Annotated in this window: 58 protein-coding genes (1 of these 58 running past the window's edge); 39 read left to right on the forward strand and 19 right to left on the reverse strand. The window is 62.4% G+C overall.

The genetic code is table 11. The features are described 5' to 3' along the window. From NKJ67_RS08155 to NKJ67_RS08185, 7 genes are all read right to left on the reverse strand, one after another. Positions 1-162, reverse strand: the 5' portion of a protein-coding gene (locus NKJ67_RS08155; RefSeq protein WP_352581024.1) for a hypothetical protein. It extends 159 nt beyond the left edge of the window; only the first 162 of its 321 coding nucleotides appear in the window; it begins with the start codon at positions 160-162; the stop codon falls past the left edge of the window. Between the two features lie 15 nt (positions 163-177). Further along, the gene (locus NKJ67_RS08160) at positions 178-387 is read right to left on the reverse strand and encodes a hypothetical protein (protein ID WP_352581025.1); all 210 of its coding nucleotides are present in this window, start codon (positions 385-387) and stop codon (positions 178-180) included. Between the two features lie 11 nt (positions 388-398). Beyond that, the gene (locus NKJ67_RS08165) at positions 399-572 is read right to left on the reverse strand and encodes a hypothetical protein (RefSeq protein ID WP_352581026.1); all 174 of its coding nucleotides are present in this window, start codon (positions 570-572) and stop codon (positions 399-401) included. Between the two features lie 446 nt (positions 573-1018). Beyond that, positions 1019-1870 carry a hypothetical protein gene (locus NKJ67_RS08170; protein WP_352581027.1) on the reverse strand — a complete coding sequence of 284 codons (852 nt, stop codon included), beginning with the start codon at positions 1868-1870 and terminating at the stop codon, positions 1019-1021. 41 nt (positions 1871-1911) lie between these two features. Then, positions 1912-2616, reverse strand: coding sequence for an SOS response-associated peptidase (locus NKJ67_RS08175; protein ID WP_352581028.1), 705 nt, complete (start codon positions 2614-2616; stop codon positions 1912-1914). 24 nt (positions 2617-2640) lie between these two features. After that, entirely contained in the window at positions 2641-3339 is a 699-nt protein-coding gene (locus NKJ67_RS08180; protein ID WP_352581029.1) for a TIR domain-containing protein, read from the reverse strand. Between the two features lie 102 nt (positions 3340-3441). Continuing rightward, the gene (locus NKJ67_RS08185; RefSeq protein WP_352581030.1) at positions 3442-4023 is read right to left on the reverse strand and encodes a recombinase family protein; all 582 of its coding nucleotides are present in this window, start codon (positions 4021-4023) and stop codon (positions 3442-3444) included. Between the two features lie 285 nt (positions 4024-4308). Between NKJ67_RS08185 and NKJ67_RS08190 the strand changes: the two genes are divergently transcribed. The 3 genes from NKJ67_RS08190 to NKJ67_RS08200 are packed head-to-tail and all read left to right on the forward strand — an operon-like array spanning position 4309 to position 6802. Further along, a complete protein-coding gene (locus NKJ67_RS08190) occupies positions 4309-4830 on the forward strand; it encodes a TIR domain-containing protein (RefSeq protein WP_352581031.1) in 522 nt (173 codons plus the stop codon). Then, positions 4830-5381, forward strand: a complete 552-nt coding sequence (locus tag NKJ67_RS08195; protein ID WP_352581032.1) for a hypothetical protein — start codon at positions 4830-4832, stop codon at positions 5379-5381. The genes NKJ67_RS08190 and NKJ67_RS08195 overlap by 1 nt, the downstream gene beginning before the upstream one ends. Positions 5382-5383: 2 nt before the next feature. Beyond that, positions 5384-6802 (forward strand): alpha/beta fold hydrolase, encoded by a 1419-nt coding sequence (locus tag NKJ67_RS08200; RefSeq protein ID WP_352581086.1) that lies wholly within the window; start codon positions 5384-5386, stop codon positions 6800-6802. 27 nt (positions 6803-6829) lie between these two features. Here NKJ67_RS08200 and NKJ67_RS08205 read toward each other — a convergent pair whose 3' ends face one another. Next, positions 6830-8161 carry a DUF6538 domain-containing protein gene (locus NKJ67_RS08205; protein WP_352581033.1) on the reverse strand — a complete coding sequence of 444 codons (1332 nt, stop codon included), beginning with the start codon at positions 8159-8161 and terminating at the stop codon, positions 6830-6832. Between the two features lie 63 nt (positions 8162-8224). On the opposite strand from NKJ67_RS08205, the gene NKJ67_RS08210 reads away from it, so the two are divergent. Beyond that, entirely contained in the window at positions 8225-8419 is a 195-nt protein-coding gene (locus tag NKJ67_RS08210; protein WP_352581034.1) for a zinc-binding dehydrogenase, read from the forward strand. A gap of 45 nt (positions 8420-8464) precedes the next feature. Here NKJ67_RS08210 and NKJ67_RS08215 read toward each other — a convergent pair whose 3' ends face one another. Both NKJ67_RS08215 and NKJ67_RS08220 read right to left on the reverse strand, forming a co-directional pair. Next, positions 8465-9682 carry an NAD(P)/FAD-dependent oxidoreductase gene (locus NKJ67_RS08215; protein ID WP_127329467.1) on the reverse strand — a complete coding sequence of 406 codons (1218 nt, stop codon included), beginning with the start codon at positions 9680-9682 and terminating at the stop codon, positions 8465-8467. A 15-nt stretch (positions 9683-9697) separates the two neighbouring features. Further along, on the reverse strand, positions 9698-10462 hold the full coding sequence (locus tag NKJ67_RS08220; protein WP_352581035.1) for an HpcH/HpaI aldolase family protein: 765 nt from the start codon (positions 10460-10462) through the stop codon (positions 9698-9700). Between the two features lie 109 nt (positions 10463-10571). Between NKJ67_RS08220 and NKJ67_RS08225 the strand changes: the two genes are divergently transcribed. The 27 genes from NKJ67_RS08225 (at position 10572) to NKJ67_RS08355 (ending at position 40086) form a co-directional block, all read left to right on the forward strand. Beyond that, positions 10572-11462: a 2-hydroxy-3-oxopropionate reductase gene (locus NKJ67_RS08225; RefSeq protein WP_352581036.1), complete on the forward strand. Its 891-nt coding sequence runs from the start codon at positions 10572-10574 to the stop codon at positions 11460-11462. Positions 11463-11468: 6 nt separating this feature from the next. Next, complete coding sequence (locus tag NKJ67_RS08230; protein ID WP_352581037.1) at positions 11469-12281, forward strand: shikimate dehydrogenase family protein; 813 nt, start codon at positions 11469-11471, stop codon at positions 12279-12281. Further along, positions 12274-13080 carry an SDR family NAD(P)-dependent oxidoreductase gene (locus tag NKJ67_RS08235; protein WP_127268819.1) on the forward strand — a complete coding sequence of 269 codons (807 nt, stop codon included), beginning with the start codon at positions 12274-12276 and terminating at the stop codon, positions 13078-13080. Before NKJ67_RS08230 ends, NKJ67_RS08235 begins: the two co-directional genes overlap by 8 nt. Before the next feature lie 15 nt (positions 13081-13095). Beyond that, positions 13096-13461, forward strand: a complete 366-nt coding sequence (locus tag NKJ67_RS08240; RefSeq protein WP_502905187.1) for a RidA family protein — start codon at positions 13096-13098, stop codon at positions 13459-13461. 50 nt (positions 13462-13511) lie between these two features. Then, entirely contained in the window at positions 13512-14300 is a 789-nt protein-coding gene (locus NKJ67_RS08245) for a FadR/GntR family transcriptional regulator (protein ID WP_164749433.1), read from the forward strand. Positions 14301-14610: 310 nt separating this feature from the next. After that, on the forward strand, positions 14611-15321 hold the full coding sequence (locus NKJ67_RS08250; RefSeq protein WP_127321703.1) for an SDR family oxidoreductase: 711 nt from the start codon (positions 14611-14613) through the stop codon (positions 15319-15321). A gap of 11 nt (positions 15322-15332) precedes the next feature. Continuing rightward, the gene (locus NKJ67_RS08255; RefSeq protein ID WP_352581038.1) at positions 15333-16082 is read left to right on the forward strand and encodes an SDR family NAD(P)-dependent oxidoreductase; all 750 of its coding nucleotides are present in this window, start codon (positions 15333-15335) and stop codon (positions 16080-16082) included. A 96-nt stretch (positions 16083-16178) separates the two neighbouring features. Beyond that, positions 16179-17129: a LysR substrate-binding domain-containing protein gene (locus NKJ67_RS08260; RefSeq protein WP_023810154.1), complete on the forward strand. Its 951-nt coding sequence runs from the start codon at positions 16179-16181 to the stop codon at positions 17127-17129. An 86-nt stretch (positions 17130-17215) separates the two neighbouring features. Beyond that, positions 17216-18250 carry an amino acid ABC transporter substrate-binding protein gene (locus tag NKJ67_RS08265; protein WP_127267661.1) on the forward strand — a complete coding sequence of 345 codons (1035 nt, stop codon included), beginning with the start codon at positions 17216-17218 and terminating at the stop codon, positions 18248-18250. 82 nt (positions 18251-18332) lie between these two features. Further along, the gene (locus NKJ67_RS08270; protein ID WP_127809346.1) at positions 18333-19496 is read left to right on the forward strand and encodes an ABC transporter permease subunit; all 1164 of its coding nucleotides are present in this window, start codon (positions 18333-18335) and stop codon (positions 19494-19496) included. Between the two features lie 3 nt (positions 19497-19499). Further along, the gene (locus tag NKJ67_RS08275) at positions 19500-20579 is read left to right on the forward strand and encodes an amino acid ABC transporter permease (protein ID WP_127267663.1); all 1080 of its coding nucleotides are present in this window, start codon (positions 19500-19502) and stop codon (positions 20577-20579) included. 11 nt (positions 20580-20590) lie between these two features. Beyond that, positions 20591-21355 (forward strand): amino acid ABC transporter ATP-binding protein, encoded by a 765-nt coding sequence (locus tag NKJ67_RS08280; protein ID WP_127267664.1) that lies wholly within the window; start codon positions 20591-20593, stop codon positions 21353-21355. A gap of 32 nt (positions 21356-21387) precedes the next feature. Further along, positions 21388-22818, forward strand: a complete 1431-nt coding sequence (locus tag NKJ67_RS08285) for an FAD-binding oxidoreductase (RefSeq protein ID WP_352581039.1) — start codon at positions 21388-21390, stop codon at positions 22816-22818. A gap of 95 nt (positions 22819-22913) precedes the next feature. Further along, positions 22914-24584 carry a thiamine pyrophosphate-binding protein gene (locus NKJ67_RS08290; RefSeq protein ID WP_352581040.1) on the forward strand — a complete coding sequence of 557 codons (1671 nt, stop codon included), beginning with the start codon at positions 22914-22916 and terminating at the stop codon, positions 24582-24584. Then, positions 24581-26674 (forward strand): hydantoinase/oxoprolinase family protein, encoded by a 2094-nt coding sequence (locus NKJ67_RS08295; RefSeq protein WP_352581041.1) that lies wholly within the window; start codon positions 24581-24583, stop codon positions 26672-26674. Before NKJ67_RS08290 ends, NKJ67_RS08295 begins: the two co-directional genes overlap by 4 nt. Further along, entirely contained in the window at positions 26671-28290 is a 1620-nt protein-coding gene (locus NKJ67_RS08300) for a hydantoinase B/oxoprolinase family protein (RefSeq protein WP_127320509.1), read from the forward strand. Before NKJ67_RS08295 ends, NKJ67_RS08300 begins: the two co-directional genes overlap by 4 nt. Further along, positions 28287-29489, forward strand: coding sequence for a pyridoxal phosphate-dependent aminotransferase (locus tag NKJ67_RS08305; RefSeq protein WP_128363403.1), 1203 nt, complete (start codon positions 28287-28289; stop codon positions 29487-29489). Before NKJ67_RS08300 ends, NKJ67_RS08305 begins: the two co-directional genes overlap by 4 nt. Before the next feature lie 3 nt (positions 29490-29492). Continuing rightward, the gene (locus tag NKJ67_RS08310) at positions 29493-30305 is read left to right on the forward strand and encodes an NAD-dependent epimerase/dehydratase family protein (protein WP_352581042.1); all 813 of its coding nucleotides are present in this window, start codon (positions 29493-29495) and stop codon (positions 30303-30305) included. 357 nt (positions 30306-30662) lie between these two features. Beyond that, positions 30663-30887, forward strand: a complete 225-nt coding sequence (locus NKJ67_RS08315) for an alkylphosphonate utilization protein (protein ID WP_013529641.1) — start codon at positions 30663-30665, stop codon at positions 30885-30887. Between the two features lie 257 nt (positions 30888-31144). Next, on the forward strand, positions 31145-31447 hold the full coding sequence (locus NKJ67_RS08320; RefSeq protein WP_352581043.1) for a DUF982 domain-containing protein: 303 nt from the start codon (positions 31145-31147) through the stop codon (positions 31445-31447). Positions 31448-31900: 453 nt separating this feature from the next. Then, complete coding sequence (locus NKJ67_RS08325) at positions 31901-31990, forward strand: K(+)-transporting ATPase subunit F (protein ID WP_032808122.1); 90 nt, start codon at positions 31901-31903, stop codon at positions 31988-31990. 21 nt (positions 31991-32011) lie between these two features. Next, positions 32012-33715 (forward strand): potassium-transporting ATPase subunit KdpA, encoded by a 1704-nt coding sequence (gene kdpA / locus NKJ67_RS08330; RefSeq protein ID WP_027037662.1) that lies wholly within the window; start codon positions 32012-32014, stop codon positions 33713-33715. A gap of 7 nt (positions 33716-33722) precedes the next feature. Next, the gene (locus NKJ67_RS08335; RefSeq protein ID WP_127270652.1) at positions 33723-33938 is read left to right on the forward strand and encodes a hypothetical protein; all 216 of its coding nucleotides are present in this window, start codon (positions 33723-33725) and stop codon (positions 33936-33938) included. Further along, positions 33935-36028: a potassium-transporting ATPase subunit KdpB gene (kdpB, locus tag NKJ67_RS08340; RefSeq protein ID WP_352581044.1), complete on the forward strand. Its 2094-nt coding sequence runs from the start codon at positions 33935-33937 to the stop codon at positions 36026-36028. Before NKJ67_RS08335 ends, kdpB begins: the two co-directional genes overlap by 4 nt. Positions 36029-36040: 12 nt before the next feature. Next, on the forward strand, positions 36041-36607 hold the full coding sequence (kdpC, locus tag NKJ67_RS08345; protein ID WP_352581045.1) for a potassium-transporting ATPase subunit KdpC: 567 nt from the start codon (positions 36041-36043) through the stop codon (positions 36605-36607). 54 nt (positions 36608-36661) lie between these two features. Beyond that, positions 36662-39397 (forward strand): DUF4118 domain-containing protein, encoded by a 2736-nt coding sequence (locus tag NKJ67_RS08350; RefSeq protein ID WP_352581046.1) that lies wholly within the window; start codon positions 36662-36664, stop codon positions 39395-39397. Then, the gene (locus NKJ67_RS08355; RefSeq protein ID WP_023810134.1) at positions 39394-40086 is read left to right on the forward strand and encodes a response regulator transcription factor; all 693 of its coding nucleotides are present in this window, start codon (positions 39394-39396) and stop codon (positions 40084-40086) included. The genes NKJ67_RS08350 and NKJ67_RS08355 overlap by 4 nt, the downstream gene beginning before the upstream one ends. Positions 40087-40098: 12 nt before the next feature. On the opposite strand, the gene NKJ67_RS08360 is transcribed toward NKJ67_RS08355, so the two are convergent. From NKJ67_RS08360 to NKJ67_RS08390, 7 genes are all read right to left on the reverse strand, one after another. Next, positions 40099-41535 (reverse strand): MFS transporter, encoded by a 1437-nt coding sequence (locus NKJ67_RS08360; protein WP_352581047.1) that lies wholly within the window; start codon positions 41533-41535, stop codon positions 40099-40101. Between the two features lie 209 nt (positions 41536-41744). Continuing rightward, positions 41745-42224 (reverse strand): DUF992 domain-containing protein, encoded by a 480-nt coding sequence (locus tag NKJ67_RS08365; protein ID WP_352581048.1) that lies wholly within the window; start codon positions 42222-42224, stop codon positions 41745-41747. 91 nt (positions 42225-42315) lie between these two features. Beyond that, on the reverse strand, positions 42316-42792 hold the full coding sequence (locus NKJ67_RS08370; protein WP_027037654.1) for a DUF992 domain-containing protein: 477 nt from the start codon (positions 42790-42792) through the stop codon (positions 42316-42318). A gap of 208 nt (positions 42793-43000) precedes the next feature. Continuing rightward, on the reverse strand, positions 43001-43843 hold the full coding sequence (locus tag NKJ67_RS08375; protein ID WP_027037653.1) for a tetratricopeptide repeat protein: 843 nt from the start codon (positions 43841-43843) through the stop codon (positions 43001-43003). Positions 43844-43981: 138 nt separating this feature from the next. Next, positions 43982-44260 carry a 30S ribosomal protein S21 gene (gene rpsU, locus NKJ67_RS08380; RefSeq protein WP_023810129.1) on the reverse strand — a complete coding sequence of 93 codons (279 nt, stop codon included), beginning with the start codon at positions 44258-44260 and terminating at the stop codon, positions 43982-43984. Positions 44261-44461: 201 nt separating this feature from the next. Beyond that, positions 44462-44848, reverse strand: coding sequence for an SET domain-containing protein (locus NKJ67_RS08385; protein WP_127395264.1), 387 nt, complete (start codon positions 44846-44848; stop codon positions 44462-44464). Positions 44849-44956: 108 nt separating this feature from the next. After that, positions 44957-45715, reverse strand: coding sequence for an SDR family oxidoreductase (locus NKJ67_RS08390; RefSeq protein ID WP_352581049.1), 759 nt, complete (start codon positions 45713-45715; stop codon positions 44957-44959). A 260-nt stretch (positions 45716-45975) separates the two neighbouring features. Here NKJ67_RS08390 and NKJ67_RS08395 point away from each other — a divergent pair, with 260 nt between their 5' ends. The 8 genes from NKJ67_RS08395 (at position 45976) to NKJ67_RS08430 (ending at position 53796) form a co-directional block, all read left to right on the forward strand. Further along, on the forward strand, positions 45976-47229 hold the full coding sequence (locus NKJ67_RS08395) for a sarcosine oxidase subunit beta (protein ID WP_352581050.1): 1254 nt from the start codon (positions 45976-45978) through the stop codon (positions 47227-47229). Then, on the forward strand, positions 47229-47669 hold the full coding sequence (locus NKJ67_RS08400; protein WP_127270055.1) for a hypothetical protein: 441 nt from the start codon (positions 47229-47231) through the stop codon (positions 47667-47669). Before NKJ67_RS08395 ends, NKJ67_RS08400 begins: the two co-directional genes overlap by 1 nt. 11 nt (positions 47670-47680) lie before the next feature. Next, the gene (locus NKJ67_RS08405; protein ID WP_023770558.1) at positions 47681-47977 is read left to right on the forward strand and encodes a sarcosine oxidase subunit delta; all 297 of its coding nucleotides are present in this window, start codon (positions 47681-47683) and stop codon (positions 47975-47977) included. Beyond that, on the forward strand, positions 47974-50967 hold the full coding sequence (locus NKJ67_RS08410; RefSeq protein ID WP_352581051.1) for a sarcosine oxidase subunit alpha: 2994 nt from the start codon (positions 47974-47976) through the stop codon (positions 50965-50967). Before NKJ67_RS08405 ends, NKJ67_RS08410 begins: the two co-directional genes overlap by 4 nt. Then, positions 50960-51544: a sarcosine oxidase subunit gamma gene (locus tag NKJ67_RS08415; protein WP_352581052.1), complete on the forward strand. Its 585-nt coding sequence runs from the start codon at positions 50960-50962 to the stop codon at positions 51542-51544. The genes NKJ67_RS08410 and NKJ67_RS08415 overlap by 8 nt, the downstream gene beginning before the upstream one ends. 59 nt (positions 51545-51603) lie before the next feature. Beyond that, on the forward strand, positions 51604-51834 hold the full coding sequence (locus tag NKJ67_RS08420) for a hypothetical protein (RefSeq protein ID WP_127398121.1): 231 nt from the start codon (positions 51604-51606) through the stop codon (positions 51832-51834). Between the two features lie 78 nt (positions 51835-51912). Continuing rightward, entirely contained in the window at positions 51913-52698 is a 786-nt protein-coding gene (locus tag NKJ67_RS08425; protein ID WP_136616658.1) for a ThuA domain-containing protein, read from the forward strand. A gap of 48 nt (positions 52699-52746) precedes the next feature. Further along, positions 52747-53796 (forward strand): Gfo/Idh/MocA family protein, encoded by a 1050-nt coding sequence (locus NKJ67_RS08430; protein WP_352581053.1) that lies wholly within the window; start codon positions 52747-52749, stop codon positions 53794-53796. 42 nt (positions 53797-53838) lie between these two features. Here NKJ67_RS08430 and NKJ67_RS08435 read toward each other — a convergent pair whose 3' ends face one another. Together NKJ67_RS08435 and NKJ67_RS08440 are read right to left on the reverse strand one after the other, a co-directional pair. Next, on the reverse strand, positions 53839-54087 hold the full coding sequence (locus NKJ67_RS08435; protein WP_127268964.1) for a DUF680 domain-containing protein: 249 nt from the start codon (positions 54085-54087) through the stop codon (positions 53839-53841). A 194-nt stretch (positions 54088-54281) separates the two neighbouring features. After that, the gene (locus NKJ67_RS08440; RefSeq protein ID WP_127268963.1) at positions 54282-54920 is read right to left on the reverse strand and encodes a TetR/AcrR family transcriptional regulator; all 639 of its coding nucleotides are present in this window, start codon (positions 54918-54920) and stop codon (positions 54282-54284) included. Between the last annotated feature and the right edge of the window lie 130 nt (positions 54921-55050).

Consider the following 55050-nt stretch of genomic DNA (forward strand, 5'->3'; position numbering starts at 1 on the left):
TCTGGCTATCCGGCTTTCCAGATTGGCGATGCGCTCGGTCAAGAAATAGCGCCCAACAGCAAACCCACCGCCGCCAAATAGCACGGCAAACATGGCGAAGGCCGCTGGGTTGGCGATGACCAGCGCCGCGTTACTGACAATGAAAACGATAAGGTCATGCATAGAGCGCTGCCCCGATCACCCCACAATAGGCGGCGTATCGTCGTAGCCAATGGAAACTATCCCCGGGTGCCGGTGGGCGATGGCGAGTATCTGGGTCTCAAGCTCGCAGTTGTAGGCCATGAGCGCCTTAACCGTCTCAAGGGGGCTATCGTACCGGGCAATGAGCTTCACGGCTTCTGAATGCAACCCCGCTTTAGCTTCGGCATCAAAGTGCATCGTGCCCATTGCGGTTCCTCCTAGCGTGTCGCGCGGCCGGCAAGCGCGTCGAGTCGCTCCTGAAGGTGCCCGTTCAGTACGATCATTTCCTTGAGGGCCTTCATCATATCGCCCTTGTGGACGGCGATGAAATCCTCGGCGTGAGCCTGGAGAGCGGCTTCCTGCCGACCGTTGAGTGCCACGATGCGGTCCATAGCGATTACTCCAAACGCTGCATTGGGCGCAGTGAACAAAAAGGGAACGAAAATGTCAAGAGCGAATTGACTCGGCGAGGAACTCATTCCTATTTTTGCCCATGCCAGAGCAGCCCAGAAAGCCCCGCCGCCTTGTGCAGACCCTATGCAAAGCGCATGAGGTTGGTCAGCTAATCCGCGTCCGGTGCATGAACTGCAGCATCACCCGCCATTATCTGCCAGGGGACCTTGCGAAACTGGTTGGGGACATTCCGTTTTGGGACGTTGATAGGCACATGCGTTGCGAACGGTGCAAACGTCGCGACCTTGACGTGGATATCCTGCTGCCAAGCGCATCGGAGGGCATGAAGATACGCGTGCGGCGGCTTGTCGAAATCCGCATGGTGCGGCGGGTAATCTGGAGGGACGAGGATTGAAAGGGCCGTCTTGCGCCTGAAAGCGCACATTCATCGTATCGTCGCAGCAACCGCTAGCCGGTCGAATTCCGGTGGAGAGGGCACTCTACCAAGTTCCACGCATCGCTTAAGCAGTCCAATCAAGATGCGACTGGCAAAATGATAACCAGTCTCCAATTTCTCTGGTTTTGCTTTCGCCCCATGCACCGCTTGGGAGCGGATAGAATAGGCTCTTTTCACAAGTTCAAAGTAAGCAACCTTCTCCTCTGGCGTACCATCCATCAAAATTGCTGCATATAGCGCCAGCCGTCGGCTGAGTTCTGCATCCACCGACAGAAGGCCCTCGATGCCTGCCCATAGCAGCATAATCCGAATATCGTGATCCGGCAGATAGTGAGCATTGCCGAAGCATTTCATTGCTGAGCTAAACTCAGGAACCTTGGTGAGACTATCGAAGCTCTCAAAGTGCTTTTTGGCCCAGCCCAACTGCTCCAATGTCGCCAAGTGAATCTCGGACAATGGTCCAACGAACGGCGTTCGATTGGCGGCGGAATAGGCAGGTTCACTACCATCGCACACGGCGTACAGACTGAGGCACGGAGAACAGCAAGCAACGCTCACCAAATGGAACAACCATAACGCATTCCAGCCTTTTGCCGCCAACTCCTCCCCGCCGGCTGTGTCTTCAATCTCCAAAACGAATGATGCTATTTCGTCCCCTTGAAGCGCCGCCGCATAATCGGAGAAGCGGCGACTTCCAGCAGCCGCCTTCGAAAGGTCTAGCCGTGGCACTGTAGGGTCCAGCGATATTCCGGGCGAAAGTTCGAAACGCTCCGGTATGGTAATCCCATGACCGAAAATTAGAATCTTGGTGCTATCTATTCCTGCGATGACGCCGACCATTTGTGCAGCATAGGCACAATTTTCAACGGTCGCTATCCACCCTAAAACAATGATCCTTGAGCCGGAGCCTGCTGGGGAAACTTGATCTGCGTGGCCGGCTTCTCGACAATCACAAGGGCATCGTCCGGTGCCGTACGCTGTAGCCGCTTGGCTTCTGACCAGGGCGCGGTTAGCCACGTCTCCGTCTCCTCTTGCGTCGTCAGGATCACCGGCATGGCCTTCTCGTGGATCGGCTTGATCAGCGCGTTGGGCGCTACCGTCATGAAGCCATAAAGCTCAAACTCGCCGGGACCATCCTTCACCTTGCGCACCCCCTGCCACGGCGTCCATAGGCCCGCGAAGAAGAACAGCGGGCGGTCCTCGTTGAGCGCGAACCAATAGTTTCGCTGGATGCCCGTCTCGGGGTCTTTGTCTCCGGGTGTTGGGCTAGGCTCCGCAAAGCTCGTAACGGGCACCACGCAACGGTTCTCGACGCCGACATACTGCTGCCAATGGCCGTACTGCGGATTGCGAATGTTGGTGGTGCCGTAGTCGGCCTTTCCCTTCATCCGCTCGACGGGTGTCGGCATGCCCCAAAGCAGGTTTGCAAGCTCCCGCTGTCTGTCCAATGCATTGCGGACCACGGGGCCAGGGCGGTTGGGATAGATGTCTATGGACGGCTCAAGGTTGCCCAAGATGTCCCGCAAAGTTCTGGTCCATTGGCGGACGGCTTCTTGCGACGTGGTGATGTTGTAGAGGTTGCACATGCGCTGCCCGGTGGTCTGTCCTTTTCAAACTCGCTTGAGATCGATTGGAATTCCCTTGGCGTCTATCTCTTTGGCCAGTTGCAGGGCACTCTCCGAAACGCTGTCTTTGAAAGGAATATAAATCAAGCCTTGGATATCGCTTGGGCGCTCCATATTTTCCTGCTGTTTCAGAAGGATGGCTACGCGGTCGCGTCCCAACTTAGTCAACATCATGCCAAGCTCAAGGACGACATTCTGACGAGCGCGAAATGCCTTCTCTTCATTGTGCGTTGCTCGGTGGCCCTCGTCGTCCGGGGTCGCGAGCACCACAGCGAAGTTGGCTCTACCAGCCGCATTTTCAAGCTTTTCAATGATCGTCTGCCCGCCTGAAGTGAGTTGGTCCAAAATCAGGGGATTTAAGCCCCATCGTCTCAACATAGCCTCAAGTTCGGTCTTGGCCGGTCCATCGTGTCCATAGACCACGAATACGTCGCGGGGCGTTGCCGAAGCACCCTGTACTGGTTGTCCGCCGTTGGCTTGGATTGCCGGAACTGGCTGGCCCAAAAGGGCGTTAATTCCGCCTATGTTCTTTCCCTGGGGAACTATTTTGCCGGTATCGTAAAGACTGACGATCTCACCGCCTGCACAGCGGATTTGCCAGCCTTTGTCATTCGACATTCGGTCATGGCTTTTGACTACCAGCCCATTGGTCTGGAGCAAATTGATCAGGTGGTCTTTGTCCATTGTGCCCCCTCGGAGAAGATCGAACACGAAGGACATTTCAAAGAGAAGGTCAAGCTTGATCGCAGGGCTCAATCAAACTGTCTGCCACAACTTGCTGCGAACCTACCTGCGAACGCGAATGCCTCCCTCTGCCAAGATACGGAACACGGACGCCCGGCTGATCTTTAAGGCCGTCACGATGTCGCCAGCAGACTTTCCTTCCGCCCTTAGACGGAGCACCTCGGCTGCCTTAGCGCGGGCTGTGGGCTGTCTCCCCGCATATTTCCCCTCCGCCTTCGCCTTCGCGATCCCTTCGCGTTGCCTCTCAAGCATCAGCTCTCGTTCGAATTCGGCGATTGAGCCCAGCAAGTTCAACATCAGCTTTCCTGTGGGAGTGGCGGTGTCGAGGTTCATCGCCAGGATGCGAAGGCCTGCCCCCTTTGCCTTCAAGGCCGCTGTGATCGACACGAGGTCAGCCACGGACCGTGCTAGCCGGTCCAGCTTGGTCACAATCAATGTGTCGCCTTCACGCACCCATTCAAGCACGGCGGCAAGCTGGGGCCTATTGGTCGCCACAGAGGAAATCTCTTCGCGAAACACCTTGGTGCATCCCGCTTGCTCAAGGTCGCGAAGTTGGGCCTCAAGGCCTGCCTTCTGATCGGTGGTGGAGGTGCGGGCGTAGCCGACTAGTGCGGAGGTGGTCATGACATTGTGTCTCCCATTAGTGATCATGTGAGACCATTATGTGAGACTGGCGGTCGAAATGTCAAGAGACCACTTATGTGAGACTATTTGGTCGACTCTTTGCAAGACTCATATGGGCTTGCCCTAGTGAGACCCTTATGGCCTCAAATCCTGAGCTTGAGGAGGCGATGCGCATCTCATGGCCATATTGTGGCGGGTTGTCGCATCGAAAGTGTTAGGAAGTGAAGACTTGCCATACGGGACGGGGGGAAACGTCGTTGCGACCCCTACGTTTAGGTAGCTCAAATGTTTGACCCAAAATTTCATTGGGGAATTACGAATCCGCCTAACTTTGCAGACCAGCACTCTGATATGGTCTTCGTATCGATTCGCAATATTGAGGACTCCAAGATGGCAAAGACAAAAACATTTGTGAGCTACGACCACTCAGAGGATGCACATTACAAGCGCCTCTTGCAGGCGTGGGATGCCAACCCAGAATTTGACTTTGAGTTCGACAGTCGTGGCCCTAACGTACCGATCAACAGTAGCGATGCCGCTGTAGTCAAGGCTGCACTTGTACGAATGATGAAGGATGCAACTCATTTGCTCGTTTTAGTTGGCGAGAAGAGTGCGCAAAGCTCCTGGATGCAGTGGGAGATCGAGCGGGCGAAAATGGACGATACGAAATTGAAGCTCGCCGCTGTAAAATTGGGAAAGTCGAATGTGACGCCTCCGGGACTTCTGGCTGTCGGAACATCTTGGGCTACAAGCTTTGAACGCGACCGCATCGTAGAGGCACTCCGCAGTGCGACCAATGGCTACTGATGGCAAGCGTTGTGGCTTTAGCTGGTAGACGTATCGACGCGGTAGGTGCTGAGCGACGATTCCCCCTTGGCAACGTTCCTATCGTGAGAGCACGTATCGTTGAAGCACTAAAACGACTTGAAGTGAAAAGCCTTGTCTGTTCCGCTGCATGTGGCGCGGACTTGATTGCCTTGCAAGTTGCAATAGAGCAGAACATCCCTCGCCGAATCCTACTCCCATTTGAGCCTCAGAAATTTAGAAGCTCGTCGGTTACTGATAGGCCTGGAAATTGGGGTGAAATATTTGACTACGTCTTGGAGCAGACCCCAAGCGAAGACGTGGTCAATCTGGAACTCACGAACAAAGATCCGAACAAAAACTATTCCTTGGTTACAAGGGAAATTGTAAAGCAGACTTCCATTATCGCAAAGGCGGCTGATCTAAGCCCTACGACGCTGTTGGTCTGGGATAGCCTTCCAAGGCATACCGGCGATGCCACACAAGACATGCTTGAGGTATCAAAATCGGCTGGCTTCGAAGTGCATCATATCCAAACTGGTGATGTTTCTTGAAAGTGGGCGACTGGTTAAAAGCCCGCTACAATCAGGTTTTCAAGCCAAGCGCTGTTGAACCGACCATACTCTCCCATCGAAGGCGAGCCTCTCACAAGGCAGCCGTGGTTTTCGTCCATGGCTTCACGGGTCATCTTGAATCGACATGGGGGAGCTTCATTGAGTTGGCCCTCAACGATGCGGACATCGCCAATTGGGACGTCTACTCTCTCGGCTACCCTACCGCACTTCGGATCGACCTTGCAGATTTCTGGTCAGCCGACCCGCCCTTAGATATTATTGCGACGCAGCTTAGAACTTCGTTCTCCGTAGACCCATTGGTCGACTACGAGGCTGTAGCGATTGTCGCTCACAGTATGGGAGGCTTGGCCGTCCAACGTGCAATCTGCGATCACAAGCCATTGCGGGACAAGCTAACTCACCTGTTGCTCTACGGCACACCAAGTAGGGGAATTGCCAAGGCCCGTTTTGGCCGCATGTTGAAACGGCAGCTCAAAGACATGCAGCCTTCGAGCTCCTTTATAACAAATCTTCGAAAGCACTGGGACGTGATTGTAGGGAGTCCTACCAATTTCGAATTAAGGGTTGTCGCTGGCAACAGAGATGAATTTGTCGGCGGCGCTGCGAACTTAGGTGCATTTCCCGAAGTTGCGCAGCGCGTAGTCGCGGGCAATCATGTTCAGATTGTCAGGTCACAAAGCGCAGACTCTGAAAATTATCGGATTTTCTCCAGAGCGTTGTCCCGTCGAGACGACTACCAGACGGTAGTAGATGGCGCTGAAGTGGCACTTGAGTTTCGCCGTTTTAGGCAGGTTGTACAAGCTCTGGAGCCTGGCGCTAAGGGATTGGATGAGAACGGAATTGTCACGTTGTGCCTTGCATTGGAGGGGCTTAATCGGCGCGACGATGCGCTACGATATCTTGGCGAACATGATGCAAACAGAACAAGCTCCGAAGTCATGTGCGTATTGGCAGGCAGGTTAAAGCGGCAGTGGCTAGCGGCAGGGGTTGCGGAAGATCGCACCAAGGCGAGAGATTTATACTGCTCGGCGCTTGAGGTCGCGGTTGCCACGAAAGACTCAGCGCAGGCTTATTATTCGGCAATCAACATTGCTTACATTGATTTGATGTCGGCGCCCCCAGCGTCGGAGATTGGCGCAGAGGTGCACGCGATGGCCAACCTCGCCATCGAACATTGTAATTTTGCACCTGTCTCTCATTGGCAGCTAGCAACGCAAGGGGAAGCAAAGCTCATTCTTGGCGATATGAATGGGGCGATGGAAAGCTATAAACTTGCAATTGAGAAATGTGCATCCCCCCGAGACAGAGAATCTATGGCAACACAGGCTCTCTCAGTTGCAAATCGAGTTTATGGCCATGAAGGCGCAAAACAGATCGGCAAGGTGTTAGGAGTCCGCTAGTCCGGCCAGCCTGCGCGGAAACCCTTCCTAGCTTGCACCGATCTTTGGAAACTTAACGGCCTCCACAAGCGCCCTCTTCGCCTTCTCCGGGTCCTGCCCCGCGTAACCGTGCTGGCTTAGGTCTAGGCTTTTCGCCCGCTCGCTATCCGTATGCCCGACCACCCACGTGATGGTCCACTCGTCAAAGCCTTCGGCCCCCGCAAGCATAGCATCACGCGCCTTGCGAATGAACCAGCGGCGAAACGAGTGGAAATCCACATTGCTCTTGGCTTTGTCGTTTGGCCGCTCATCAACACCAGCCTTACGGCGATAGCGCGTGAACTGCTTGGCGGCTGGGTCGGAACGCGTCTCCCGCGACTTTGGAATCGGCGGCAAGTCATCAAACAGAAAATCGGTGGGCTTCTTGCCCTCAGTGCGACGCTTCACGATCCCCTTAAGGACACTGTGGATTGGGACGGTGCGGCGAGCATTGTCTGTCTTGCCTGCCCAAACGTTGAATGCCTCGTCTATGCAATCGGAAACTTGGAGCTGGCAAATCTCTTCGATCCGCATTCCGGTCAGCGCTCCGACCGGCATCAAGTCATTGAGGAGGGGGCCGCCGTCGCCATTGAGCAGCTTGGTGATCTCGGCATCCGTGAATGGACGTTTGCCTCTGTCTGTCTCTGCGTCACGTGCCTGCCGTCGCTCTGCTGGAAGCCTCTGGCCTGCCCAAGGGTTTTCGCCAGTCGGCAGGTGCCCCTTGTCGAGAAGCCACGTCCAGTATTGCCTAATGAACCCGAGATAGGCGGTGGCCTTCTGGCGACCCCTACCGACGAGCAGCGCCTCAGACAGGAACTTTCCGGCGTCCACACGTCTGACAGCCTCCAGAGCCACAGGGAGCCGGCTATCCCGCAACCAGTCACCAAGCCACCCCAACACCCTTCGGAAGTCCCCTCCAGACTTGAGGCGGTAGCCTTGGTGTTTGAGGAACTCGGCGGCATGGTGATCGAGTGGCGTGACTTGTCCGCTGGCGAGGGCGAAGAAGGCTTTGGCCGTGTCCAGGCCTTTGGTCTCCTCAAGTTCATGAGCCCGCAAATTGATCGCGTATTGAGTGCCCTCATCCTCCATGGAAAGCCGATGCCGCAGGGCCTCTGCTTCCACCGGATCATCCGTGGCCAAGACCTTTTCGGCTGCCGCGATGACACCCTTAAGCCGGACCACAATGGGCCATTTGCGAGCATCAGCGTCCTTGAGGTCGGCGGTATGGAGAGGATGAGTAAGCTTGCCTCGTCCAATCAAATCCCGCACCTTTGCAGGCACCTTAACGCGGACCCGCCACTGCTGCCCGTGCCATTCGAGATACTGCCGCTGGTTTGCCATTCTTCGCCCGGTGCCCCACGTTGGTGCCCCACAGGTGAGTCCTGAAAGGCCTGAAGTCAAGGGATGCAAGGGGTTCATAGCCTTGGAGGAGAGTGTCCCGCTCTCTCCGCCAGTTTGCACCTAGGTGTGATCAAGATCGGCGCGCCCAGGCAATATGATCTGGCGCAGGCTGCCGACGCTCATCGCGATCTCGAGGCCAGGAGGACAACCGGGGCGCTTGTGCTTGGTGCAATCTCGAACACGACCGACGTCCCGTGATGAATTGCTTCGCCAAATCAAAACGGGGTGGTCGATCGTCTCGCCCTAGATCACCGCTTCCTCGAGGAACGGCTCGTTGCGCTCTATGCGCTCGTAACAGAATGGCGACAGATCGAGCGTCTGGAAAGCCCCGTGAACGATAAGTTCTGAAACTCCCCGGCCCACGGCTGGCGACTGTTGCAGCCCGTGCCCCGAGAAGCCGTTGGCAAACATGAAATTGGTCACCTGCGGGTGGAAGCCGACGATGCCGTTGTGGTCGAGCATGTTGTACTCGTAGTGGCCGGTCCAACTGGTCTGGACCTTGAGTGCGTCGAAAGACGGAATGCGGTGCCAGAGTGCCGGCCAGATGTAGTCGTCGAACTCTTCATGGTGCATTTCAAAGTCGTCGTAGCCGGCCGGTCCGTCGCCCTGCGGCGTGTTGCCGGTGAGAAAAAGCTCGCCTTCGGGACGCACGAATGTTCCGGAAAGGTCGATGACATTGGGCATCCGGCCGGGGATCGGGTTGGCGCTGGCGAAGACGAAGCTGTAGCGCTTGTAGGGCGCGACCGGGATCGACAGGCCGGCCATGGCTGCCACCTGCTGCGCGCGCGGGCCCGCGGCGTTGACCAATGTTCCGCAACGAACCGTCTGTCCGGTCGCGAGGCGCACCGAGATGACCCGTCCATCGGCAATATCCAGCCCTGTCGCTGCATTGTCGATATACTCGACGCCGCTGGCGCGGGCGGCGCGGCGGAAACCGTTCATCAGCCCCACGGAATCGAACCAGCCCTCTTCCCTAGCCCCCCAGGAACCGCCACCGAGATCCTCCACATTGAGCCAGGGGAAGCGATCCTTCAGCGGGCCCGGCTCGAGGAACACTGTGTGGGCCCCAAAACTGCGCTGCAGATCGACGCGCTCGCGGGCCGCTTCGACGCCGTCGGGTGAACAGCAGTAAAGATATCCATGCTCCTTGAAGCCGAGGTCGGGCGCCGGTTCGTCCTTGTAGAAAGGTGCCATACGCTCCTGAAATCCGCGGATGATCTCGATGCCGAACTGGCTGATCTTCACATTGATCGGATTGGAATATTGCTGCCGGATCGCGCTGGTGGACAGCGCCGTCGATGAAAACTCGTAACTGCTATCGCGCTCGACCACGAGGATCGAGGCACCGCTGCCCAGCGCCTGGCTCAGCCAGTAGGCCGTGGACGAGCCGACAACCGCTCCGCCGACGATGACGATGTCGTAGGCGTTGCGCGATGGCGCTTTGTAAGGCGGGATCGCCATGGCTCCGACTCCAAGCTACTGGTTGAACAAAGCGATCAGGGCATCCGAGCCCCGCGCAAGAAGGCCAAGGTCCGAACCGACGGCAACCATGGTGAAGCCTTCGGCAAGGTAGCGGTCGGCATCGGCCTTCGCCGGCGCCAGGATGCCGCTTGCCTTGCCTGCCGCCGTTGCGGCCTGGCGCACGGACGAGATTGCCTCCTGGACATGTGCCGCGCCGGGATTGCCCATCGCGCCCATATTGGTGGAAAGATCGCCGGGACCGACGAAGAGAACGTCGACCCCGTCGACCCCCGCGATCTCGGCGGCATTCGCCACGCCCAATTCATCCTCGATCTGCACGGCGAGAAGCTGCTGCTCACGCGCCTTGGCGTGGTAGCCGGCGATGCGGCCGAAGCCATTGGCGCGGTGACCGACCGAGAAGCCGCGAAATCCGCCGGGCGCATAGGTCATGGCCGCGACGATGGCGCGGGCCTGATCGGCGGTTCGTACATTGGGGATCATCAGGCTGCGTGCGCCGATATCCAGCGCCTGCTTGATCAGATTGGGATCGTCGGAGGGCAGCCTGACGACAGCCTCGCTGTCGAAGCCGCCCATCACCTGAAGCTGCGCCATGATGCTGCGCAGATGGTTGGGGCTGTGCTCGCCGTCGATCAGAACCCAATCGGCTCCGGAGCCGGCGACGATCTCCGTGGTGAGCGCCGAAGCCAGCGAGCACCAGATGCCGATGTGAGCCCGGCCAGCCGCTGTGGCGGCTTTCAGCGTGTTGAGGCGTTCTTGCATCTTGCGATCGTCTCCAATCATCTGGTTGAAATTTGTATGATGTCCTATATCATATGGCTACAAAACGCTGCAAGATGCGATGTAGGGACTTTCGAATGGGAGCTGGAGAATGAGGATCGGGTTCATCGGGCTTGGCGTCATGGGAGCACCGATGGCGCGCCACCTGGCCGATGCCGGGCATGAGATCGTCACCGTTCTCAATCGCTCCCCTCTACCGCAGGGCCTGACCGCATCGGTGGTCGCGTCCGCCGCCGAAGTGGCACGGCGCTCCGAGATCATCGTCACCATGCTGCCCGACACGCCTGATGTCGAACGCGTCCTGTTGGGCGAGGACGGCGTCCTGGAAGGACTGTCAGCCGGCAAGCTGGTCATCGACATGAGCTCGATCAGCCCCATCGCCACGGCGGCGTTCGCGGCGAAACTGCGAGAGAAGGGAGCCGGCTACCTCGACGCCCCGGTCTCGGGGGGCGAGGTCGGCGCCAAGGCGGCAAGCCTCACCATCATGGTCGGCGGCCCGGCCGCCGAGTTCGAGCGGGCGCTGCCGATCTTTGAGACACTCGGCAAGAACGTCACTTTGATCGGCGAGCAGAATGGCGCCGGGCAGACCTGCAAGATCGCCAACCAGATCATCGTTGCGCTCAACATCGAGGCCGTGGCCGAAGCGCTTGTCTTCGCCAGCAAGGCCGGGTGCGACCCGGCGAAGGTTCGCGGCGCCCTGATGGGTGGCTTCGCCGCTTCCCGCGTCCTGGAAGTGCATGGCCAGCGCATGATCGACCGGACCTTCGCCCCAGGCTTTCGCATCAAGCTCCACCAGAAGGATCTCAACCTGGCGCTTGACAGTGCCCGCGCCCTTGGCGTGGCGCTGCCGAACACCGCCATGGCGCAGCAACTGATGAATGCCTGTTCGGCCCATCCAGGTGGCGCCGAGGCCGATCACTCGTCTCTCGTCCGGGCGCTGGAGATCCTCAGCGGCCACGAACTGTCAAAAGAAAAGGAGTAAAAACCGATGCGCGGAACCGGCAAGGCCGAGATCTTCGTGATGCTGGCCCATCCCGTGGCCCATGCCAAGAGTCCCGGCATATTCAACGAGATCTTCGAGCAGAAGGGCCTCGACAGCCTCATGGTGCCCTTGAGCTGCCGCCCGGAGGATTTCGAGACCTTCTGGGCCGGCATCACGGCAGCCGAGAATATCAGGGGCGTGATCATCTCGGTGCCGTACAAGGTTGCGGTCTACCACAAATGCTCCGCCGCGCATGACCGCGCCGCGCGGGTGGAAAGCGCCAACTCGGTGCGACGGCTGCCGGATGGCAGCTGGTATGCCGACAATTTCGACGGCGTCGGCTTCATCGATGCGCTCAAGGCGAACGGACATCAGATCGCCGGCCGCCGTATTCTTCAAGTCGGTGCCGGTGGCGCCGGTGCCTCGCTCGCCTATTGTCTCGCGGAAGCCGGCGCCGACGAAATCCGCCTTACAGACATCGATACGGTGCGTGCCGGGAAACTCGCGGCGCTGGTTGGCCGCGCGTTCTCGAAATGCCGCATCCAGGTCGGAGAGGCCGAGCCTTCCGGCATGCATATGGCGATCAACGCCACGCCTGTCGGCATGCATGCCGGCGATCCGCTGCCGCTTGACGTCAGCCGGCTGACCCCGGATATGACGGTCGTGGACATCATCATGGAGCCTGCGGAAACCGCTCTGCTGCGGGCGGCCAAGGGGATCGGCTGCCGCGTTCAACCGGGACGCCCGATGATGGATTTCCAGGTCCGGGCGATGTCCGAATTCTTCGACATCGAAGGCAAGGACCGCGGCCATGGCTGAGACACCGACTGCCGTCGTCATCGGCGGCACCTCCGGCATCGGGCGCGCTATCGCGCAGCGCTTCGCCGAAGACGGTTATCATGTGGTCGTCTCCGGCCGGGATGCGACGAGGGGCAATGAGGCGGCCGGCTCCTGCCAGGCGGCGGGCGCGCCGCGTGCGCTGTTTGTCCAGACAGATGTCGCAGATAGCGGCTCAGTCGAGGCTCTGGCACGGATTGTCAGCGACGGGTTCGGCACGCCTCACGTCGTCGTCAACTGCGCCGGCATCTTGCAGAGCGGCAAGTACGTCCTTGATCAGGATCTGGACGAGGACGAGAAGATGTGGCGGGTGAATTATCGCGGCACGCTGTTGGGGTGCCAGGTGTTTGGCCGGCTGATGTCGGCCGCCAGGCGAGGCGCGATCCTGAATGTCGGCTCGCTCGCCTCTTTCGCGCCGCTGTCGCTGCCGGCCTACACGCCGGGAAAGCATGCGGTCCTGGCCCTGACCCAGATCCTCGCCGCCGAACTCGGCCCGCATGGCGTTCGCGTCAATGCGGTCGCGCCCGGCTATACACTTTCCGATGGTTTGAAGACCAAGATCGCCAGGGGTGAACGCAACCCCGAAGCCATACAGGCCACCACGGCGCTGCGACGCTTCGTCGAGCCGCGCGATGTCGCCGAGGCGGCATTGTTCCTCTGCTCGGAGCGCGCCGCTTCGATTACCGGCGTCACCTTGCCGGTCGACGCCGGCTGGCTGGTTCAGGCGCCTTACGCACAATATCTGCAGGGAAATCCCATCCGGCAAACGCCGGCTATCTGACAAGGATAAAATCCAGTGAGCAATACCCGGCCAGCGAGCGACATCCAGCGCTTCGACTTCGATACCCGCATCCACCATGGCGTCATCCATAACGGCACGCTCTACCTCACCGGCCAGGTCGCGAGGCCCGGCCAGTCCGCGGCCGACCAGATGCGCGAGGTGCTCGGCAAGATCGATGCGCTGCTTGGCAAGGCTGGCACGGACAAGACCCGCATCCTTCATGTGCAGATGTGGCTGGACGACATCAGGGATTTCGACGAGGTCAATGCGGTGTGGGACGCCTGGATGCCCGGGGAGCACGCACCGGCGCGCTCATCGGGCGAAGGACGGATGGCGAAGCCCGGAATGCTGGTCGAGCTGATCGTCACCGCGGCGGTTTGAATGGTCCTGCCGGTTCGGGCATCATCCCGAATCTGGCGAGAGGGAGACTGATGACGAAGCGCAAGCCGCTTTCCACCGTCGTGGCGGAGAGCCTGTCCGAGAAGATCCGTTCCGGACAGCTGCTGCCCGGCGCGCAATTGCCGACTGAGGCGGAGCTTTGCGCCGAGTACGATGTCAGCCGCACCGTGGTGCGGGAAGCTGTGGCGCGACTGCGTTCCGAAGGCCTGGTGGTGCCGCAGCAGGGGCGCGGCATGTTCGTCAGCGAGACGCCGGCGCCGCGCAACTTCTCGATACCGGACGAAGCGCTCAGGACCTTGCCGGAAACCATTGCGCTGCTCGAGCTGAGGTTGAGCGTCGAGGTGGAGTCGGCGGGATTGTGCGCGGAACGGCGCACCGATGCGGAAGCCAGCGCGATCCGCACCTTGATGGAACAGGTCGACGCCCAGCAGGCCGATCCCGCCGTCGTCCAGATCCACTACGACTATGATTTCCACCTGGCGATCGCCAAGGCGGCACGAAATGAATTCATTCACGGTTTCCTAAGCTATCTCGGGCCGATGATCGTCCCGCGCTTCCAGCTCGGCTATCTGGTCACGCCCGAACTCAAGGACAGCTACTACGCGCGCATACACAGCGAACATAAGACAATCGTCGACGCCATCGAAAGGCAGGATGGCCGCGCCGCCCGCCAGGCCATGCGCAAGCACCTGCACAACAGTCTCGGGCGGGTGCGCGCCCTGGCCCGAGCCTCTGGCGTGGAGGCAATCGAAGCCGAGCAGAAGGCGGCGGCGGCCTCACTTTTCACCGACATGAAAAGGCCTGCCTCGACAGGCGGATGAGGCTGTCTCGACAGGCGCATGAGGCCTCGCGAATTCGATCGCATCGGCGCGCCTGGGCCGAAAATTAGACATCCATTGCGAAAGCCGTGTTTTTTGTTCCGTCACCGGCTGCGCGGGTTTCCCAAGGGCTGAAGGCGCCAGCTTGCCAGCGTTTCCTTGGGTTTTCGGCTGCTGCGGTTATCCGAACACCCCAACGGATTTTGGAGGCATCCGAAATTTTCGAAAGTTTATCTTTCCTTTTTGCTGGTTTTCTTGGTTTCGCGGCATCGGCCTGGGCCGCAAACTGAAACGGACAATCAGGAAAGCCCACGTGACGACAGCCTTCATCACCGGTGCGACGAGCGGCATAGGGCGGGCCATCGCGATCGCGCTGAGCGACGCCGGCTACGACGTCTATGCGGTCGGGCGCAGCCAGGCCGCGCTCAAGGAGCTGCAGGCACAGCGGCCCGGCATCGTGCCGATTGCCGTCGACGTCACCGACCGCGAGGCCCTGGAAGCGGCCCTGGCGGATCTCACCATCGACGTGCTGATCAACAATGCCGGGGTCATGCCGCCGCTCGGCAACTTCGCCGATATGAAGATCGCTGACATCGACACCACGCTCGAGGTGAACCTCAGCGCGGCAATCCTGCTCACGCGCCTCGTCGTCCCGCAAATGCGCGAGCGGCAGTCCGGGCATGTATTGTTCACCGGCTCCACGGCGGGCCACGCGGCATACTCCAACATTGCCGTCTATTCAGCGACCAAGGCGGCGATATCAGGCTTTGCAGCAGCGCTGCGCGCCGACCTCTCCCCATCCGGCGTACGCGTCACCGAGATCGTTGCCGGCCGTGTCGAGACGCAGCTCTACCAGGACATCCTCGACGCCAACGCGCGCGCAGCCATGTACGCCAGCAAAGTGGTGCAACCGGATGACGTGGCCAGGATGGTCGTCGCTGTGCTTGGGCTCCCCGCATGGGCCGACGTTACCCGTTTCGACATCATGCCGACTTGGCCAACCTCGCCAAGCGGTACCAAGTAAGGAAAACTGGGATGAAAGATCTTTCCGTTCTGATCGTTGGCGGTGGTGCCGGCCTCGGTGCCCTCTTAGCCGAGATGGCTGTCGAGGCCGGAGCGGCAAAGATCGGCATCATCGACATCAACCAGGAAGCCGCCGAGTCCGCGCTGGCGACCGCGAAGGCCAGGGGACTGCCTACCGCAACCGCTCTTTGCGACATCCAGGTAGGCCCACAGTGCCACGCCGCATTCGAGGCGATCGTTTCGAAACTCGGGCGCGTCGACACGCTGATCAATTGTGCCGCGATATACCCTCGCCGCCCGCTCCTCGAAATCACCGACGCCGACTGGGATGCCTCCAACGGCATCAACATCAAGGGCACCTACCACATGATGGTGGCGGCGGTTCGCCACATGCAATCGCAGGAGCCGAAGAGCCGCGTCCGCGGGCGGATCGTGAACCTGACCTCGGTCGACGCCTTCAAGGCGCATCCGCAGAACGCTCACTATGCGGCGACCAAGGCCGCCGTCGTCAGCCTTACCCGATCCTTTGCCCATCACGTGGCGAAGGACGGCATTCTGGTGAATTCGGTGGCGCCGGCCGGCATGGCGACGGAGAAGGCGAAAGCGCTCGGCTTCCTGGAGGAACTGGCCAAGGCGAGCCCGCTCGGCCGCGGTGCCGAGCCAAAGGAGATTGCCGAATGGGTGCTGATGACGGGCAGCCCCAAGAACACTTACATGACCGGTGAAAACGTAATTGTTTCAGGTGGTTACATATACGCCTAAGCCTCTTTCGCCGCGGGCGACTGAACTCTGGCAGTGCATGACCGAGGCAGTGCATGACCGACCGGAACACAAGCAGGGAAAGGAACGGAATTTTCGATGACCGGCAAGCTGCGCCTCCCCTCGCTGAATGCTCTGCGCGTGTTCCACGCGGTCGCGCAGCACAAGAGCTTTCGGCAGGCGGCGGATGAATTGCTGGTCACGCCGCAGGCCGTCGGACAGCAGATCAAGCTTCTGGAGGATACGCTCCAGGTAACGCTGTTCGAGCGTAAGGGCCGGTCGATCGAACTGACCGAGTCGGCCATTCTTCTGTCGCACTATGTCAAAGCCGGCTTCAACGAGTTTGCCGAAGGCGTTCGCCGCGTCACCAAGTCGAACTATCGGGACCGCATCAACCTGAATGCGAGCCCATACTTCGCCACGCACTATCTCCTGCCGCGGCTTTCGTTGTTTCGGGAAATCTTGCCGGGCGCGGACCTGCGCCTGACGACCATGGTCGACCTGCCCGATTTCGGGCGCGACGATATCGATATGACGGTCCAGTGGGGCTACGGCAACTGGTCCGACTATGAAACCACGTTGCTGGTGCCGGACCCGAAGATCATCTGCTGCACGCCGGCGATCGGCGAAAGGATCAAGTCGGCGCATGATCTGACACAGTTCACGTTGCTCGACACCGTCAAGTCGAAGCGTCTGTGGCCGGACATATTGCGCCACCTTGGCGTGGAGCTGACGGATGGCGACCGCAGCATCAGCTTCGACGACGCCGCGACCATGCGCCGGGCGACCTTGCAAGGCATAGGTGTGGGCTTGGTTTCCGTCATCGACGCCGAGGAAGATTTCCGGGCGGGCACGCTGGTCGCGCCGATCGGCCGCGACGCCATTGCCGACATGAAGCCGGAGGAAGTCCCGGGCTTCTATCTTGTCGTCCCACGCGGACATCTGCGCGTGAAGGCGGTCGCGGCACTTCACCGATGGCTGGCTCAGCAGGATTGGCGCGGCGACCTCACGATTTCCTCGTTACCGAAACCGGCCCCGCTTTCCGACTAGAAGCGGCTTCGAGACCGAGGCCCGAAAGACGCCTTTCGGGCCTCCAACAACAAGAAACCAAACAACCTCAACAGTGGAGACGGAACATGAAAATGATGAAATGGGGGGCTTCGGCCCTGGCCCTTGGCCTCGTGCATTTTGCGGCGCCGGCGGAAGCCGCCGGCGGCAAGACGCTCGAAACCGTCAAGGCACGCGGCATGCTGAACTGCACCGGCCATGACGGCTCCTATCTCGGCTTCGCCGAGGTGGACGACAAGGGCAACTGGAAGGGCATGGACATCGACCTCTGCAAGGCGGTGGCCGCGGCCGTGTTCGGCGACCCTGCGAAGCTGAAAGTCGTTCCTATCAGCTGGGCCCAGCGCTGGCCGGCCCTGCAGTCCGGCGATGTCGACATCATCGTCAAGGCCTCGGGCGGCACGCTCAGCCGCGACACCGAACTTGGGCTGCAGTTCTCCATGTCCTACTATCTCGGGACCACCAAGGTGATGGCGCACAAGGAGCTGAACCTCAAGTCGCTCAAGGATGCCGCCGGCGGCACGATCTGCATTCCCGCCGGCACCTCGCAGGAACAGCAGGTCGCTGCCTATACTGCCAAGCTCGGCATCAAGCTCGAACCGGTGCTCATCGAGAAGACCGAGGAGCTCGAGCAGGCCTATTTCTCGGGACGCTGCGATCTTTATGCGCAGTGGGGTCCGACACTGGCCATTGCGCGCATCGCCAAGAGCAAGGTCGACGACCATGTCATCCTGCCCGACGTGCTCGCCGTCGAGCCTGAAGTCATGATCATGCGGCAAGGCGACGACAACTGGGTCGACATCGCCAACTGGACGCTGAGCACGCTGATCTTTGCCGAGCAGGAAGGCATCACCTCGAAGAACGTCGACGAGATAAAGGCCAAGCCGACTTCACCGCAGGTCGCCAAATTCCTCGGCGTCACGCCAGGCATGGGCAAGGGTCTCGGGCTCTCCGACGACTGGGCCTACAAGGTGATCAAGAACGTCGGCAACTACGGCGAAATCTTCGATCGCGATCTCGGCAAGGACTCGCCCTACAAGATGGATCGCGAACTGACCAATTTGTGGAACAATGGCGGTGTCCTGTTCCCGCTGGTTGTTGATTGATCCGTTCTGAACGCATCCCGCTCCAGGTCCCGCCCGGCTCCCGCCCGGCGGGACCGCGCGGCAATTCGGGAAGGATTTCTGAATGGTCAGCCTGCTGAGAAATCAAAAAGTCCGCAACGCACTGTTGCAGATCCTGTATGTCGGCTCGATCGCCGCGATGGTGCTTGCCGGCATTGTGATCGCCAGACAGAACCTGGCGGCGCAGGGGATCACCTCCGGATTCGACTTCCTGTTCAAGTCGACGGGCTGGGACCTGAACTTCTCGCTGCTGCCCGCCACGGCCAACGACCCTTATTGGTGGTACTTCCTCATCGGGATCATCAATACGCTGTTTCTGGGAACCGTCGGCCTGACGCTGGCGACGATCGTCGGAACGATCGTCGGCCTGGCGCGGACTTCCTCGAACGAATTGGCCCGGCTGCTCGGCCGCACCTATGTGGACATCTTCCGAAACATCCCGCTGATCCTCCAGGTTTTTTTCTGGTATGCCGTCATCACCCATCTGCCGACGCCGCGCGCCGCGCATGAGGGATGGGGCTTTCTCCTCACCAGCCGGGGGCTTTACATCCCGTTCCCCAATGTCAGCAGCGCCGCGCTCGCTGCGGCGACATTGGCTGTGATTGCCGCCATCGCGCTGCCGATCTGGCTGGGCAGGACATCGCGCCTCAGCCTGCCGGTCGGCCAGCGTGGCGGCATTCAGCTTGCCGGCACGGCGGCGGCACTTGCCTGCGCGGCCATCGTTCTGGTGGCCGGCCGCCTGGCCGACTCGCCGCTACTCGATTTTCCGGCGCTGCAAGGTCTCAATCTGCGAGGCGGCCTGCGCATTCCGCCGGAGTTTGCGACACTGGCCATCGCGATCGCCATCTATGGCGGCTCCTACATCGCCGAGATCGTGCGCGGCGGGTTCAAGGCTGTCGGCAAGGGCCAGGTCGAGGCGGCTCTTTCCCTGGGCCTCGGCCCGTGGCGGGTCTTCATGCTGGTGCGGCTGCCGCTGGCACTACGCGCCATGCTGCCAATCCTCGCCAACCAGTATGTCTGGCTGATGAAGGCGACCACAATGGGCATCGCGGTGGGCTTCACCGATTTCTTCATGATCGTGGCGCTGACGATCAACCATTCCGGCCAGACAATCGAAGCGATCGGCATCCTGATGGCTGGCTTCCTCGTCATCAACCTCAGCCTCGCCGCCATCTTCAACCGCATCAACAAAGCAATCGCCCTCAAGGGCAACCAGTTGAGGGGGTGAGGGATGGAAATGGTCGTTGTCGCCCCTCCTGCCATTGGCAAGATCGAGGATCTGAGGCGGCGCTTCTTTGCGACGCCCCTGCAGGCATTGCTGTCGCTGGCTTCCCTGGCGGTCATGGTCTTCCTGGCCTGGAAGCTCCTGAATTGGGCGGTTTTCTCGGCTGTCTTCACGACGAGCGGCGGACCCGAAGCCTGCCAAGCGGCGGCGGGAGCCTGCTGGTCGGTCATTGCCGCGCGATGGCGCATCATCCTGTTCGGCCTCTATCCCTATGACGAGCAGTGGCGGTCGGCCCTGGCTTGCCTGATCGTCGTGGTCATGACGGTGCTAAGTTGCGTTCCAGCCTTCTGGACGGGTCGCCGCATCGCACTCGTATGGGGAGCCGGAACGGCGCTTTTCTACGTGCTGATGAAGGGCGGCGTGCTTGGTCTGCCCTATGTCGGCGAGGAGGCCTGGGGCGGACTGGCGCTGACCCTGTTCATCTTCGTGACCACCTGCCTGATCGGCTTCCCGCTGGCGATCTGCCTGGCGCTGCTGCGCCGCTCCGGCCTGCCATGGATTTCCCGCACCACCGGCCTCATCATCGACGGGGTGCGTTCATTGCCTCTGATCTCGATCCTGTTCACCTTCGCCATCGTGCTGCCGTTCGCACTGCCGCAATGGCTGGTGGGCGACAAGCTGTACCGGGTGATCCTGGGCTCGGCCCTGTTTTTTTCCGCCTACCAGGCGGAGATCGTCAGGGGTGGGATGCAGGGCGTTCCCAGTGGGCAAGAAGAGGCAGCCATGGCGCTTGGCATGCGCTATTGGCAGCGCGTCGGCCGCATTCTTCTACCGCAGGCCATGCGCAATGCGCTGCCGGCGACGATCAACCAGTTCGTGATCTCGTTCAAGGAAACTTCGCTGGTGATCATCGTCGGCTTCTTCGAGATCCTGGCCTCCGGCAATGCCGCCTACGGCACCGGCGAGTGGCGCTTCGCCTATGTCGAGGTCTATGCCTTCATCGCCTTCATCTACTTCATCTTCGTGTTCAGCCTGTCCCGCTATGGCGCCTTTCTCGAGCGCCGTATGTCGGTCGGCGAACGATAGGGGGCGTTTACGTGATTTCAGGAAACTCGCCCCGATCCAGCGGCCCCGCGGTGCTGATCGAAAATCTCGACAAATATTACGGGACATTCCAGGCGCTGCGAAAGGTGAGCTTGTCCGTGGATCGCGGCGAGAGGATCGTCGTCTGCGGCCCGTCCGGCTCCGGCAAGTCCACCATGATCCGCTGCATCAACCGTCTGGAGCAGCACAATGGCGGCCGGATCACCGTGCTCGGCACCGAGCTCAACGACGATGTCGGCAACATCGACGGGATCAGGCGGGAAGTCGGCATGGTGTTCCAGCACTTCAACCTGTTTCCACACATGACGGTGCTGGAGAACTGCATGCTCGCGCCCATGATCGTACGCAAGGTGCCGCGCGCGGATGCCGAGGCGACCGCCCGGCGCTATCTGGAGAAGGTACGCATTCCCGAACAGGCGATGAAGTATCCCGGTCAGTTGTCCGGCGGCCAGCAACAGCGGGTCGCGATAGCGCGTGCCCTTTGCATGCAGCCCGAGATCATGCTGTTCGATGAGCCGACCTCTGCGCTCGACCCGGAAATGATCGCGGAAGTGCTCGACGTCATAGTCACGCTCGCCTCCGAAGGCATGACAATGATCTGCGTCACGCATGAGATGGGTTTTGCGCGCCGGGTTGCCGACCGGGTAATTTTCATGGATGGAGGCGAGATCGTCGAACAGGCGCCTCCCGATGAATTCTTCACCTCCTCCCGCAACGAGCGCACGCGGCAGTTCCTGTCGCAGGTGCTTGGTCACTGATCGATGCAACGATCCCGCGTCAGGCCGCAGCCATGTCCGTGACTGATCCCGTCACCGCCTTGCGCGAGATGCTCGGACCGAAAGGCTGGCTTTCGGGCAGCGATGCAAGGCCCTATCAGCGCGATTGGCTCGATCGCTACGGCGTCGCGGCTCTGGGCGTGGCCAGGCCTGCGGATACCTCCGAAGTGGCCAGTGTCGTAAAGACATGCCACGCGGCCGGCCTGGCGGTCGTGCCGCAAGGCGGCAACACCGGGCTTTGCGGCGGCGCCGTCGCCGATCGGCCGGATGCGGTGATCGTTTCGCTTTCGCGCATGACGGCGATCGGCAAACCGGACTTGGACAGCGGCTCGATCCTCGTCGAGGGGGGAGCCGTGCTTGCCGCGCTGCACGAGGCGCTGGAACCGCACGGCCTGATGTTTCCGATGCATCTTGGCGCGGAAGGCAGCGCCAGGATCGGCGGCCTGGTCGGCACCAATGCCGGCGGCAGCCAGGCGTTCCGGTATGGCATGATGCAAGACCTCGTGCTTGGCCTGGAGGTCGTGACCCCTGACGGAGCGATATGGAACGGGCTGCGCGCGGTGCAGAAGGACAATGCCGGCTATCAGTTGCGCAAGCTCTATTGCGGCGCGGAAGGAACGCTTGGCATCGTGACGCGCGCGATCCTGCGGCTCTACCCGATGCCGCGGCGGCAGGCGAGCGCGCTTGTCGTCATGCCCGATTTCGCCGCGGCGGTTTCGTTTGGCACCTTTCTGCGGGGCGAGGCGGGGGAATTCCTGACCGGGCTCGAGTTCTTCTCCGACATCGGGCTGGGACTGGCCCTGAAACACCTGCCCGACCTAGCCTACCAGTTGGAGGCACGCGGCGAGGTCTATGTGCTGGTCGAACTGGCATCGGGCGCCCCCCGCGTTCCGCTCGACGAGATACTGGCTTCGGCGCTGGAGTGGGGCATGGAGCAAGGCCTGGTGCTGGACGGAGCATTGGCGGCGACGGGCGCGCATCGCGCACAATTCTGGCGGCTGCGAGAAGAGCAGCCGGAAGGACAGAGGCTGGAAGGTGAGCAACTGAAACACGACATCTCGGTGCCTCCGGGCGCTATCGCCCGTTTCGTCGAGGCCGGCGCAGAGATCTGCGACGACATTCTTCCCGGCGTGCGGATAAACCCGTTCGGGCATCTCGGCGACGGCAACATCCACTACAATCTGTCGCCGCCGGAAGGCCGCGCCGATTTTGACGGCAAGGCCGAGCGGTTCGCCGAGGCGCTATCGTCGCTCGCCACGCAATTGGGCGGCAGTTTCGCGGCCGAGCATGGACTTGGCCGCGCAAAGATCGCCATGGCCGACCGAAACCGCAGTCCATTGGAACGCGAACTCATGGCGCGGCTCAAGGATGCATTCGATCCACGGGACACGATGAATCCGGGCGTGCTGGTGCACGCTGCTCGGCAAAGAAAAACTTTCGAATAGACGGCATTTCTTGATTTCGCCCCGAACCGCCTGCGTGCACCTATGAACCGAAGGCAGGCTCGATCGACCTGCCGCCAAAGTGAGGATGTCGAAGCATGATCCGCAATGGCGGCCGCCTTCTCGTCGAGTGCCTGATCGGGCTTGGCGCGACCAGGAGCTTCGGCGTGCCCGGAGAAAGTTATCTGGCCGTCCTGGACGCGCTGCACGACACGCAGGGAAAGCTGGACTACACGCTTTGCCGCAATGAAGGCGGCGCGGCGTTCATGGCCTCGGCCTACGGCAAGTTGACCGGCTCGCCAGGCATCTGTTTCGTGACGCGCGGCCCAGGCGCCACCAACGCCAGCATCGGCATTCACACGGCCATGCAGGACAGTTCGCCGATGATCCTGTTCGTCGGCCAGGTCGGCACCGACATGAAGGGCCGCGAAGCGTTTCAGGAAATCGACTACCGGGCGGTGTTCGGCACGGTCGCCAAATGGGCGGTCGAGATCGACGATGTCGCGCGCCTGCCCGAGATTGTGGCGCGGGCATGGACGACCGCATTGACCGGACGACCTGGTCCCGTCGTGGTCGCGCTGCCCGAGGACATGCTGACCACCATGACTGAAGCGGCTCCGCTCAGCGCACCGGCGGCCATTTTCGAGCCGGCACCGGCGCCGGAAGCGATCGCTTCGGCCTTCAAGCTGCTGGCCAAGGCCGAGAGGCCGGTCCTGCTCATGGGCGGCGCCAACTGGACCGTGGACGGACGCGCGGCGCTACAGGCTTTCGCAGAGGCTTCCGACATCCCTGTCGTGGCGGCCTTTCGCTATCAGGACCAGTTCGACAACCATTCGCCGGTCTTTGTCGGCGAGGCCGGCGTCGGCATGGTGGCGCATGTCAAAGCCCTGCTCCGCGAGGCCGACGTGATCCTGGCCGTCAATGTGCGTTTTGGCGAGATGACCACGGACGGCTATACGCTGCTGTCCGTGCCGGTGCCGCGCCAGAAACTGATCCATGTCCATGGCTCCGATCGCGAGATCGGCAAGATCTATGTGCCGGCCATCGGTATCCATGCCGGGCCGAACGCTTTTGCCCGGGCGTTGACGCCCGTCAAAGGCGGCTGGGCGGACTGGCGCGCCGCGGCCCGCAAAGCCTATGAAGGGACATTCGGCGCGCCCGTCCAGCCCGGCCCGGTGGACATGGTGGAGGTCAGCGCCTGGCTGCGCGCAAACCTGCCTGCCGACGTCATTCTCACCAACGGCGCCGGCAATTTCACCGTCTGGCCGAACAAGTTCTTCAAGTTCGGGCCGTACGCACGGCTGCTCGCCCCGCAGTCTGGCGCCATGGGCTACGGCCTGCCGGCGGCAATTGCCGCCAAGGTTGCGTTTCCAGAACGCACGGTCGTCTGCTTTGCCGGCGACGGCGACTTCCAGATGAATTGCCAGGAACTCGGAACCGCTATGCAGGCTGGCGCGCAGCCGATCGTGCTGATCCTCAACAACGGCATCTACGGCACGATCCGCGCCCATCAGGAGCGCCACCATCCGGCGCGCGTTTCGGGCACGTCGCTCGAAAACCCTGATTTCGTGACACTGGCTAAGGCCTATGGCTTCCATGCCGAGCGGGTCGAGGCGACGCGCGATTTCGCGGCGGCGTTCGATCGGGCGCTCGGATCCGTGACGGGAGCGGTCCTCGACATCGCCATATCTCCCGAAGCGCTGACGCCCCGACAGACCCTTTCCCAGATGCGTGACGCCGCGCTCGCTTCCCAGAAGGCCAAGGCATGACCTCCAAAGACGACATCCGTCTCGGCGCGGACATCGGCGGCACGTTCACCGACGTCGCGCTCGACCTCAGGGGAACGATCTTCTCCACCAAGGTATTGACCAATTACGCGGCGCCCGAGCAGGCGATCCTGGACGGCATTGCCGTCGTCACGCGCGATGCCGGTATCGCGCTTGCCGAGATCGGCATCATCATCCACGGCACGACGCTGGCGACGAATGCGCTCATCGAACGCCGTGGCGCCAAGACCGCACTGGTCACCACCGAAGGGTTCCGCGATGTCATCGAGATGCGGACCGAAAACCGTTTCGAGCAGTATGACCTCGACCTGCAGCTGCCGGCGCCGCTAATCCCGCGCGAGCACCGTTTCACGGTAAAGGGCCGGATCGGTGCGGAAGGCCAGGAGCTTCAACCGCTCGACGAAGCCGCCCTGGAAGGCATCGCCGACCGGATCGCGGCCGGCGGTTTCGGCTCCGTGGCGATCGGCTTCATCCATGCCTACACCAACCCTGATCATGAGCGCCGGGCACGCGCTATCCTGTCCCGCAAGCTTACCATCCCGATTTCGATCAGCGCCGAAGTCTCGCCGCAGATGCGCGAGTTCGAACGCTTCAACACGGTCTGCGCCAACGCCTATGTGCGGCCGCAGATGGCGGACTATCTCGCGCGTTTCCAGACTCGCTTGAAGGAGATGGGCGCCGAGTGCCCGGTCTTCATGATCCATTCGGGGGGCGGTCTGATCTCGGTGGAGACGGCCTCGGAATTTCCCGTGCGCCTCGTTGAGTCCGGCCCGGCCGGCGGCGCCATCTTCGCCGCCGACATCGCCAGGCGATTCGGCCTGGAAAAGGTCGTCTCCTATGACATGGGCGGCACCACTGCAAAGATCTGCCTGATCGAGGATTATGCGCCGCGCACCGCCAGAACCTTCGAAGTGGCGCGTACCTATCGCTTCTGCAAAGGTTCCGGCATGCCGATCTCCATTCCCGTGATCGAGATGATCGAGATCGGCGCCGGCGGCGGCTCGATCGCCTGGGTCGACGCCATGGGCCGCATCCAGACCGGTCCCGAAAGTGCCGGATCGGAACCTGGCCCGGCCTGCTACGGCCGCGGCGGCAGGCGCCCGGCCATCACAGATGCCGACCTGGTGCTCGGCAAGCTCGATCCCGACAATTTCGCTGGCGGCGCCATCAGGCTGGACACGTCCGCATCCGAACAGGCGATCCTGCGCGATGTCGGCGAACGCCTGTCGCTCGATGCCATGGCGACGGCCTTCGGCATCTGCGAGGTGGTGGACGAGAACATGGCCAATGCCGCCCGCGTCCATGCTGTCGAAAACGGCAAAAACATTTCCGACAACGTGATGATCGCCTTCGGTGGCGCGGCCCCGCTTCACGCCGCAAGGCTTTGCGAGAAACTCGGCATCGACCAGTGCATCGTCCCCAAGGGCGCGGGCGTCGGATCGGCGATCGGCTTCCTCAAGGCTCCGTTCGGCTACGAAGCCCTGGCATCCCGGCTGACGCGGCTGTCGCAGTTCAAGCCGGCCGAGGCCAATGCTTTGCTCGATGACCTCAAAGTGTCAGCCGAAAGCTTCGTGCGGGCAGGGGCCAACGGTACGATCACATGCGAAATCACCGCCTTCATGCGCTACGCCGGCCAGGGCTGGGAAATCCCCGTGCCGCTGCCGGACGAGCCGTTCGGCAATGATGCCGCAACCACGCTCGAGGATTTGTTCCAGGCGAATTACCAACGCTTCTTCGGCCGCGCCATCGAAGGACTTGGCGGCCTGGAGATCGAGATCGTCACCTGGTCCGTGAAGGCGACGGATGTCCGGCCTCCTGTCGCCAGGCACGAGCTGATCACCGGCAAGCGGACCACTCAGCCGGCAACAAGCCGCGCGGTGTTCGATCCGGCCAGCGGTGCGCCGCGGACCTATGGCATCGTCGAACGGGAGGGGCTGTGCACCGGCGATCGGGTGGCGGGCCCGGTCATCATCGTCGAACGCGAGACGTCCACCGTCGTCACCACGAGCTTCGACGCCGTCATCCAGAGCGACGGCGCGATCCTTCTGATCCGCAAAGGCAGCCAGGCATGAGCGACATCAGTGAAATCCGCATGCAGGTCATGTGGAACCGGTTGATCTCGGTGGTCGAGGAGCAGGCCCTCACCTTGCTGCGCACGGCTTTCTCGACATCGGTGCGCGAATCCGGCGACCTGTCGGCGGGCGTGTTCGATCCCCGCGGCCAGATGCTGGCACAGGCGGTGACGGGAACGCCCGGCCATGTCAACACCATGGCCGAGGCGGTGCTGCATTTCATGAACGAAATCCCGCGCGAAACCATGTTCGAGGGCGACACCTACGTCACCAATGACCCCTGGTTGGGCACGGGCCACCTGCACGACATCACCATGGTGTCGCCGTCGTTCCTGAACGGCGAATTGGTTGCGTTCTTCGCCTGCACGGCGCATGTGGTCGATGTCGGTGGGCGCGGCTTCGGCGCTGACGGCAAGTCGGTCTACGAGGAAGGCATCCAGATCCCGATCATGAAGTTCGCGGAGAAGGGCAAGGTCAATCTCGATCTCGTCAGGATCCTGCGCGCCAACGTCCGCGAGCCGAACCAGGTCGTCGGCGATTTCTATTCGCTCGCCGCCTGCAACGAAGTCGGCCACCGACGCCTCGTCGACATGATGAAGGAGATCGGCCTGGCATCGCTGGACGGGCTTGGCGAGTTCATCTTCTCGCGCACACGCGACGCCATGGTCGAACGCATCAAGGCGATGCCCAAAGGCAGCTGGTCGAACGCGCTGGTGACCGACGGCTACGACGAGCCGGTGAAACTCGCGGCGACCGTCACGGTTCGGGACGCCGGCGTCGAGGTCGATTTCACCGGTACCGACCCGATGAGCCGATGGGGCATCAACTGCCCGATCATCTACAGCAAGGCCTATGCCTGCTACGCGTTGAAATGCGTGGTGGCGCCCGATATTCCTAACAATGCCGCGTCGCTCGCCTTCTTCACCGTGTCGTCTCCGGTCAACATCCTGAACGCCGTGCGGCCGGCGCCGGTGGCGCTCAGGCACATCTTCGGCCATATGGTTCCCGATCTGGTGCTCGGCGCGATCGCCAAGGCGATGCCCGGCAAGATCCTTGCCGAGGGCGCCGGCGCACTGTGGAACATCCATATCTCGGTTCGGCCGGTCTCCGGCGGTTCGGGCCGCCGCGCCGAGGTGTTGATGTTCAATTCCGGCGGCATGGGCGCGCGCCCCGGCCTCGACGGATTGTCGGCGACGGCCTTCCCCTCCGGCGTCCATACGATGCCGATCGAGGCAACGGAGCACACCGGCCCGATCGTCATCTGGCGCAAGGAGCTGCGGCCCGATTCCGGCGGCGACGGCGAGTTCCGCGGCGGGCTCGGGCAGGTTATCGAAATCGAGGCGATCGAGGGCCATGAATTCGATTTCTCGGCCATGTTCGACCGCGTCAATCATCCCGCCCACGGGCGCAACGGCGGCGGACCTGGAGTGGCCGGCGTGGTCAGGCTGGACGATGGCACGCAGATGCGACCCAAAGGCTGGCAGCATGTTCCGGCTGGCCGTCGGCTGATCCTCCAGTTGCCGGGCGGCGGCGGCTATGGCGATCCGTCCAAGCGCAGCACCGAGGCGCGGGCGAACGACCGCTCCAAGGAATACATTTCGGAGAACGGCAAATGAGCTACATTGCCTCGCGCCTGTCTGCGGTGAAGCCGTCGGCGTCCATGGCTGCTTCGCAAGCAGCCAAGGCCCTGCGCGCCAAGGGCGTCGACGTTATCGATCTTGGCCTGGGCGAGCCGGATTTCCCGACACCGAGCCATATCATCGAAGCGGCGCATTTCGCCGCGAAGGCCGGCCAGACGCTATACACGGGTGCCGCCGGCACGGCCGAGGTGCGCGAAGCCGTGGCCGGCAAGTTCCGCCGCGAAAACGGACTGGACTACACGGCGGACGACGTCGTCGTGGCCAATGGCGCCAAGCAGATCATCTTCAACGCGCTGATGGCGACGCTGGAGTCTGGTGACGAAGCGATCCTGCCGGCGCCCTACTTCGTCTCCTATCCCGAGATGGTGAAGCTGCTCGGCGGCACGCCTGTCGTTATCGAGTGCCCGGAAACTTCCGGCTTCCGGCTGACGCCGGAGCTGCTCGAAAAAGCCATCACTCCAAGGACGAAATGGCTGTTCCTCAACATGCCCGGCAACCCCTCCGGCGCCATATATTCGCAATCGGACCTGCGGGCACTCGGAGCGGTTTTGGCAAGGCATCCGCAGGTGCTGGTGCTTTCCGACGAGATTTACGAGCACATCCTGTTCGACGGACGCGACTTCGTCTCCTTCGGCAAGGCTTGCCCGGAACTCAGGGACCGCACCCTGATCGTCAACGGCGTCTCCAAATCCTATGCGATGACCGGGTGGCGTGTCGGCTATGCCGCCGGGCCGGCGCCGCTCACCAGGGCGATGGCGATCATCCAGAGCCAGTCCTGCACGTCCGTCTGCTCGATCGCGCAAGCGGCGACGGTGGCCGCGCTCAACGGCCCCCAGGACGAGGTGGCACGCTTTCGGCAGGCGTTCGAGGCGCGCCGCGACCTTGTCGTCGACGGCATCAGGCGGATCAACGGTCTTACGCTTTCGCCACCGGAAGGCGCCTTCTATGCCTATATCGGATGCGCCAGCCTGATCGGCCGCAGGACCCCAAAAGGCGTCGTGCTCGAGGATGACACGGCAGTGGCGAATTATCTCCTGAACGAAGGGCGCGTGGCCTCGGTGCCGGGCGCCGCCTATGGACTTTCCCCCTATTTCCGCATCTCGACCGCGACCGGCGAAGAGGTGCTGACCGAAGCGATCGCGCGCATCAACGCCGCCGTCGCGCAAGTGGAGTAAATCATGCCGCATTACGAACGCATCCTGATCACCGGCGCGGCCGGCCGCCTCGGTTCGGAACTGCGAAGGGGGCTGGTGCCGCTGGCAAAAACGATACGCCTGGCCGGCCGCGAACCGTTCGGCGATCTTGCTCCACACGAGGAAGAAGCGGTCTTCGACCTCGCCGATATGGAGGCGACGTTTGCCGCCACCAAGGATTGCGATGCGATCGTGCATTTCGGCGGCGCACCACTCGAATGCGAATGGCAAACCATCCTGGATTCCAGCATCCGCGGCTCCTATCACATCTACGAGGGCGCCCGGAAACACGGGGTGAAACGAGTCATCTATGCCTCCTCCGTGCATGCCGTCGGCTATCACGAGGTCGAGGCGCATATCGGCGTCGACGCGCCGGTGCGTCCCGACAGCCTCTATGGCGTGTCGAAGAACTTCGTCGAGAGCCTGAGCCGGCTTTACTGGGACAAGTTCGGCATCGAGACGGCGTGCCTGCGCATCTTTTCGTCCTTCCCCGAACCGGCGGACCGTCGCATGCTGTGGTCATACCTCTCCTTCGCCGATTGTGTGCGTCTGGTCGAGGCAGCTCTCACCGCGCCGCGCGTCGGCCATACGATCTCCTTCGGCCTTTCCGACAACAAGGTGAAAACGGTCGACAACAGCGGCGCCAACCATCTGGGGTTTTCTCCGCAGGATAGTGCCGAGCCGTTCCGCGCCGCGGTCGAGGCGAAGACGCAGATTCCGGATCCCAAGGCGCCATCGGTGAAGTATCTGGGCGGGTGGTTCTGCGAGCTTGGCCATCCGGACGACAAACAGGCGTAGCTGCCAATCCGCTCGATGGCGCAGAGCGGAAGCCGAGATGCGGCAGGCGACGGATTCACGCGTGGTGGCGGAGATCGAGGAGGTTGTCGGCGGCGCCGGCTTCGATGTGCCACGCCGACCACGGTCATGGATCAGATCTGGCAGCGGTACCTGCAGACGATGCCCGACCTTTCCGCGCAAGCATTTCATCCACCATGGGCGTCGAAGGCTCAGAGACTTATGCGCTGCGCGCTTCTCGTCGCACATGTTCCAAGTCGGCCACCAGATGGCCGCCTGAAATATTGACGGTTGCCGGTCGTCATCGGTTTTGGGATTCTCACCTGATCTGATAGTGGGATCCAAATCACAGGAGATGGCATGCCGAACGATGTAATCGTGCGCGACAGCAATGGCGCTCAATTGAATGACGGTGATTCTGTAACGCTGATCAAAGACCTCAAAGTCAAAGGCACTTCGGAGACGATCAAGCGCGGCACGTTGGTGAAGGCCATCCGCCTGAACGGCAATCCCGGCGAGATCGAATGCAACACCAAGCAAGTGAAAGGCCTGGTGCTCAAGACCGAGTTCGTGAAGAAGGCGTGAGCCTCAAGGCGGCAAGCGATCTCGATGGCTCCTGCGGGATTTTGGAGAGCCTGCCGTCACCAAGTGGAGTGCGGCCTTTGAGCGTCCGGCACGCGACAGTTGCGCTGCGAAATTGATAATTTCACCGACCACGCAAAATCAAGAAATCGCCAAGTCCCAAGCTGGAACCTCCGGCCTCGTTGCGCGTTTCACGGCGTCCCGTTCGCGGATCCGCCCGGATATCTCTCCAAGCGCGCGAAAAACCAGGAGCCCGCTTCATGCACGACAAGCTGTTTCATTCCCCGGTCGCACTCTCGGTCGGCCTTGGCTTCAAGCGCGAGATTGCCTCGCTGGCCGAAATGCACGACTTCCTCACCGATTGGACAACCTCCCGCCGCGGCCCGCTTTACCGCAACGCGGTGGAAGCATGTGAACTCGCCATCCCAGGCTATGTGACCATCGAGCAGGCGCGCCACGCGCTCGTCCAGTTTGCGCAAGCTTCTTGTATCCTGTGGCCGGACCTCGAGCCGGTGGCGGGCGTGCACGCCGTTGCGCGTGGCTATGGCGGCTACGCCGCCTGAAGATCGATACCCTCCGTGGCGGCTAAAGCCACACCACCATAGAAAGCCCGGCTGGCCCCCAAGCCGGGCTTTCCCGTTTCCGGCAGCTCGCAAGGAAATCGCAATCCTGTGGCTGGCCGCGTGCCTTGCGCGACAATCCCTGCGTGGAGTGTCGGGAAGAGCCCGCGCAAAAATCTTTATAAAATTCCTATTTCTTTCCACTGCGCCCCGTCTCGAACCTTTATGGCGATCGGGTCCATATTCCCCTCAGAAAACACAACCGGTTCCGTTGCCAAAGATGCGACGGGCCACTTCCGATATATTGCGAACTCTCCTGTCAAATTCGCAAAGTACAAAAGAACAAAAGGAATAAACACAATGGATATGGCCGTTACCGGGATCGGAATTTTGTTCTTCGCCCTTTGTTTCGCCTACATAAAAGCTTGTGACGCGCTCTAGAGCGAGGCTGAAAAAATGATCGTCGACTATATTCTCGGTGGCGGCGTTACGCTGTTCCTGCTCGCATACCTGACATACGCCCTCGTTCGTCCAGAACGCTTCTGAAGGCACGGAAAGCCCACAGCCATGACACTGAACGGTTGGATACAGATCCTGGTCTATTGCGGGATCGTCATATTGCTGGTGAAGCCGCTCGGCGGCTACATGCACCGCGTCTTCAACGGCGACCGCACGCTGCTCTCGCCCCTCTTCGGCCCGCTTGAGCGCGGGCTGTACCGCCTTTGCGGAACCAGCGAACGCGAGGAACAGCACTGGACCACCTATGCCGTCGCCCTGCTGCTCTTCAACCTTGCCGGCTTCCTGGTGCTTTATGCCCTGCAGCGCCTGCAGGGCAGCCTGCCTTACAACCCTGCCGGCATGACAGCGGTTGAACCAGGGCTCGCCTTCAACACCGCCGCCAGCTTCATGACCAACACCAACTGGCAGAACTATGGTGGCGAGAGCACGATGTCTTATCTCGTGCAGATGGCCGGGCTGACGGTGCAGAACTTCGTTTCGGCGGCCACCGGCATTGCCATCGCCATCGCGCTGATCCGAGGCTTTGCGCGGGCTTCGGGCAAGTCGATTGGCAATTTCTGGGTCGATATGACCCGCTCCACACTCTATCTGCTGCTGCCGTTCTGCATCGTGCTGACGCTGGTCTATGTCTGGCTCGGCATGCCGCAGACGCTCGGCGCCTATGTCAACGCCACGACGCTGGAAGGCGCGCAGCAGACCATCGCCGTCGGCCCGGTCGCTTCGCAGGTGGCCATCAAGATGCTCGGCACCAATGGCGGCGGCTTCTTCAACGCCAATGCCGCGCACCCGTTCGAGAACCCCGACGCGATCTCCAACCTGATCCAGATGGTGTCGATCTTCGCCATCGGCGCCGCCTTGACCAATGTCTTCGGCCGCATGATCGGCAACCAGCGCCAGGGCTGGGCGATCCTCTCGGCCATGGGCGTCATGTTCATCGCCGGTGTCGCCATCTGCTACTGGGCGGAAGCCGCCGGCAACCCGCTGGTGCATGCGCTGGGCATCGACGGCGGCAACATGGAGGGCAAGGAGAGCCGCTTCGGCATCGCCCTGTCGGCGCTGTTTGCCGTCATCACCACGGCCGCTTCCTGCGGCGCCGTCAACGCCATGCACGGCTCGTTCACCGCGCTCGGCGGCATGATCCCGATCATCAACATGCAGCTTGGCGAAGTCATCGTCGGCGGTGTCGGCGCGGGTCTCTACGGCATCCTGATGTACATCGTCGTCGCCGTCTTCGTTGCCGGCCTGATGGTCGGCCGCACGCCCGAATATCTGGGCAAGAAGATCGAGGCCAAGGAGGTCAAGATGGCTATGCTGGCCATACTGTGCCTGCCGCTGGCGATGCTGATCTTCACGGCCATCGCCGTCGTGCTGCCGACCGGCGTGGCGTCGATGGGCAATGCCGGCCCGCACGGCTTCTCCGAGGTTCTGTATGCCTACACTTCGGCGGCGGCCAACAACGGTTCGGCCTTTGGCGGCCTCAGCGGCAACACGCCCTGGTACAACATCACGATCGGCATCGGCATGCTGATGGGCCGCTTCCTGGTCATCATCCCGGCGCTGGCCATTGCCGGCTCGCTGGTGGCGAAGAAAACGGTTCCGGCTTCCGCCGGCACCTTCCCGACCGATGGCCCGCTGTTCGTCGGACTGCTGGTCGGCGTCATCCTGATCGTCGGTGGCCTCACCTTCTTCCCGGCGCTCGCCGTCGGGCCGATCATCGAGCACCTGGCGATGGCTCACGGGCAGACCTTCTGAGACCGTCATGTCCTGGTTCAATGCCATGCGCCGCAAGGTCGGCCACAGGGACGATCACCGAAAGGAGGAGAGACCTCCTCCTTTCCCGACCCTGTCGACGTTTCTCGGCCTTGCGGCAGTCATGCTCGTCCTCTGGCTGCTGGCCTACGGGCCACCGCATTTCCTTTCGGCATCCAATCATCGGGTGCCGTCCAACAACACCGAAGCCGGAGCTTCAAAATGAGCAACTCGAAATCAGCAAGCATCATGGATGCACGCATCCTGGTTCCCGCCATTGGCGGCGCCTTCCGCAAGCTCGATCCGCGCACGCTGGCCAGGAACCCGGTGATGTTCGTCGTTGCCGTCGTCTCGGCGCTCACCACGGTGCTGTTCGTGAAGGACCTGGTCACCGGAGGCGGCAATCTCGGCTTTACGCTGCAGATCATCATCTGGCTTTGGTTCACCGTGCTGTTCGCCAACTTCGCCGAAGCGGTCGCAGAAGGCCGCGGCAAGGCGCAGGCGGATTCGCTGCGCAAGGCACGCACAGAGACCCAGGCCAAGCTTTTGACCGGTGAGGACCGCACCAAATACAAACTCGTGCCCGGCACCAGCCTCAAGGTCGGCGATGCCGTCCTGGTCGAGGCCGGCGACATCATCCCGTCGGACGGCGAAGTGGTCGAGGGCGTCGCGTCGGTCAATGAGGCGGCGATAACAGGCGAATCGGCGCCGGTCATCCGCGAATCCGGTGGCGACCGTTCGGCGGTCACCGGTGGCACCCAGGTGCTGTCCGACTGGGTCCGCGTCCGCATCACCGCCGCCTCCGGCCATACCTTCCTCGACCGCATGATCTCGCTGGTCGAAGGTGCCGAGCGCCAGAAGACGCCGAACGAGATCGTGCTCAACATCCTGCTCGTCGGCATGACGCTGATCTTCGTGCTGGCCACCGCGACGATCCCGAGTTTTGCCTCCTACTCGGGCGGCTATATCTCGGTGACCGTTCTGGTGGCGCTGTTCGTCACCTTGATCCCGACCACGATCGGCGCGCTGCTTTCGGCCATCGGCATCGCCGGCATGGACCGCCTGGTGCGATTCAACGTGCTGGCCATGTCGGGCCGCGCCGTGGAGGCCGCAGGCGACGTCGACACGCTGCTGCTCGACAAGACCGGCACGATCACACTCGGCAACCGCCAGGCGACGCAGTTTCGCCCGGTCAAGGGCGTCACCGAACAGGAACTGGCCGACGCGGCTCAGCTAGCCTCGCTCGCCGACGAGACGCCGGAAGGCCGCTCCATCGTCGTGCTGGCCAAGGAGAAATACGCCATCCGCGCCCGTGACATGGCAACGCTGCACGCCACTTTCGTGCCCTTCACAGCGCAGACCCGTATGAGCGGCGTCGACATCGATGGTTCGTCGGTGCGCAAGGGCGCCGTCGATTCCGTGCTTGCCCATGTCAACCAGTCGGCAGCTGCCGCCCATGGCACGCGCCCAAGCAGCGAATCCATCCGCGATCTCCAGTCCATCGCCGACGAGATCGCCAAGTCCGGCGGCACGCCGCTGGCGGTCGAACGCGACGGCCGCCTGCTCGGCGTCATCCACCTCAAGGACATTGTCAAGGGCGGTATCCGGGAGCGCTTCACCGAACTGCGCCGCATGGGCATCCGCACGGTGATGATCACCGGCGACAATCCGATGACGGCAGCAGCCATCGCCGCGGAAGCCGGCGTCGACGACTTCCTCGCGCAGGCCACACCGGAGGACAAGCTGAAGCTGATCCGCGACGAACAGGCCAAGGGCAAGCTGGTGGCCATGTGCGGCGACGGCACCAACGATGCACCCGCCCTTGCACAAGCCGATGTCGGCGTCGCCATGAACACCGGCACGGTTGCCGCCCGCGAGGCCGGCAACATGATCGATCTCGACAGCGATCCGACCAAGCTCATCGAGATCGTCGAGATCGGCAAGGCGCTCTTGATGACGCGGGGTTCGCTGACGACCTTCTCGATCGCCAACGACGTGGCCAAGTATTTCGCCATCATTCCGGCGATGTTCGCCGTCTTCTACGTCGCACCGGGACAGACGACCGGCCCGCTGCAGGCACTCAACGTCATGCATCTGGCGACGCCGCAAAGCGCCATCCTGTCGGCCATCATCTTCAACGCACTGATCATCATCGCGCTGATCCCGCTGTCGCTGAAGGGCGTCAAATATCGCGCCATTGGCGCCGGGGCGCTGCTCAGCCGCAATCTGCTTGTCTACGGCCTCGGCGGCCTCATCGTGCCGTTCGTCGGCATCAAGGCGATCGACATGATCGTCACCGCGCTTGGCCTCGCTTAAGGAATTACGCTCATGTTCAAACAGATAAGACCCGCGATCATCATGATCGTCTTCTTCACGGTCCTGACCGGCCTGATCTATCCCCTGGGCATGACCGGCATCGCCCAGGCGGTGTTCCCGCGCCAGGCCAATGGCAGCCTGGTCGAGAAGGACGGCAAGATCATCGGCTCCGAGCTGATCGGCCAGGGCTTTGCCAGCGACAAGTATTTCCATGGCCGCCCCTCGGCCGCCGGCGACGGCTACAACGCCGCCGCCTCGAGCGGCAGCAATCTCGGCCCGACCAATCCCAAGCTGATCGACCGCATCAAGGGCGACGCGGAAAGACTGAAGGCGGAGAATCCGAACCAGCCCGTCCCGATGGACCTGGTGACGACGTCCGGCAGTGGCCTCGATCCCGATATCAGTCCCGAAGCAGCCTACTTCCAGGCCGCCAGGGTGGCCAAGGCCAGGGGGATCGATGAAGCCAAGGTCAAGGCGCTTGTCGATGCCCAAGTCGAGGGCAGGGAGCTTGGCTTCATGGGCGAACCGGTGGTCAATGTGCTCGGTCTCAACCTTGCGCTGGACGCCGCGAAACAGTGAATGGTGCGGGCCGGGGATCGACAGTATCCCCGGCGCCATCCATGATCGATCCCGATGCCGGACGACAGAAGCAACGACGCCAGACCTTCTCCCGACGCACTGCTTGACCATGCCGAGCGGGAAGGTCGCGGCCGGCTGCGGATATTCCTGGGTGCCGCTCCCGGCGTAGGCAAGACCTACGAGATGCTGATGTCGGGCCGCGCCAGGCTGACCGACGGCGTGGATGTGGTGATCGGTGTCGTCGAGACGCATGGGCGCAAGGAGACACTGGCCCTGGTCGAGGGTTATGAGGTCATTCCCCGCCGCAAGGTCGACTACAAGGGGCGCATCCTCGACGAGATGGATATCGACGCCATCCTCGCCCGGCGCCCGGCGCTGGTTCTCATCGACGAACTCGCCCACACAAATGCGCCTGGCAGCCGGCACCCCAAGCGCTATCTCGATGTCCAGGAAATCCTGACGCACGGTATCGACGTCTACACGACGCTCAACATCCAGCATGTCGAAAGCCTGAACGACGTCGTCGCCCAGATCACCAAGGTCAGGGTTCGCGAGACGGTCCCCGATTCCATCATAGACCAGGCCGACGATGTCGAGATCATCGATCTCACCCCCGACGACCTGATCAAGCGGCTCGAGGAAGGCAAGGTCTATTTCCCCAACACCGCGCAGCGCGCGATCGAGAACTATTTCTCGCCGGGCAATCTGACGGCGCTCAGGGAACTGGCGCTGCGGCGCACCGCGCAGCGCGTCGACGACCAGTTGCTGATCCATATGCAGGCCCACGCCATTCCCGGACCGTGGGCCGCGGGGGAAAGGGTTCTCGTCTGCGTCGACGCGCGTCCGGGCGGGGCGGCGCGTATTCGCTATGCGCGCAGGCTGGCAGACCGGCTCCGTGCCCCGTGGACGGCGCTGCATGTCGACAGCCCTCGCTCGGCCAGCATGGCCGAAGCGGACAAGGATCGGCTGGCTACGAACCTGCGGCTTGCCGAACAGCTCGGCGCCGAGGTGACCACCATTCCCGGTCAGAACATCGCGCAGGACATTGTTCGCCATGCGACGGCGAACAATTTCACCCATATCGTGGTCGGCAGGCCGACCCGGTCGCGCTGGCGGGAATTGATCGAAGGTTCGCTCACCTACGATCTCATCCGCAATGCCGGCGACATCAGCGTCCATGTCATTTCAGGAACCGAACGCAACGCCGAGGTGACGTCGAGGAGTGTCAAGGCGGCGGACGAGCAGTGGCAGTTCGAGATCTGGCCCTATCTCAAGGCCACGGCCTTTGTTATCGGTTCGCTCGCCTTCGCCGTCGTTCTCGACCAGTTTCTCGACGTTCGCAACCTGGCGATCATTCTTCTCATCGGCGTACTGGCATCGGCGGTAACCGGCGGTCTGTGGCCGGCTCTGTACGCTTGTTTCGCCAGCGCCCTTGCTTTCAATTATTTCTTCCTGGAGCCTCGTTATACGCTGACGATCCGGGATCCGGAGAGCATCGTCGCGCTTGGCGTCTTTCTCGTCGTTGCGGTCATCGCCAGCAATCTGACGGCGCGCGTGCAGCGCCAGGCGGTCGCCGCCCGCTCGCGGGCGCGGGCCACGGAAGACATCTACCTCTTTTCAAAGAAGCTCGCCGGCGCCGGCACGCTCGACGACGTCCTTTGGGCCACGGCCTTCCAGATCGCCTCAATGCTGAAGCTGCGGGTGGTGCTGCTTTTGCCGGAAGACGGGACCATCACCGTCAAGGCCGGCTATCCGCCCGACGACACGCTGGCCGAGGCCGACATCGCCGCCGCCCGCTGGGCCTGGGAGCACAATCGTGCGGCGGGTCGTGGCGCCGACACGCTTCCGGGCGCCAAGCGCCTCTATTTGCCCTTGCGGACGGGGCGCACGGCCATCGGGGTCGTCGGCCTCGACAACGACAAGCAGGGTCCGCTGCTGACGCCCGAGCAGCAGCGGCTGCTTGACGCACTGGCCGACCAGGCGGCGGTCGCCATCGAGCGTATTCAGTTGGTTGCCGACGTCGACCGTGCCAAGCTAGCCGCTGAGGCGGACAGGCTGCGCTCGGCGCTGCTCACCTCCATTTCCCATGATCTGAAAACGCCGCTCGCCGCCATCATGGGCGCGGCCGGCACGCTGCGGGATTTTTCAGCAGCGCTTCCCGAACCGGACCGGGCCGAACTGCTGTCGACGGTGCTCGACGAATCCGAGCGGTTGAACCGCTTCATCGCCAATCTGCTCGACATGACCAAGATCGAGTCCGGCGCGATGGAGCCGAACTACGCCTTTCACTATGTCGGCGACATCGTCGGCTCCGCCTTGCAAAGGGCCAGGAAAATCATTGGCGAGCACAAGATCGAGACCGACATCCCCAGGGATTTGCCGATGTTGAAGGTCGACCCGGTGCTGTTCGAGCAAGCGTTGTTCAATCTTCTCGACAATGCGGCGAAATATGCCCCGGCAAGCTCGACGATTCGCATGCAGGGTTGGACCGACAATGGCTCCGTCCTGCTGCAAATCATGGATGAAGGGCCAGGCATTCCTCCCGGCGATCTGGAACGGATTTTCGACACGTTCTATCGAGTGCGCAAGGGCGACCAGATCCGCGCTGGTACGGGGCTCGGCCTGTCGATCTGCCGCGGCTTCGTCGAAGCGATGGGTGGCACGATCATGGCGGCAAACCGGACCGACGGTTCGGGCGCGGTGTTCACCATCAAAATGCCCAAGCCGGCAAATCCGCCCAATTTCGACGCTTCGAATACCGACGACCACGACGTGGGTGACCTGGCATGACAAACTCGAACGTCAGGATATTGGTCGTCGATGACGAGCCGCCGATCCGCAAGCTGCTGCGCGTCGGGCTCGGCAGTCAAGGTTATGCGGTCAGCGAGGCGCCGAACGCGAAGGTGGCGATCGAGCTGATGGAGGCGGAGAAGCCGGACCTCGTCCTGCTCGACCTTGGGCTGCCCGGCATGAGCGGTCATGAGTTGCTGCGCAAATGGCGCGACGATGGTCTCGACATTCCAGTGGTCATCCTGTCCAGCCGAACCGACGAGGCCGGCATCGTCCAGGCCCTGGAACTCGGCGCCGACGACTATGTCACCAAACCTTTCGGCATGAACGAGCTGGTGGCGCGCATTCGCGTGGCGCTCCGCCACAAGTTCCAGCAACAGGGCGAGAAGCCGATTTTCCAGACCGGCGATCTCAGCGTCGACCTGGTCAAGCGCATCGTCAAGGTAGAGGGCAAGGAGGTAAAGCTGTCGCCGAAGGAATACGACATCCTGCGCATGCTGGTGCAGCACGCCGGCAAGGTGCTGACACACCATTTCCTGCTGAAGCAGGTCTGGGGCGACTCGACCGATGTGCAGTATCTCAGGGTCTATGTCCGGCAGCTCAGGCAAAAGATCGAGAAGAGCCCCGACCAGCCGCGCTACATCACCACCGAGACGGGCGTCGGCTACCGCCTGCGCGAGGTTGAGTGAGCAGGCCAGGTTTTAGCCGATAGCTTCCCGTGGCTGGCCAAGCGGTCTGGAAACCCGCAAAGCCGCGAGGCAGCCGACAATGCCGAGCGGCACGAAGGCAAGAAACAACCACGACGCGACGTTCGCCGCCGCGTCGTGGTTCAGACCTTGCGAAAAGCCGCTGGCGTTGGCGACGATGCCGGCAAGGGCGGCGCCCACGGCATAGCCGATGCGCTGCATGGTCGGCACCGCCGCCGAGGCGATGGTCTGCTCGCCCTCCGGGGCGGAGGCGACGATGACGCGCGTCAGGAACGGCCAGGCGATGCCGAAGCCGCCGCCCTGCAACAGGGCACATATCAGGATCAGCGGGATGGAGCCCAGGGGTATCGCATACGCAAAGCCGGCGATGCCGGCCGCGATCATCACCGCGCCGCCGACGATGATCAGCCGCTCGCGCCGCGGCGGCGCGTTGGCGACCAGGATCGACAGGATCGACCAGGCGATCGACTCGGCGGCGATGATGTAGCCGGTGGTCAGCAGCGGAATGTCGTGAAGGCTGGTCAGCAACAGCGGCCCGTAGACGCCGAAGGAACAGGTCGCCACCGAAAAGGCGGCAACCATGGTCATGCCGGCGCCGACCGGCGTGCGCCATGAGAACAGCCGCGCCGGGAACAGCCGCGAACGCGGCTTCAGCGCGTCGATGGTGAAGAACAGCACCAGGCCGATGAGGCCGAAGGCCATCAGCAGCGAAGAGCGCAGCAAGGCGATGTCGACGCCGGCGGAGGCGATCAGCACTATGGCGACGGCAAGGCAGGCAAGGGCCGCGAACGGGAAGGGTGGCGCCCCGCCTGTGCTTGCCCTCGGCCTCGTCGCCTCCGGCGTGTTGAGCACGAGGAAGCTTGCCAGCGCCATGGCGGCGCCGCCGAGGGTGAAGATGCCGAAGGCCCAGCGCCATGACAAAAGCTCGGTCATGATCGCGCCGAGCAATGGTCCGCTGAAGGCGGCGACGCCCCAGATCGCCGACATGATGCCGAAAAGCTGCGGCCAGATGGCGCGCGAGAACAGTCGTTCGACCGAGACGAAGGCCAGCGACACCAGCGCACCGCCGCCAAGTCCTTCGATCAGGCGGCCGGCGAGGAACAGTTGCATGGAAGGCGAGGTGGCGCATATCAAGGCGCCTGCTGCGTAGAGCAGCGCGGCGACCACCATGTTGGTGCGCAAGGGGACATAACTCACCAGTCGTCCGGCGGCCGCGCCGGCAACGATAGCGCCGAGTTCGTAGATCGCCAGCGACCAGCCGACGAGCTGTACGCCCGCCAGTTCGCCGACCATGGCCGGCATCACCGTTGCCACCATCGTCTCGTTGGTGGCGTGCAGCAGGATGCCGAGGCTGATGAAGCAGAAGCGCGCCAGGTCGCCGCTTGCCCACAATAAGCGCCAGTCGACCCTGTTTGTGCTGATCTCGGTCATTTCCACCCCTGTCTTGCATATCTCGACGCCAGCGCAGCACGCCAGAAGCCAGTACAAGTTTCCGGCAGGACCATGCGAATCGACAGCGCCGGATCGAGCGTTGTTGCGCTCGGGGCAGGCTTGTAAAACCTCAACTGGGGTTGAGCTCAAGCGGTTTTTTGAGGATCGTTCGCGCGGCAGCCTTTCCGCCTGGCGGGTTCGTTGCGCGATCAGTTCTCGGTGCTGCGCAGCTGGAACTGGCTGACGCCGATCGCGAGGTTCATGCCGGTCTGCGTCTGCAAGCTGAGCGGCTGCAAGGTGAAGGCCTGAGAGGAGCCGCCGACCAGCAGATTGGCGCCGGCGCCGACGGCGGCCGTCACCTCCGCGCTGGCGCCGATGTAGTCGCCGGCCAGCGCACCCGGCGCATAGATGTTCTTCAGCGGCGTCAGCACGATCCACTGCATGATCGTCTGCTTCGTCGTGCCGATGTCGAGGCCGTATTTGTTGACGGCGCCGAAATAGGCTTCCGGCGCGAAGCTTTTGTCGGCGGGGTTGAAGGTGCAGCTCAGATCCTTGCTCGAGCCGAAGATGAAGCCGGTGCCGCCGCCAATCGCACAGTCAAGCGTGCCGAGTTCTACGCCTCGGTCCTGCGCCCGCACGGCTCCGGATAGCGTGGTGAACATGGCGGCAGCGATGGCTGTCTTCAGCATGATGGTCCCCTCAAAAATCAACGGCGCGGAACCATCCTATCTGGTTCCGCGCCGCGGAGTGAGGGGGCATGGAGCGCATGGCTCCATGCAATCACTTGAATGAATGGATCAGCTGCAGCGAGGTCACGGCCACGGCAAGGTTGACGCCGGTCTGCGCCTGGACGCTGAGCGGCTCCAGCATGAAGGCGCTGTCCAGGCCGCCAACCAGCAGATTGGCGCCGCCGCCGGTCACCACGCTCGCTTCGGCGTTGACGCCGTAGTAGCTGCCGGCGAGATCGCCTCCGTCACTGTCCCGGGTCGCAGCCAGCACGGCCCAGACGAGCTGGCCCTGATGCGTCTGCCCGACATCGAGGCCGATCTTGGAAATGACGCCTGTGTAAACCTCGGACGGCCCGTGATGATGAGGCCGGAAGACACAGGACACGCCCTTGTTGGAAGCGACGATATAAGCGGTGCCGCCGTCGATGGTGCAATCGAGCGTGCCGAGTTGCAGCTTGCCGGCGCTGGCCGGAGCCACCGCGAACATCGTCGTGGCGAGGGCAGCGGCGCAGGCGAGTTTCTTGATCATGGGAGAGTCCTTTCGCAAAATACTTTCAACAACGGCTTGGGTGGGTAGACCGTTCCGCCGAAAACTTGGCGCGATCAAGGCAGGGGCCGAAAGCCTCCTGCCGGGGTTAATGCGCGGTTGCGAAGTGCGTCCTTTCGGACACGCAAAGGATCCCGCGGCACTTGGATGTCACGCGGATTTGTATGGGAAGCGCTTGCCGAAACCGGGATCAGCTGACGCGGGCGAGGCCATCCTTGGCCGGCTGGTAGGTAGGGTCGAGGCGAACGGCTTCCTTATAGGATTTCGCCGCCTTGGCCTTGTCGCCGCGCCGCTCGTAGATCAGCGCCTGGTTGGACCAGGCCTCGGCATTCCTGCCGTCGAGCTTGATCGCCATGTTGAAATCGGAGAAGGCGTTGTCCTCGTCGTTGGTCGCCAGATAGGAGAGGCCGCGGCCGTTGTAGGGCTCGGCGGCGTCCGGCGCCAGCGAGATGGCGGTCGAGAAGTCCTCGATGGCGAATTTGTGCTGGCCCTGGCTCTGATAGATCAGGCCTCGATTGTGGTAGGCGCGCGCGTCGGTCGTATCGAGCTGGATCGCCTTCTGGAAGTCGTTGAAGGCGTCCTGGGTGCGACCCGCCTTGCGGTAGAGATTGCCGCGGCCGATATAGGCGGCGTCATAGTTCGAGTTGATCTGGATCGAACGGTTGTAGTCCGCGAGCGCGGCTTCCTGGTTGCCGAGGAAGCGCTGGATGAGCGCGCGATTAGAATAGGCCTGGAAGAAATTCGGATTGAGCTGGATGGCTTGATTGAAATCCTTGAGCGCCGCCTGGTACTGACCGCCACGGCCATAGGCCGAGCCGCGTACATTGTAGCCTTCGGGATCCTGGGGATTGCGCTGGATGACCCCCGACAGCGAGGAAATGTTCTCGCTCGACCCTTGCGCCTTGTCGATGTTGTTGAATTCACCGGTCGGGCCCGCCGTTTGGCAGCCGGCAAGCGCCAGTCCGGAGAGCAGGGCCGCTGTCAGGGCGAAACCACGCAATGCGGTCCCGCGCTCCACGCTTGTTGCGTTCATGTCTGCCCTGTCCTCACTTCAAGCCGCGTCGTTCAGGTCCGGCTCCCCCTCCGGACCGGTCACATCAAAACAAAAAGGTGGCGGCGATTCTACATCGCGCCACCTCTGATATCCTTCGAAAAGGACGAAAAATTGGCGTTAGAACCGCGGCGGACGCGGAGCGCCACCTGCACCGCCGGCGGCGCCAGCAGCGACCGGGCGCGGCGTCATCGGCAGCAGGCCTTCGCGCTGGGCGCGCTTGCGGGCCAGCTTGCGGGCGCGGCGGACGGCTTCAGCCTTTTCACGGGCGCGCTTCTCGGACGGCTTCTCGTAGTGACCGCGCATCTTCATTTCGCGGAAAATGCCTTCGCGCTGCATCTTCTTCTTGAGAGCGCGAAGCGCCTGATCAACGTTATTGTCGCGGACGAGTACCTGCACGGGCAATCCTGTCTTTCGGGTTTGATATCAACAGGCAAGCGGCCATAGCCACTAGCCTCCGCAGCGGTTTACACCACGAATTGGGGCGGCTGATAGCAGAATCATGCCGCGCTGTCCACAGTGGAAATGAATTTGCGGGGCCAGCCGCCGTCTGTTTGCCCTGGGACAAGTGTGCCACTTGCCCATGAGATAAGGAGCCGACTAGGCCGTCGCGAGGTGCAGCAGCTCGAAATCCTCGAAGAACTCGCCGTAGTCGCAGGTGATCTCCTCGCCCACGGCGATGTCGCGGGTCGCGGTGGCTCCGCCATATTGCGAAAAATCCGTATTCGGATTGCTGGAATGGTTCATGAAGCGGCCATTGTCGACTTCATAAACCATGAAACCCGGCCGGTCCGGGCTCGGATAGGCATAGCGGTCGAGCAGTTCCCTAAGATGCGGGGGTGCCGTCTCGTATTTGTCCATGGGGATCAGCCGGTCGAAATCCGGATCGAGCCGCCAGATCGAAGCGCCTTTCCCGATCGGCTCCGCGGCGAACACGCCGACGCCTTCGATCGCGCTCGCAGTCACATAGGTTCTGATCAGCATCATGGTTCCAGACCCGCTTTTAGACAGGAACGGAATCGCCAAATCGCGGCGAAAAATCAAGAGCGGCTGTTTGCCTGGCGGCTATGAACATGCATCCCGCCGCTGGAATCTTCACGTCCGATTGATCGACACGCCGCCATCGGCAAACAGAGCCGCTCCGGTGGTGAAGCTCGAGGCGTCGGAGGCGAGATAGAGTGCCGAGCGGGCGATCTCCTCCGGCATAGCGATACGCTTCAAAGCATGCAGGCCTTCGACGAAGGTCCGCGATTCCGGAGTCTTGAAGGTTGCCGCCGGCGTGTCCGTGCCGCCGGGCAGCAGCGCGTTGACCCGCACACCTTTCGGGCCGTATTCGGCGGCCAGCACCTGGGTCAGCCCGATCAGCCCGGCCTTGCTCGCGGCATAGCTGGTCATGCCTGGCATGCCGACTGTGTGGCCGACGAAGGTGGAGGTGAAGATCAGCGAACCACCGCCACGCTCGACCATTGCCGGCACCTGGTATTTGGCGCCGAGAAACGCGCTGGTGAGATTGGTGTCGAGCGTCTCGCGCCAGCCTTCCAGCGGCAGGTCCGAAATCGGCCCCATCCGGCCGACGGCGCCGGCATTGTTGAAGGCGATGTCGAGCCCACCGAACTTTTCGACCGTCAGATCGACAAGGGCCTTTGCATAGGCTTCGTCCCTGACATCGCCGGCAAGCGCGATGGCCGCGCCATCATTGTCTTCTATCTCGGCGACAAGCGCATCGAGCTCGGCCTGGCGGCGGGCGGCGACGATGACCTTGGCGCCTTCCTCGGCAAAGAGTTTTGCCGAGGCCCGGCCGATGCCGGAACTGGCGCCGGTGACGATGGCGATCTTGTTGGCGAGTGCGAACATTTTTGCATCCTTTTCTTCGCGTCGGCTTTAGCGGCGATCCGAGATGCTTGGTCGCAGATGGGGCAAGCACGAGCCACCCGATACCTGCCAATGTGTGGAAGCGCCGGATGCGTCTTTTCCGCCACGGCGCAAAACGGCAAGCGCCGTCGCAAACAGCGCAAGGGTGGAAGCGCTGTTTCGCTAGTGATACACCTCGCGCGCCGGGACCGAATGAACGCCGGCCGCCATTCGCGAAGCCTTTTTGGGGCGAGGTTGGGACGTTGAAGAAATATTCGGTATTCGCCATCGCCCGTGAAGCCATGCGCGGTCACAAGGGCTGGGAGGAACAGTGGTCCTCGCCTGAGCCCAGGAAAGAATACGACGTCATCATCGTCGGCGCCGGCGGCCATGGCCTGGCCACCGCCTATTACCTCGCCACCGTGCACGGCATCACCAATGTCGCGGTGCTGGAAAAGGGCTGGCTCGGCGGCGGCAACACCGGCCGCAACACCACCATCATCCGTTCCAACTATCTCTATGACGAGAGCGCCGGCATCTACGACCATGCGCTGAAGCTGTGGGATGGCTTGAGCCAGGAACTCAACTACAACGTCATGTATTCGGCGCGCGGCGTCATGATGCTCGCCCACAATGTGCACGACGTCCAGGTGCTGAAGCGCCACGTGCACGCCAACCGGCTGAACGGCATCGACAATGAATGGCTGACGCCGGAGCAGGCGAAGGAATTCTGCCCACCGCTCAACACCTCCAGGGATGCGCGCTATCCGGTGGTCGGTGCGTCGCTGCAGCGGCGCGGCGGCACGGCCCGTCATGATGCCGTTGCCTGGGGCTATGCGCGCGGCGCCTCGGCGCGCGGCGTCCACATCATCCAGAATTGCGAGGTCACCGGGGTCAAGCGGGCGGCCAATGGCGCGGTGATGGGGGTCGACACGACGCGCGGCTTCATCGGCGCCAAGAAGGTGGGCGTCGTTGCCGCCGGCCATTCCTCCGTCATCATGAACATGGCCGGCGTGCGCATGCCGCTGGAAAGCTATCCGCTGCAGGCGCTGGTGTCGGAACCGGTCAAGCCGGTGGTGCCCTGCGTGGTGATGTCGAACACGGTGCACGCCTATATCTCGCAGTCCGACAAGGGCGAGCTGGTGATCGGCGCCGGCACCGATCAGTATGTCTCCTACTCGCAGACCGGCGGCTTGCACATATTGCAGCATACGCTGGACGCCATCTGCGAGATGTTCCCGATCTTCACGCGCATGAAGATGCTGCGCTCGTGGGGCGGCATCGTCGACGTCACGCCCGACCGCTCGCCGATCCTGGCCAAGACGCCGGTGCCCGGCCTCTATGTCAATTGCGGCTGGGGCACGGGCGGCTTCAAGGCAACGCCGGGTTCGGGCCATGTCTTTGCCCACACCATCGCGAAAGACGATCCGCATCCGATCAACTCGCCCTTCACCATCGAGCGTTTCCGCACCGGCCGGCTCATCGACGAGGCGGCGGCGGCGGCGGTGGCGCACTGATGATGGCTGAGATGGCTGTCGCGATGCCGCTGATGCTGGCGGGGGAGCAAGTGCTGGCGGGAGAACGGGGCATGTTCCATTTTCCCTCGCCGGATGAAGTGCGCACGCAGCCGATCAGCCGTGCCGGCAACGAAGCCGGCTGGCCGTTTTCGGTCGATGACGGCACGTTGGCCTGCGTCTGGAGCGGCGGCCAGAGGGTGGTGATGTTCTTCGAGGGACGACCCGAAGGGCTCGAAGAAGACGAGACATTCCAGCCGCGTCAAGTCATCGTCACAACCGATCCGATGCAGCTCACCCTCGGCAACATGGCGTCCCGCGATCTGTTTCGTCCCGCTGCAAGCGTGGAAGAGCGCATCCGGCTCGTCGCACCGTTCGCGACCCTGGGACAGAAGCTTTGCGATCAACCGGCGGGCGCCCGCGTCGGCCACGGCGAATTGTAGGAACGAACCAAATGCTTCTCATCCGCTGCCCCTATTGCGAGGAAGAGCGTCCGGAACTCGAGTTCCGCAACGCCGGCGAGGCGCACATCGCGCGCTCGGCCAATATGGCCGGCGAGAGCGACGACGATTTTGAAAAGTTCTTCTTCATCCGCTCCAACCCCAAGGGCATCATTTATGAGCGCTGGCGGCACATGCATGGCTGTGCGCGCTTCTTCAATGCCGTACGCGACACCGTCACCGACAAATTCGTCATGACCTACAAGGCCGGCGAGCCGAAGCCGTCGAAGCTGCCGGGAGTTGCCAAATGAGCGGCGCGTTCCGCATTCCCGGCGCTGGCCGCTTCAGCCAAGCCAAGACCGCGCGGTTCAGCTTCGATGGCCGGTCCTATGCCGGCATCGAGGGCGACACGCTGGCCTCGGCGCTGCTCGCCAATGGCGTCCATCTCGTCGGCCGTTCGTTCAAGTACCACCGTCCGCGCGGCATCCTGTCGGCGGGCGCCGAGGAGCCGAACGCCCTGGTCGAAATCAAGCGCGACGCGGCACGCAAGACGCCGAACGTGCGGGCGACCGTGCAGGAGCTCTATGACGGGCTTGATGGGCAGTCGCAGAACCGCTGGCCGTCACTGTCCTTCGACCTCGGTGCGGTCAGCGATATCGCCTCGCCGCTGCTTTCGGCCGGCTTCTACTACAAGACCTTCATGTGGCCGAAAGCGGCGTGGAAGAGGCTCTACGAGCCAAAGATCCGCGCCGCAGCCGGTCTTGGCGTTTCCCCGGACCAGCCGGATCCCGACCATTATTCATCGCGCTATGCGCATTGCGACGTGCTGGTGCTGGGCGGCGGTGCGGCAGGCATCGCGGCAGCGCTTGCGGCGGCTGAGACCGGCGTGCGCGTCATCCTCGCCGACGAGCAGGCCGAGTTCGGCGGCAGCCTGCGTTTCGAGAGCGGCGCGAAAATCGACGGCCAGGACGGTTTTGCCTGGGCGCAAGCTGCCGTGGCGAAGCTCGCCGCAATGGACAATGTCCGCGTGCTGTCGCGAACGACGGCGTTCGGCTACTATGCGCAGAATTTTGTGGGGCTGGTCGAGCGTGTCAGCGAGCATCTGAGGACCCCCGGCCACGATCTGGCGCGCGAGCGGCTGTGGCAGGTCCGGGCCAAGCGCGTGGTGCTGGCCTCGGGCGCGATCGAGCGCCACATGGTGTTTGCCGACAATGACCGGCCGGGCATCATGCTGGCGGGTGCCGCGCGCACCTATCTCAACCACTATGGCGTCGCGGTCGGCAGGAATGTCGGCGTCTACACCGCCAATGATTCTGCTTACGCGGCGGCGATCGACCTGAAGAAGGCCGGCGTCAACGTGGCGGCGATCGTCGATCTGCGCGAAAATCCGACCGGACCGGTGATCGACGAGGCGAGGGCGCTCGGCATCGAGATCAATTTCGGCCGCGCGGTGATCCGCGCTGGCGGTAAGCTCAGGGTGTCGTCGATGACCGTGCAGCCGAAGAATGGCGGCGGCGAACGCACCATCGCGGTCGATGCGATCCTGATGTCGGCCGGCTGGACGCCGTCGGTGCATCTGTTCTCGCAGTCGCGCGGAAAGGTCGCCTTCAACGACGAGACCAAGCGCTTCGTGCCGGGCACCTATGCGCAGGACTGCGTCTCGGTGGGCGCCTGCAACGGCACCGACGGGCTGTCGGCGACGGTGGACGAGGCCTATGCGGCGGGCGCCAAGGCGGCGAAAGATGCCGGCGCCAAAGCCGCCAAGAGCAGTAAGCCGAAGGTCGATGCGTCGGAGAGCTGGTCGCGCGGTATGTTGGGCGCGGCGCCCGGCGCCGGGCCGGACACGACTGTGAAGGCGTTTGTCGATTTCCAGAACGACGTCACCGCCAAAGATATCCGCCAGGCGGTGCACGAAGGCATGCGCTCGATCGAGCACGTCAAGCGCTTCACCACCAACGGCATGGCGACCGACCAGGGCAAGACCTCCAACATGCACGGCCTGGCGATTGCCGCCGAGACGCTGGGAAAGCCGATCCCGGAGGTCGGCCTGACCACGTTCCGTGCGCCCTATACGCCGGTCACCTTCGGCGCGATCGTCAGCCATGCGCGCGGTCCGCTGTTCGACCCGACGCGCAGAACCGCGATCCATCCCTGGGCCGAGGCGCAAGGTGCCGTGTTCGAGGATGTCGGCCAGTGGAAGCGCGCCTGGTATTTCCCCAAGGCGGGCGAGGACATGCATGCCGCGGTCGACCGCGAATGCGTCGCGGTGCGCAAGACGGCGGGCCTGTTCGATGCCTCTACGCTGGGCAAGATCGAGGTGGTTGGGCCGGATGCGGCCAAGTTCATGGAACTGCTCTACACCAACCCATGGGAGAAGCTGGAACCCGGCCGCTGCCGCTACGGCATCATGCTGCGCGAGGACGGCTTCATCTATGACGACGGCGTCGTCGGCAGGCTGGCCCCCGACCGTTTCCACGTGACGACGACGACCGGCGGCGCGCCGCGCGTCATGAACCACATGGAGGATTATCTCCAGACCGAGTTCCCGCATCTCAATGTCTGGCTGACCTCGATCACCGAGCAGTGGGCTGTTATCGCCGTGCAGGGGCCCAAGTCCCGCGACATCATCGCGCCACTGGTCGAAGGCATCGACATGTCCGACGAGGCGCTGCCGCATATGTCGGTGCGTGAAGGCAAGATCTGCGGCGTGCCGACGCGGCTGTTTCGCATGTCGTTCACCGGCGAGCGCGGCTTCGAGGTCAATGTGCCGGCCGACTATGGCCAGGCGGTCTGGGAAGCCCTGTGGGCCGAGGGCCAGAAGCATGGTGCGGCCGCCTACGGCACCGAGGCGATGCACGTGCTGCGCGCCGAAAAAGGCTACATCATCGTCGGCCAGGACACGGATGGCACGGTAACGCCGAACGACGCCGGGCTCGACTGGGCGGTCGGCAAGAAGAAGACCGATTTCGTCGGTATCAGGGGTTTGACGCGGCCGGACCTTGTCGCCAAGGGCCGCAAGCAGCTGGTCGGCCTCAAGACCAGGGACCCCAAAGTGGTGCTGGAAGAAGGCGCGCAGATCGTCGAGGATCCGAAGCAGGCGATCCCGATGAAGATGATCGGCCATGTCACCTCGAGCTACTGGTCGGAAAATTGCGGCCGCTCGATCGCATTGGCGCTGGTCGCCGGCGGCCGCGACCGGATGGGCGAGACCCTCTATGTGCCGATGCCGAATGGGGTGATCGAAGTGGAGGTTACCGGCATGGTGTTCTTCGACGAGACGGGAGGGCGCCTCAATGGCTAAGGCTGCTGCAAGGAAAACGGCTCCGGCTGCATCGCCCTCGGTCGAACGTCGTCCGGCGCTGGCTGGACGCAGCACCACTGCTGCCGGCGCCAAGGTCGAGGTATTGCCGCCGGCCGAGCGCATGTCATTGCGTGCGCCGGAAGCCTCGGTTGCAGCGCTTTCGAAGGCGCTCGGCGTGACCTTGCCGAACAAGCCGAAAACCTCTGCCGCGAAGGGCGGGCGCACCGTCTTGTGGCTCGGTCCCGACGAATGGCTTGTGATCGATGAGGCCGGCAACGATCCGCTCGCCGATTGCGCCAAAGTATCCGCGCTGCATTCGGCGGTCGGCGTCTCGCATCGCAACATCGCGATATCGGTGACGGGCACTGAGGCAGCGGCGACGATCAATGCTGGCTGCCCGCAGGACCTGTCGCTCGACGCCTTCCCGGTGGGCGCAGCGTCGCGCACCATCCTGGGCAAGACCGAGATCGTGCTGCTGCGCACAGCCGCCGATGCCTTCCGGGTCGAATGCTGGCGTTCCTTCTCGGACTATGTCTTTACTTTCCTGTCCGAGGGATCGCGCGACGCGGCGGTCTGAACTCGGAACGTTTTGCAGGGCACGCTCGTTCTGCATCCGCACGCCGAGGGAGAATGCCGATGCCGTCGAATTCCGCACCGAAGTCGCCGGTCATAAAGACATCGGCCGTCCGCTCGCTCGAACATGAGCGACATGAAGCCCCGAGCGCCGAAGAGGAACTCGAGGAAGGCCTCGAAGACACGTTCCCGGCCAGTGATCCGATATCCATTACCGGAACCGCCATCCCCGGCGCACCGGCGAAACCGGGCAAGGCCAAGACCGTGCCGGGGCGCAAGAAGCGCAAGACGTAGTATTCCATCGGGCCAGGCGGCATCGGGACCTTCTCAATCCCTTTTGACATGCTATTTAAAGCGCTTTGGGAGATGAAAATGCCGACAAAAGCGATCGTTTGGGGCGAGAATGTCCATGAGCAGACCAACGCCGCCGTGCGCGACCTCTATCCCTTGGGGATGCATGGCACCATTGCCGCCGCCCTCAACCAGGACAAGGGCATCGAGGCGACCACCGCCACCTTGCAGGAGCCCGAGCACGGCCTGAGCGAAAAGCGCCTGGCGGCCACCGACGTGCTTTTGTGGTGGGGCCACGCGGCGCATGGCGAGGTCAAGGACGAGATCGTCGAGCGGGTGCAGAAGCGGGTGTGGGAAGGGATGGGCTTGATCGTGCTTCATTCCGGCCACTACTCGAAGATATTCAAGCGGCTGATGGGCACGCCCTGTTCGCTGAAATGGCGCGAGGCGGGCGAGCGCGAGCGCGTCTGGGCGATCAACCGCGGCCACCCGATCGCGCAAGGCATCGGCGAGTGCCTGGAGATCGGCGAGACCGAAATGTATGGCGAGCCCTTCGCCGTGCCGGAGCCGCTGGAGACGGTGTTCGTCTCCTGGTACGAGGGTGGCGAGGTGTTCCGGTCCGGGCTGACCTACCAGCGCGGCGCGGGACGGATCTTCTACTTCTCGCCCGGTCACGAGACCTATCCGATCTATCACAATGAGGGCGTGCAGCAGGTGCTGCGCAACGCCGTGCACTGGGCGCACAACCCGGCGCCGGCATGGTCCGGCATCACCAATGCGCCGAACGTGCCGACGGATGCGGCCAAGGAGAAGATCGTGCAGAAGGGGCTGCGCCTGCATGCCGACGGCGACAAGGGCCTGAGTTGATTCGGGCCTGAGCTGATTGGGGTGTGAGGTGGCTGGGGGCCTGAACTGATGCATCGAATTCTTCTGCTCGGCACCGGCGGTATCGCCGGGCATCATGTCGAGGAGTTTGCCGGGATTCCCGGCTGCAGCATCGTCGCTTGCGTCGATCAGATGCCTGGCCGCGCGGCGGCGTTTGCCGCCGTCAGCAAGATCGGCGAATCTTTCGAGAGCCTGGAGGCGGCGATCGCCTGGGGTCAGTTCGATGCCGCCATCAACGCGACGCCGGATGGTGCGCATCTGGCAACGACGCTGGCGCTGCTTGCTGAGGGGAAACACGTGTTTTGCGAAAAGCCGCTGGCGCCGAACCACGCCGACGCACTTGTTATGACGCAAGCGGCCGAGGCAGCCGGGGTGGTCAACATGGTCAACCTGACCTATCGCAACTCACCGGCGATCCAGGAGGCACGGCGCATGGTTCAGGCCGGCGAGATCGGTGAATTGCGCCATGTCGAGGCGAGCTACCGGCAAAGCTGGCTGGTCAGCCAGTCGTGGGGCGACTGGCGGGTCGAGGACAAATGGCTCTGGCGCTTGTCGAGCCGGCACGGTTCGACCGGTGTGCTGGGCGATGTCGGCATCCATATCCTGGACTTCGCCACCTATGGCGCCGGCCAGGATATCGTCAGCCTGCATGCCGATCTGGTGACGTTTCCGAAGGCCGAGGGCGAGCGCATCGGCGACTATGTGCTGGACGCCAATGACAGCGTGGCAATGACGGCGCGGCTCAGTTCCGGTGCGCTCGCTACGATCGTGGCGAGCCGCTACATGACCGGCCACGCCAACGATCTGTCGCTGGCCCTGCACGGCACCAAGGGCGCCATCAGGGTCGAAACCGACGGCAAGGCATCGAACCTGTCGGCCTGTCTCGGCGGCGATGTCGATCTTCAGCGCTGGCAGATCTTGGCGCTGCCCAGTGTCAAGCGCAATGCGCGACGCTTTGCCGATGCGCTGGATACAGGCCGGAATGGCGATCCGTCGTTCCGGCGTGCCGCGGACATGCAAAAGCTGATCGACGCGGCCTTCGAGAGTTCAGCGGCGAAGCTGCCGGTTTCGGTCGGCTGAAGCTGGCCGGCTTGTGCCGGCCAGACGCGATCTTTGCTGATGTCAAAATGCGCTTGGTACAATCCACGGATTGATGCTGATGCCGAGCCGCGGGCCCTTGCCTTCAGCGGTATTTTGCGTGGCACCCTTCTTCTCGACCGAACCGGTCGAAGCGCAATCGAGCTTTACGTTGGTCCTGGTGTCAACGCAGGCCGCCACCGGCGCATGTTTGACGGGATGGGTGGTGTTGGCGGCGAAGGCCGAGCCCGAAAGCGCCAGCACGGCGGCGAGGGTGAGGAGTGTCTTTTTCATTGTCAGTCTCCGGTTTCCGGGTCGAATTCAATTCGTACCGACGGGTGAATTTCTCTCGTACATGTACGATGCGCTGTACATATACGCCCGTCGATCGCGAAGTTCAAGGAAAACCGTACGCGTACAATAAATTTTTTGTTAACCAAGACCCCCCAAGGTCTGGAGGAGAATACACAAACCAAAGGAAACGACGCTCAGCAGTTGACCGGTGTCTCGGTCAGCGGCGGGACGTTTTGCGTGCTGAGCGTGGCGAGCGTGAAATCGCACATCCGCTTCACGAAGGCCTGCGGATCGCCGAAGGGGTAGAACGGAAAGGTGATGAGCAGCGAGATCGTGCCGTGGCCGACCGCCCACAGCATGGTGGCGATGGCGCGCGGATCGCCCTGCAATTTGCCGGCGGCGACGCAGGCCTCGACCCTGCTGATCAGCACCTTCATAGCAGGGTTGCTCTCCTCCATTTCATTGTAGCCTTCCGGCAGCTTGGTCTTTTCGGTCATGAACACGGTGCGGTATTCGTTGGGATTGCCGAGTCCGAAAGCGGCATATTCGGTCATCACCGCCTGCAAGGCCTCGATCGGATCATCGGATGGATGCTCCTCGATGCGGCGGGCCAGCGTCTCGAACGCATCCTCGGCCAGAGCGAACAGGATGTCCTGCTTGTCGGCGAAGTAGGAATAGACAGACATCGGGGCGTAGCCGACCCGTTTGGCCAGCTTGCGGATGGTCAGGCCTTCATAGCCTTCTTCCTGGACGAGCTTGTGCGCGGCCTCGACAAGTTCGGAGCGCAGTTCGGCCTTTTGCTTCTCGCGGCGTGTCTGGACGCTCTGCGGCAAGATCTGGTGCCTTTGGTTGGTTGGTGGCTGGCTAAATTATATACGCTGTACGGAAACGGACAAGGGCACGGGAAGTTCCCAAGCGGTATGCTTCGGATCGTGCCGACGCTTGTCGAGGTTGGCGGCACCC

This window comes from Mesorhizobium sp. M0088 (assembly GCF_040322895.1).
In the GTDB taxonomy this organism is placed as follows: Bacteria; Pseudomonadota; Alphaproteobacteria; order Rhizobiales; family Rhizobiaceae; genus Mesorhizobium.

What these genes read in the sequence shown, in the direction of transcription:
- NKJ67_RS08245 (WP_164749433.1), top strand. Translation starts at nt 13,512, where the DNA reads ATGACGAAGCGCAAGCCGCTTTCCACCGTCGTGGCGGAGAGCCTGTCC.
- NKJ67_RS08255 (WP_352581038.1), top strand. Translation starts at nt 15,333, where the DNA reads ATGAAAGATCTTTCCGTTCTGATCGTTGGCGGTGGTGCCGGCCTCGGT.
- NKJ67_RS08225 (WP_352581036.1), top strand. Translation starts at nt 10,572, where the DNA reads ATGAGGATCGGGTTCATCGGGCTTGGCGTCATGGGAGCACCGATGGCG.
- NKJ67_RS08265 (WP_127267661.1), top strand. Translation starts at nt 17,216, where the DNA reads ATGAAAATGATGAAATGGGGGGCTTCGGCCCTGGCCCTTGGCCTCGTG.
- NKJ67_RS08365 (WP_352581048.1), bottom strand. Translation starts at nt 42,224, where the DNA reads ATGCTGAAGACAGCCATCGCTGCCGCCATGTTCACCACGCTATCCGGA.
- NKJ67_RS08410 (WP_352581051.1), top strand. Translation starts at nt 47,974, where the DNA reads ATGAGCGGCGCGTTCCGCATTCCCGGCGCTGGCCGCTTCAGCCAAGCC.
- NKJ67_RS08220 (WP_352581035.1), bottom strand. Translation starts at nt 10,462, where the DNA reads ATGCAAGAACGCCTCAACACGCTGAAAGCCGCCACAGCGGCTGGCCGG.
- NKJ67_RS08325 (WP_032808122.1), top strand. Translation starts at nt 31,901, where the DNA reads ATGATCGTCGACTATATTCTCGGTGGCGGCGTTACGCTGTTCCTGCTC.
- NKJ67_RS08270 (WP_127809346.1), top strand. Translation starts at nt 18,333, where the DNA reads ATGGTCAGCCTGCTGAGAAATCAAAAAGTCCGCAACGCACTGTTGCAG.
- NKJ67_RS08305 (WP_128363403.1), top strand. Translation starts at nt 28,287, where the DNA reads ATGAGCTACATTGCCTCGCGCCTGTCTGCGGTGAAGCCGTCGGCGTCC.
- NKJ67_RS08165 (WP_352581026.1), bottom strand. Translation starts at nt 572, where the DNA reads ATGGACCGCATCGTGGCACTCAACGGTCGGCAGGAAGCCGCTCTCCAG.
- NKJ67_RS08295 (WP_352581041.1), top strand. Translation starts at nt 24,581, where the DNA reads ATGACCTCCAAAGACGACATCCGTCTCGGCGCGGACATCGGCGGCACG.
- NKJ67_RS08175 (WP_352581028.1), bottom strand. Translation starts at nt 2,616, where the DNA reads ATGTGCAACCTCTACAACATCACCACGTCGCAAGAAGCCGTCCGCCAA.
- NKJ67_RS08215 (WP_127329467.1), bottom strand. Translation starts at nt 9,682, where the DNA reads ATGGCGATCCCGCCTTACAAAGCGCCATCGCGCAACGCCTACGACATC.
- NKJ67_RS08260 (WP_023810154.1), top strand. Translation starts at nt 16,179, where the DNA reads ATGACCGGCAAGCTGCGCCTCCCCTCGCTGAATGCTCTGCGCGTGTTC.
- NKJ67_RS08415 (WP_352581052.1), top strand. Translation starts at nt 50,960, where the DNA reads ATGGCTAAGGCTGCTGCAAGGAAAACGGCTCCGGCTGCATCGCCCTCG.
- NKJ67_RS08385 (WP_127395264.1), bottom strand. Translation starts at nt 44,848, where the DNA reads ATGATGCTGATCAGAACCTATGTGACTGCGAGCGCGATCGAAGGCGTC.
- NKJ67_RS08400 (WP_127270055.1), top strand. Translation starts at nt 47,229, where the DNA reads ATGATGGCTGAGATGGCTGTCGCGATGCCGCTGATGCTGGCGGGGGAG.
- NKJ67_RS08310 (WP_352581042.1), top strand. Translation starts at nt 29,493, where the DNA reads ATGCCGCATTACGAACGCATCCTGATCACCGGCGCGGCCGGCCGCCTC.
- NKJ67_RS08350 (WP_352581046.1), top strand. Translation starts at nt 36,662, where the DNA reads ATGCCGGACGACAGAAGCAACGACGCCAGACCTTCTCCCGACGCACTG.
- NKJ67_RS08285 (WP_352581039.1), top strand. Translation starts at nt 21,388, where the DNA reads ATGTCCGTGACTGATCCCGTCACCGCCTTGCGCGAGATGCTCGGACCG.
- NKJ67_RS08315 (WP_013529641.1), top strand. Translation starts at nt 30,663, where the DNA reads ATGCCGAACGATGTAATCGTGCGCGACAGCAATGGCGCTCAATTGAAT.
- NKJ67_RS08230 (WP_352581037.1), top strand. Translation starts at nt 11,469, where the DNA reads ATGCGCGGAACCGGCAAGGCCGAGATCTTCGTGATGCTGGCCCATCCC.
- NKJ67_RS08390 (WP_352581049.1), bottom strand. Translation starts at nt 45,715, where the DNA reads ATGTTCGCACTCGCCAACAAGATCGCCATCGTCACCGGCGCCAGTTCC.
- NKJ67_RS08420 (WP_127398121.1), top strand. Translation starts at nt 51,604, where the DNA reads ATGCCGTCGAATTCCGCACCGAAGTCGCCGGTCATAAAGACATCGGCC.
- NKJ67_RS08290 (WP_352581040.1), top strand. Translation starts at nt 22,914, where the DNA reads ATGATCCGCAATGGCGGCCGCCTTCTCGTCGAGTGCCTGATCGGGCTT.
- NKJ67_RS08205 (WP_352581033.1), bottom strand. Translation starts at nt 8,161, where the DNA reads ATGGCAAACCAGCGGCAGTATCTCGAATGGCACGGGCAGCAGTGGCGG.
- NKJ67_RS08210 (WP_352581034.1), top strand. Translation starts at nt 8,225, where the DNA reads ATGCAAGGGGTTCATAGCCTTGGAGGAGAGTGTCCCGCTCTCTCCGCC.
- NKJ67_RS08320 (WP_352581043.1), top strand. Translation starts at nt 31,145, where the DNA reads ATGCACGACAAGCTGTTTCATTCCCCGGTCGCACTCTCGGTCGGCCTT.
- NKJ67_RS08275 (WP_127267663.1), top strand. Translation starts at nt 19,500, where the DNA reads ATGGAAATGGTCGTTGTCGCCCCTCCTGCCATTGGCAAGATCGAGGAT.
- NKJ67_RS08180 (WP_352581029.1), bottom strand. Translation starts at nt 3,339, where the DNA reads ATGGACAAAGACCACCTGATCAATTTGCTCCAGACCAATGGGCTGGTA.
- NKJ67_RS08235 (WP_127268819.1), top strand. Translation starts at nt 12,274, where the DNA reads ATGGCTGAGACACCGACTGCCGTCGTCATCGGCGGCACCTCCGGCATC.
- NKJ67_RS08405 (WP_023770558.1), top strand. Translation starts at nt 47,681, where the DNA reads ATGCTTCTCATCCGCTGCCCCTATTGCGAGGAAGAGCGTCCGGAACTC.
- NKJ67_RS08300 (WP_127320509.1), top strand. Translation starts at nt 26,671, where the DNA reads ATGAGCGACATCAGTGAAATCCGCATGCAGGTCATGTGGAACCGGTTG.
- NKJ67_RS08160 (WP_352581025.1), bottom strand. Translation starts at nt 387, where the DNA reads ATGGGCACGATGCACTTTGATGCCGAAGCTAAAGCGGGGTTGCATTCA.
- NKJ67_RS08425 (WP_136616658.1), top strand. Translation starts at nt 51,913, where the DNA reads ATGCCGACAAAAGCGATCGTTTGGGGCGAGAATGTCCATGAGCAGACC.
- NKJ67_RS08360 (WP_352581047.1), bottom strand. Translation starts at nt 41,535, where the DNA reads ATGACCGAGATCAGCACAAACAGGGTCGACTGGCGCTTATTGTGGGCA.
- NKJ67_RS08370 (WP_027037654.1), bottom strand. Translation starts at nt 42,792, where the DNA reads ATGATCAAGAAACTCGCCTGCGCCGCTGCCCTCGCCACGACGATGTTC.
- kdpA (WP_027037662.1), top strand. Translation starts at nt 32,012, where the DNA reads ATGACACTGAACGGTTGGATACAGATCCTGGTCTATTGCGGGATCGTC.
- NKJ67_RS08355 (WP_023810134.1), top strand. Translation starts at nt 39,394, where the DNA reads ATGACAAACTCGAACGTCAGGATATTGGTCGTCGATGACGAGCCGCCG.
- kdpC (WP_352581045.1), top strand. Translation starts at nt 36,041, where the DNA reads ATGTTCAAACAGATAAGACCCGCGATCATCATGATCGTCTTCTTCACG.
- NKJ67_RS08170 (WP_352581027.1), bottom strand. Translation starts at nt 1,870, where the DNA reads ATGGTCGGCGTCATCGCAGGAATAGATAGCACCAAGATTCTAATTTTC.
- NKJ67_RS08375 (WP_027037653.1), bottom strand. Translation starts at nt 43,843, where the DNA reads ATGAACGCAACAAGCGTGGAGCGCGGGACCGCATTGCGTGGTTTCGCC.
- NKJ67_RS08435 (WP_127268964.1), bottom strand. Translation starts at nt 54,087, where the DNA reads ATGAAAAAGACACTCCTCACCCTCGCCGCCGTGCTGGCGCTTTCGGGC.
- NKJ67_RS08195 (WP_352581032.1), top strand. Translation starts at nt 4,830, where the DNA reads ATGGCAAGCGTTGTGGCTTTAGCTGGTAGACGTATCGACGCGGTAGGT.
- NKJ67_RS08335 (WP_127270652.1), top strand. Translation starts at nt 33,723, where the DNA reads ATGTCCTGGTTCAATGCCATGCGCCGCAAGGTCGGCCACAGGGACGAT.
- NKJ67_RS08430 (WP_352581053.1), top strand. Translation starts at nt 52,747, where the DNA reads ATGCATCGAATTCTTCTGCTCGGCACCGGCGGTATCGCCGGGCATCAT.
- kdpB (WP_352581044.1), top strand. Translation starts at nt 33,935, where the DNA reads ATGAGCAACTCGAAATCAGCAAGCATCATGGATGCACGCATCCTGGTT.
- NKJ67_RS08190 (WP_352581031.1), top strand. Translation starts at nt 4,309, where the DNA reads ATGTTTGACCCAAAATTTCATTGGGGAATTACGAATCCGCCTAACTTT.
- NKJ67_RS08185 (WP_352581030.1), bottom strand. Translation starts at nt 4,023, where the DNA reads ATGACCACCTCCGCACTAGTCGGCTACGCCCGCACCTCCACCACCGAT.